This is a genomic window from Reinekea sp. (genome assembly GCF_046710285.1).
Classification (GTDB): domain Bacteria; phylum Pseudomonadota; class Gammaproteobacteria; order Pseudomonadales; family Natronospirillaceae; genus Reinekea.
The window spans coordinates 1-41,340 of sequence record NZ_JBKEGY010000030.1 but is presented as its reverse complement, the minus strand read 5'-3'; the positions used below and the strand labels follow the sequence as shown (position 1 = coordinate 41,340).

Sequence of the window (41,340 nt, the reverse complement as noted above, 5' to 3'; positions counted from 1 at the left end):
CCTTGTAGCAATGCTTTGAACTTTAACCAGGGGTTACGTGTGGCCATTACGGGTTCCTCTCAATAGTTATGTTTTGGTATACAGCTGCGCCACCGGATTGAGTCACGCTAATACTGGTTGAGAGCACCAAGCCTAAATAGTCGTTGGCGCTGACATCATGTAAAACTTTGAGCAATTGCCCTGGTTCAATTATGCCTGGTACCGCTTGGCTTTCAGGTATGAATATCGAAAGTGTTTCGATTACCTTGTTACCGGTGCTGGCTATCTCTGCCTTACCTCGACTGATTGCAGGTTGTGGGTCCGTGATTAGGTCTTCATACACATCGGGCATGGGTTGAGTGCCACCAGACCCTTGGCGTCTTACATCGACACTGACACCCAGTTCGGTACCAGACACGAAACAGGCGTTGAACTCTTGGGCGGGCTCGTACTTAGCCGAGCGGCTTCGAATCATCCCAGCGTAAACACTCACGTCTGGCGTGGCTGAGTTCCAATGCCAGGGCGCGACTCTATAACGCGGGCGAATCTTCCAGTTGTCGGCATCCTTTTGAGGGATCATAACCCCACCGGCAGCGGTAACAATTTGAGCCACTATTTGGGCGGGCGTCTTGTTCTGGTACCGAAGGGCTCCGATCGGGATTTGCCAATCCGGCAGGTCGTCACTACCGCCTTGGGTCCAGTTTAAAGTGAACCCTGTATTTGCTAGTGCTTGTACAGCTGCTTGATTGGCTGTTGTGGCTAATGCGTTTGTGTGGGTTGATGTTGGGGCAAAGGGAGCGGCCATATATTGAGTTCGACTAGATCCGCCAATTTTGTATTTTTTGGTTGGAAAGCGTTCGTCGGATTCGTAACGATCAATTGCAAATACCCAGCGATGGCCATTAATTGTCACGCTGATATCTTTCATGCCGCTATTGTCTGGCTGTACTAATGCTAGGCTACCTTCACCAAATAGGTCTGCGCTAAACTTCCAGGCAAGGGAGTCAATATTTAGGCTGATAGAAACGTTGGCGATGTCTAACGGGGTGCTGGTTGATATGTCTCTGACATCAAGTGAATTCATTATTAGGTAAACCTCTCTAATTTCTGGTGGCTCTGTAGGGTCGGGTGGCACTTCATTATCTTCGACTGGGTAGGGAAGGTTCCAGTTGCGCCACCGGCTTTCACCTAAGCCCCATGGTAATCCGTGGTCACTGTCACGGGGAGTTGCTTGCTTTGCCGTAAGTCTCATGCTGCTGTCATGCGGTACCGCTGGTCGGCTTGGTTTAATCCATCCAAAATTTAAGCCAATATCGTTCCATGCTTGTGGTGTGTACGGTTCGCCAAAAACGGCCAATGTTAAGTGAGCACGATCTGGGTCGGTGTTTAGAAGTCGTCGCTTATCCGACTTATCATCGTAAAGGTGGCCTGTCACATTCACATGCCACCAAGGGTTGTTTTGAAACCGATCAACGATCGCAGTGTTGACAACAAATGGAACGATGTAATCTACTCGGTCTTTGTGTGTACTGGCATTAAATGGCTGATTGCTGAAATTGTCGCGCGGCTTTGAATCACGATGTTTGGCTGTGATTGAGTGTGCTTTGCTATCAGCTTTGCCCCACAACGATTGGTTGCCATGATCGATTTGGTTAGAAGCGCCAAAACTTGCAATCGTTACTTGCGGTTGGTGCTCTGCTTGCCCATACAACCATCGACTCCCATGATCGGCTTGGTTTGTTGCGCCATGCATCAAGCTCGCTAGTGCGGGGCTATGGTCTGCTGTGTTGCTTGCCAGCGTCCATGACTTCACGAGGTTTGGTTTTTTCCACGGTAAAACTGGACCGCCAGAGGCGTCGTTAAAGTCTAGCTCGATTGCATTCCAGTTTTCTGGCTTGTAATTCTTAGCTGAGAAATCTAGAGCGATCGCGTTGTGGTTTTCTGGAATATAATTCATTTAATAAAGCGGTCTGGATTTTTCGGTATGAGGGCTTGAAACCCAACCGGCGGGGTTGATTGCCCATTATCGTTATCACCCCAACAAAAAACCGACTTATCATTCAATATTGCCGCACCATGTGCTGAATTATAGGAGCCATACGCTAGGCGCACCATATTTAGTGATTGGGCCGGCCCAGCTGTTTGTCCCCAACTAATAATAGTACTGTCATTTCTAGGTGCGCCAAACGAGTAACCACCGCCAGCAATGAACTTAATGTTAGGGTCTGCTGCCGAAGGTGCGCTTTGTTTTTGACCCCACTCAAAAACTTGACCAGAATCTGTCAAAACGGCAAACGCATATCTACCTCCAACGACCTGTATGCCATTTGAAATATTCGGTTTTCCTGTAACAAGGGTGGAGTAATTATCTCCCCATGCTACCAGCGTTCCATTAGACAAAAGGGCTGTTATTGTTCTGTAAGTGAAAGCAATATCTATTGGGTTTATCACTTCCGCAGGAATGTTAGCTTGTCCTTTTGTTGAGTCGCCCCAAACAACTAGGTTCCCGTCTTTCTGTATTGCCGCCGACCCAGTTGGCCCTGCTGCTATTTTTTGGCATAACCCTAAATTATTTGGTGGTGTTGCTTTACCTGCTGTATTGTTACCCCATCCAACCACGGACCCGTCAGACAAAAGTGCCAGTGCATGGTCATGGCCTGCTACAACCTCAATTGCATTAGTTACTATTGGGATACCACTCAAAATTCCGCCTGTGTCTGCTCCCCAGCCTTCTATCGCTCCGTTGCTATTTATCGCAATAGTAAAGTCTCCGCCAGCAGTAATGGTTTCTCTAAAAACTATTGGCGCTGGCTCTAGCTGCGTTACATTCCCTTTAATCGGCCCGCTCGCTATGGGTCTATAATATGGCTTAGGCACCCATGAGACGCTACCATCTGTTGTCGCGCTGGTACCATCAATTGCCCACGCAGGCTCGGTAATTCCTGTCGTGCCACCGGTGCTTGCTTCGTACACAAAGCCGTTTGCCGCTGTCGGGTGAATTATAGTGCCGGCGTTTAAAGTTTTTTCTGCGGTCCAGTCTGCGCCGTAGTGGTCTAGGGCTAGTGCAATTACTGAGCCCTCCCAGCCTGTGTATTGAATTAAAAATGAGCCATCGGGATTACTCATACCTTCCGCTAAAATCTGTCGGCCTGTGGGATCGTCTGAAATCACTAACACAGGTCGCACTGCTGAAACGCCATCAATGCTAACAACACCTGATATTTCTGAAGCTGACATTAGTTGTGATCTCCCCGAAGCTCTAATTTTATTTTGTCGTCAGTTTCAGTAGCTTGACCAGGCAATACCGTCCGAATCATCCAAAGCGGCGCGGCGGCGGCGTTGGTGTCGAAATACAAGCAATTCCCAACGTTCCAGCCTGTACCCCAGCCAGCTGCTTTTATTGTGAAATAGGGTGTTCCGGTTTGTGGATTAACTGGTGAGAAATCCACGGCAGTTGATCCGGTACCCACTAAGCCGCGTTCTTCGCTGTATAAGCTGAACGCGCTTGATGAATTGAATTTAATCATCCAGCGATCGGGTACGCTGCCGCTGTTGTCTATCGCGATCGGATAGGCAATTGCATTGTATTGCGCGTCCGTTTTCGTTCCGGTATTGCCATAGCCAACATCAGTTGTGTAGCTGTTTAGGTTTTTGATGCGGGCTTGCAAGTCGCCCAAGTATACCGCTGATGCGACCCATGAGCCGATTGGGTAATCGTGCGCGATCGGTTGGGCTAGGGTTAGTTGGCCGTCAATGCGAGCTTCACTGCAAAGTGCCATATCATCAATGCGATGTACAAAATAAAGCGTGCCTGTCAGTGGTGTGCTGGCTTCGTCTACGGCTGAAAAGGGAGTCGCTAGAGTTATGGTGCCTAGCTCTTTATCAAGAATGGCTTGATCAGCTTTTAGTCGGGTACCCGTTTGGTCTTCTATCCACCCGTCGTGTAGCGTGGTTCGGTTTGCGCTTACAACTAGCCCGTCGCTTGGCGTGGTAATCTCGTCTTTTTGAGTGTGGGTTAATACCAATATTCCGGCATCTCTGAAAATTGGTACGCGACCGTCTGCCGGCAGTCGCACAGGATCAAGACCTAAAATTTGAGAACTAAGTGGCACGCTTTTGTAACTCACGGCGTTATAAAAAATACTTGAGGCTTCCATGGCGGTTGAAAACTTAACGTTGATAATACCGTCATCAAGGTCGATTGTTCCGCTGGCGTTTAGTCCGGTACCAACAAGATTCCCCGCGCCATCACCTGCGGATGTGTAGCTGCCGCCAACCCCGTCTTCACATCGAAGCGTAAAACCTGAAGGCCGTAAAGGGCTGTTTTTGGTTCTAAACGTTGTTGCAATAATGACGTTGAAGTCTTCACCTGTGAGCACTGATATCGGCGTGATATTTGCGGCAGCGGGTCGGCCAGCGTAATCGTCAATGATGACCTGACCAGTCTTGTATTCGATCGTGCCAATGCTGGTACCAACGCCCGTAGACGTGCTAAAGCTTCGCACGATTTGACCAGCGCCGTTGTCATACCAGTGCTCGCTAGCAACTTGCAAAATGACTGAGCCTGGCACAACAGGGTCACCATCACTTAGTCTAAAATGCCATTTAAAAACATTGCGCGGTTTAACTTCGGTTGAAGACACTGGTGTTTCAGAATCAAAAATGTAAGTGACCTCAATGGACTGTGCGAGTATTTGCTCGACTATAGTAGTCTCAAATACTTTTGTTTCGTATTTAGTATAAGCCTGATCGTTAGGGTCAATCTCCCAGCGTTCGCGTGTTGTTCTAGAACCACTTAAAAAGGCAGTGCCGGTCAACACTATTGTCCCGGTTAGGTAGTTGATGGTTCCAACGTTAGCATCATTTAGCTTGATGACTCCATTCCCATCATCTTCGAATGCCAGGCTGATATGCTGATACTTTTCAAGGTTGGGTGCACTAAATAGCTTAACCAGTTTCTTTTCGCTTTTTTCTAGCTGGAACCTCACTGTTCCCGGCTTAACGCCACCCGCCAAGATGTTGATGGTTATATCGCTTCGGTTGGTATTTTTTGCGATGCTGATTGTGTCAGTCTGGCGAGTAGCTGCTGGGTTGTATGTGTAGTTCATTTCCCAATCAGTGCCCGCGTCCGGTATTCCTGTTATTTCAATAAACCCGCTGGCGTAAGAAATAGCCCCAGTAGCATCACCAGTTAGCGCGCCGGCACCGTTGTCATTCGCTGTTTTGGCCACGCTCCCTTGAGTCCAATTGATCGTAAAACTACCAGGTGTAATGTCTTGGTTTTCTAAGTTAATGCGGGTCGGTACCGCGCCAGAAAACGCAGTGCCTTCGCCGCTGATGTAATCGTCAGGATCACTCCATTGAAAGAAGATTTGGCTGTTTGCATCAGGCTGTACATTCAATGCAACGGCTACTGAACCTGTTGAATAGTTGATCTGACCACCACCGTCGCCAGTTAAATTACCTGCGCCGTCATCTTGTATGGTGTACCACTTATTCAAGTACTGATAACTCAACTCAAAGCTACGCCGCGCGGGTAGTGCGTTTAATTGCAATACATAGTTGAAGTTCCGGTTGTTGTCGCTGATCTCAATGGCGCCTGTGTGCGGTACCCGAGTTTTAACAGCTGCAGGTGTGTACGTGAGCGATTGATTGGTTGAGCCCAAGGTTTGACCTAAGATACTGATTACACCACCGGCATAATCTATTTGCACTAAATCGAATCCAGTTGTCGTGCCGTCAGACCGTTCGAAGCGATCATTCTTATCTGTAAATGTTACTCCGCCCACTTGAAACGAAATTGAGCCTGGTAATATCGCAGTCGGTAGATAGATTTCACCTACGTTTGTATTTACCGTGAGCGTCAACGGGGTCGTTGTTGGAATAAAGGTATCAACATAACCGCCAGGCTTCTGATCAATAATCGCAGTCTCGCTACTGGCCGTTGGGATAATGGGGGCAAAGGTGTTTTCTACCTTCAGTGATGTTGCGCCTGCCGTGATCGCTTCAGCCAGCTTGCTAGTACCGTAGTACTTTGCACTCACACTGGGTGACGTATCGTGTACATAGCTTGTTTGGGTTTGATAAGGGTGCGGGTCTACATTCGGAAAGTCTCGCTCTAGCTCTGTGCTGATGCTCATTATCCACTGTCGAACAGGGAAGTTGATTACAGCAGTGTTTCCGCCTTCGTTTCGTAAGTACGTGAATATTTCATTCGTTTCGATGACTTCAGTCACTTTAACAAACTGTCGGGTTGCTTCATCTTCACCAATTTGCAACATGTAAGTGTCACCAGAAACTGGCGCTGGGGTATTGGTTACACCGCTATAAGCGATGATTGATTGCTGGCCTTTGTTTTGGTTGCCACGGAGCCTTAAACCAGTTCTAGGACCCGCAATAACAAATGATTCAATACGCTGGCGTGCTGATGCGCGTTCATCATAAAAGTTCTCAGTCGTAAACAGCAAACCCGAAACATTAGGGTCAGCAGGTTGCTCAGCTATGATCGCGTGACTATCGAGATATAGATCGGCCGTGGCTGTATCTACTTTCAAAAAACCTTTGCGCAATGACACATTGCCATAGGTGCGGTTGATGCGAGAGATATCTTCGAACAAGTTATTGATCTCAGCATCGATGACAGGCAGTCCGGTCATGCTGCCACCACCGTCGCTGTTGTCCGTCAAACGTTCCGGTTGCATTAATTTGATGTCGTTGGCTGTAATGCTCATTACGGGTTCCTATTATGGTTGTACGGTGAACAGACTGATAGTGGTTTCATATTGCCAATCTGCTGGTGCGTCGGTATTTGGGAAAACCTGTGTGGCTTCAACAGCAGCCCCACGCGATCGGTTGAAAATAACGGAATGGGTTGCGCCATTGTCTAGCGTTAACAGCATTTTCAAGCCACCAATCGCTTCTTTGGCTTTAAGCGCATCTACTGTGGTTTTGGGAAGCCAGGAGTCAGTGAGCGTGATGGGTTGGCCGAATTTTTTAACGCCTTCTTGTACAACCAGACCACCTGTAATAGTGCGGTCGGATTGCTGAGCGATCGGTCCCCAGTTAAATTGGTCGATCCAGAGCATGTTTGAAATATCAATATTATCTAAAGTCATTCGGTAGTACTCATTTGGGCTTCGGCTAAGTAGTCGAGCAGGGCGTCTATGTCCTCAGGGTTTCCAGACACTGTTGAAGTGCCTCCCCCTGGGAGTCTTAAATTAACGCTACTGCTTTTGGTTGGGCTTTCTTTGGTTTGAGAAGGTTCGGGCGCTGTGGATTTTTCAGTTTCTTTAGTTTCTTGTGCTGCTTTACGCTCTTCTGTTCGTTGCCGTTCACGCTCGCGATTGATTTCTTTTAGAACGTCTAGTGACTCTCGGTAATCTGTCACGGCCGCTGAATTACCAGCGGCTTCAGCTTGTTTTATTAGGGCTTCAAGTTCCGATTTTTTCTGATCATATTCGCGCTGTTCAATTTCGTCGTAGTTGCCTTTTAGTCGATCCAATTCATCTTGGAGGTTGCCTAAAGTATCGCTGGCGCTGTCACTGAGTGACTCCATTTCACGGCGAGCGCTTACAATGGCGTTTTCTAGATTTGATAAGTCTTTGCTGTCGAGTAGGTCGAATGTATTTACAGCATCTTGAGCCGCCCGTACCAGGGCGTTACCACTTAAATCACCGCTGTCGATTTCATTCATGAGCTCTTGATAAGATAGTTTTTGTTTATAAAATGCGGCGCTGGCTTCATTGCTAGCAATGGTCAGTTGCTGCCTAAAGCTATTTAAGCCAGTCGCATCAACACCTATAGAAGCTATGCCCTGGCGGGTCTCTATGGCCGCTCGTTGGGCTTGTTGCATAGCGGCTTTCAATTGCTCGGTGTCGTTTAATATTGGTGTTGTATCGAAGCCAACGCGTTCATTGAACAGGTTCGCCGTTTGATCACTTAAGCCTTTTAGCTCAGATACAGTGGCGTTTATGAAGTCACCCACCACTTTTGCCAGAGCAGCGCCGGCATCGGCTTGTTTCTTCATTGCCTCGGTGACTTCTTCAGCGGCTTGCGCCACTTCTTTGAATCCTTTTTTGGCGTTTTGGTTTGCTGTATTGATTTGCTGACCTGAGTTGGTGGCTTCGTTACCAGTTTCTTTAATGGCGGTTTGTACTTTCTTTTGGCTAACTAGGCCTTCATCACCCGATCGCTTCAACTCATCGTTTAATTGATCTACGGCGACAGTGCTGTCGCCAGCTTGATTTTTCGCTGCCTGATACGCTTCAATAATTTTTTGCTCTGCAATCTCGGCTTCAACACCTGTTGATTTAATGACTTCTATGACGGCCTGAAAATCGGTGACGGCTTGGCTTGCGCTGGCATCGATACCGGTTTCAAGTTCAGAGAAGCTTAGGCCCAGCCGGCTAAGTTCATCGGCTAAGCCCGTTTTAAGAACAGCCCCTAATGCGCGGGCTTTGTCTTCTGCGTTGGTGAAAGCGGCATCAATGGTGGTGCGGATTCGATCTAAATCACTGAAATTAATATCGCCGGTGATGTCACCTAATGCCTTAGACAACTCCTGGCTCATTTCGGAACCAGAGTTTTCAATTTCTTTGAGCAAGGCGTTTAGTGTGCGCACATCATCGAGGTTTTTTAGGTCTAGGCTTTCGCCAGCGGTTTTAAAAGCATCGGCCGCACTCATGCCATTGGCTTGTAGCTCTGCAAAACTATCAACGGCTTGTTGTGCGGCAATAGATAAGTTGTTTTTAATCGCCTTGGCCACAAAATCGTTAGCTTCTTTAAGTGACATCATCCCAGCGGTATGGGTTTTGTACAGTTCGAGAGCTCGTTTTGTTTCATCATCAAGGTCCGCACCTGCGGCCTTAGTTGCTTGAGACTCACTGACCTTTAAGCGTAGGTATTCTTTTATATTGCTCAATTTTAGTTCGTAGGCATCGCGCTCTTGTTTGGACATTTGCAACAACGCTTCAGTACTTTGGTATTCCATATCTCGAACAGTGCCAAGGGCTTCGGCTTGCTCTCGAAAACCAGCTGCCAGATCAAACATATTGTTTTTGAACTGATCATTAATTTGCATGAGCTGACGTTGGCTTTCTTCATATCCCGACATTTTTGAAAACAAAGTATCGAAACCTGAGATAGCAGCCTTAATGCCTGTGACAGCAACGGTAATGGCTATCGTAGCGGGTAGCGCGCGCATCGAGGCAGCTAAAATACCCATGTTGCCGGCAGATACTTTAGCGGCACCGCCAGCAATTTTAGCGGCGGCACCGAATTTACCTAAGCCCACCATGGCATTGCCAAGTCCACGATAAAAAGCGCCTGCTGTAAGTATGGTCGCGATAGAGAGTATTTCAGTCTTGAACTTAACTAGCGTTTCAATTGTGACTTGAACGCCCTTACTAATGTTCACCATTGCGTCGCTAATAGATTTTGCCCACGACTTTAATGTTCCGTTACGATCAAGTTCTTTTATGGTTTCTAGCAGGCTACTTAGTCGCTCTTTGGCGTAATCAAGCGCACCCGCATTAGCAATTTCATTTAAAAAGGATTGCCATTGGTCTTTTAGATTCGATATGTACCCAGAGAGTGTGGTCATGTTTGCCAGGGCAGCGCCGCTGGCTTGATTCCCTAACTCTTCCATAAGTTGTTTAATAACGTCACGGCCTAGCTTGCCGGCACTACTCAGTTTTTGTAACTCTGCAGTATTCTTACCGGTGACTTTTTCTAAGGTCTCCCAAACTGGAATACCTTTTTCGACTAACTGCATGATTTCTTCACCCTGCAGTTTTTGTTTTGCCCAGGCTTGGCCAAAGGCAGTGACCACACCATTCAACCGCTCCATGCCACCGCCTAGCCGTTCGTTGGCGTCAACGAGGTTTTGTAAGGTGCCGTCCATTGGGTCCAAACCAAAGGCTTTAAGCTTGGTGAACTGCTCCGTCACTTGCTCAAGTTGAAGTGGCGTTTCTTGGGTGAAGTCTTTAATCCAAGCGCTGGCTTGTTGTGCTTTTTCAGAGCTGCCCGTTAGTGCTTCGAGTTGTTTGTCTAGCTTTTCAAAGGAATCACCGGTTTGCAGAATACTGCCACTTAAGCGCCCGATTTGCCGAAAACCAATAAAAGCTGCACCGACTGCCAGGGCTTGTTTCGCTATACGCTTTAACGCGCCTTCCGTTTTTGTAGCTGACTTCTCGGTTTCGCCTCGTAAGGAACGTATCTGTAATTCAGTTTGTTCATAGGCTCGTTCAATTTCTTTCGCTGATAACGAGCCAGAGTTTTTAAGTGTCGCGAAGTGTTTGCGAACTGCGGCAACTTGGCGTTCGATTTCTTTATCTGGAATAAAGTTCAGTTTGTCACGCGCAGAAGCTTCAGATTTTAATTTGTTATAGCTGTGTACCAGGTCGGCCATTTCACCATCAACACCATCAAGGGCGGCTTCACTCGTTTCGGCTTGCTTGGCAATTTCCTTAAACGCTTTTATGTCGGGTGCTTGCTCGCCTAACTCTTTCAAGGTTTTATTGAACAAGGTATGGAACTGGCGCATATTGCGGGCGCCACTCGTTGCATCCAGCCCAAGTTTTATGGAATAGAGACGTTCATCAGACATAAGAGTTCTTCATTAAAGACGAGGGAAAGCAGGGGCAAGCGCCCCCACAATTAGTTGGTAAAGGTTACTTTCACGTATTGCGATTTACCCGCTGCCACGATGTTGCCTGCAGACAGTAAATCAAACTCCAATGGCATTTCAGCAAAGTCATCACCTAACCAATCCATGCCAGAGGCTGGGCTGAATTTAAGGCGGTGAATAATGATTTGAACAGCGCGGCCTGAGTCGGCCTCGTTCAAACCATCAAAATGCAATTCGTACTCTTTGCCAGAGTTCGTGAGCATTTCAACAACATCAGCACCTAGAGAAGTGTAAGACAGCTTTACACCCAGTTGATCGATGCTTCCACCCCCCATAACAATGATGCCGCCATTACTTAGCTGGTAGTCAGTGCCTTCTACTAGCGCTAAATCAGCTGAGCTTTTCACGGTGACTGTTTGTGCCTTGTCATACGGGAAGTTAAACGGAATGAATTCATCATGAACGCCGGCGCTGTTGTGTAACTCATCGGTGATGGTTGTACCTGCCACGGTGGTAACATCGGCACGCAAGGCCATCGCCATGTTGCGTGAATTAATGGTGTTGGTGTTCATGTTACCCGTCGCACCGGTGATGCGAGAGACAGAATCCGCAACGCCGCCGCCTGGGTTTTGATGGTCTGCTAACGTTTTTTTGTCTTCTTCGAAAGCGAATGCTAATGAAGATACATTACCAACGGGTAGCAGCGGGTCAGTGGTACCACGCTCTTTTAAATAAACGCGGCCACTGCCAATATAGGATTTTAGATCCATAGGTTTCTCCTGGTATAGGTTTGGGGTTATTCAACGAAATGGGCAGTTAGCTGGAAATCAGCACTGGACTGCGGTTGTTGCTCAATAAAAAGGGTAAATGAAATATCACTGGCACTGATCCGGGCACTGGCCAATGTGGGTTGCTGCTGCGCCAAACCTAATGCTTCAAACACTTCACGAAGCAGTGAGGTTAAAGCCGATTCGGCATCTTCTTGTTCTACAAATATCTCCACGGCCCAAACACGTTGATATTTTATCTTTGGCACGCTAATGCCTTCGATCCGTTCAAATTTAGGTTCCATCACCAAAACTGGGTAAACAGGGTTGTTGATCCAATCTACTGACTTGCCCGTTATTACAGTGAGCCCAGGTATTGTTTCTAACTGTGCCTTTATGGCTTGGCTAATGGCCGTTGCGTTGATTGTCATCGTAGGTTCATCGCTTTGGTTAAGTTGTTTTCAAAATAGGTGGTGAGCTTTAAATAAATTTTTTCTTCAAGGTCGGACTCGGTTTTCAGATATTCCGCAAACAACATGGCTGGGCTTGGTCCAAGTGCCGGCGCTAATTTGTTACTTTGTTTTTTATTGGTTCGCATAGGTCGCGGATTTTCCGACTTGGCTTTGGTGTTTACAAAACCAATGGCCGTTGTTTTACTTTGAAAACCTTGAACTTCAATGTGCCCTCGTGTTGGGTTTTCTCCAGAGACAAACCGAGTACCATTAAAACTAGCGGCATAGATCCGTTGGCCAGAGGGGCGAACAAAGGCCCAAGGGCTTCCTTTTTTTGCTCGAGTAATGTTGGTCATGGCTTGAACTAATTTCTTTTCTGGACCAAGTGTTGCGACCTTTTCAGAAAATGTTTTACGCAACCAAGTAGCAGTACTGTTAGCGGCCTTGGGAGCGGCGGCCAGAATTTCAGATTCAAACGCGCCCAGGTAAGTGCCCAGCCCCGTTAAACGGCTGGTATCAATGGTGAAGCCGTTCATGCTGCAACTATTTGGTATAAAATGCCGTCATCAATGCCCGGCGCTAAGCCTTCGACGGTTAATGTTTCAGGCCCAACCGTCACTAAATCACCTCGTTCTGGGCTTCGCTCTAATTCAATTTGCAATAGTTCAATTCGGTGCCGTGTTTCAGCAATGCGGCCAACTTCACCGATATAATCTAGATCTCGCTCTATAAAAATTCGTACCGTTTTTGGTTGGCCCACCAGCGGAGTGTAAGTGGCGTTGATTCCAGCATATTCAGTGCAAACAGATTCGTAACCGTTACGAACTTTTGTACTTAGTCCGGTCCAGCCGATTCGTAATAAACGGCCACCATGTTCAATCCAATCTCCTGGTGTTAATGGTGGCAAATTACGGTGTCGTAGGGTGACTGAATTGGGTTGTTCTAAACTTTCTATAGCTCCAACAGTCCCAGGAACATCGGCTAACCATTCCGCCCAAATGGAACTTACGTCACCGGATTGATGCGTCACATTTACTAAGGTATTTAATCGACCTGCGCGCATTAAATTTCTCCATACCAGCGGTGAGGGCCCCAAAGGTAACTAAGCGTTCGTTCGAATGAAGAGACAATGGTGCCCGTGACTTCAAATTCTCGGTTTGCATACAAACTGGCGCCAATTAAGAGAATGCCAGCTTTAATACCCGCCGTTACAACCATGGCATTGGCCGGTGCGTTTGAATCCGAGTCTAGGGCCGTTTGATCGATGTAAAGCGCTCTATTCAGGTCGGCGGCGGCCGCTTCACTGGCTGCAATCGCAATGGTGGTTAGCAACGAGTCTTCGGCTACATGCGTAACAGGTAGCCGGCACTGAAGCTTGAGCTCTTCAAGAGACACCAACATTAGTCGGCTTCCTTCTCGGGGCGTTTACCCGAAGCGATAGCAGCTTGTTCGCCATCGACCACACCCGCACTTACAAGTTGATCGACAACATCAACCGGCACGTTGTGAATCTGGCCGCACTTCAAGCCAAAGGTTTTATTATCTACAAGCGCTAATACTTCAATCGTTTCCTGTTCTGTTTCTTCAGGCGGTTTGGCTTTCGGTGGTTCGTTTTCTTGTGGAGTGGATTGCGGTTGCTCGTTTTGGATTTGTTTCTTCTTTGACATTTTATTTTCTCCATACTGAAACGAAAAAGCCCCAGCGGATGCCAGGGCCTAAATAATGATATTTTGTTTAATTGAGTAAACTAGAGCTTTTGTAGGTTGTTCTCTATCATGAATTTTCTTCCTTTTTGCGTTAAGTCAAGATTGTTTCCATTACCCATCTCATCAGGGATTTCTTTGATTAAACCTAACTCAATGAGTAGGTTAATATCGTATCGAGTGGATATCTTATTTTTTGATTCATAGACTAAACCCATTTCCTGATATTTAAATGGGTTATTGCCAATCTTATTCAAAATATTAATTTGGCTGTTACTTAAGCTTGAAGAGGTGTTACTAAAAAATGATTCACTTATAGTTTTAGATCCATCTTTTTTAATTCCGTCTAGATCGCCTTGTTTAATTTCATTATTTATTGATATTTCTGAAAGGACACCTTGCTTGGCCGGTGACAATTCGTTTGGACTTTGAAGTTCAGTTTTTAAATCAGATATCTCTTGGTTTTTTTCTTCTATTATTGATTCAAACTCGCGTTCTAGTTCATTAATTTTTAATCTTAGCTTTCTAGCTTCATCTTCGGTCAAAAGTGTTTTACCTTCAATTTCTTTTTTTAAATTTGAATTGATAGTTTGTTGCGTTTGAGTAAACCTAAATACCCATCGTGCTGGATATGGGTAAATAAAAATGTACGCTAAAGCGGATATAAGTGGAAATAACACACCAGTCGGAAGAAAATCATTCCAAGTAGGGTATAAAGTGATCTCTATATATTTTATCGTTTCATGTAGGTCGAGGTCTGAAAATAATACAAGAATTATCTTGTAGTTCCATAGCAACCATGAAATGACGAAACTCCCCATTAACGGACTGACTGCACGCTCATAGAGTTGAGCACGGACTGATGTCAATATTTCTTTAAACATTGGGTTCCCTCAAATTTAATAATTCTCTTAGATTGTCATATTGTAGGGTTTTAGCCAATAGGAATATGTGATTTTTCCGTTTTATGAGTAAGGGTCCCCGAAGAAACCCTAGTTATATTTCATGACTATGTAGCTGAGTTCTGGTAATGCTTAACCGCACCGCCAACATCCATGTTGTTACCACCAGATCGCATGAACGCTAAGAAACCAACTTGGCCATACTCCATGTATGCGGAATCATCGAACCGTAGTAACACCATTTGCATCACATCACGGATGATGTATTTGCTGAAATCACCATACAAAATCGATTTCGCACTAGCGGCCATTTCGGGCATATCCTGGTTAATGGTGTAAGGGTTGCCATCGATCAAATCAGGCTCGCCCATATCGTAACCAGGCATCCAGATTGGCTTAGAAGTGCTTGGGTCTTTGAGTTTCTTCAAGGCTTTCAATGTTTGGTCGTGGAACATCCATCGCGCTTTGCCAGCTTTGCGGTAGGCAGGGTCTACAGCGTGTTTTAAGTCCAGTAGATCATCGGTAGACACGGTGGAGACTTGGCCGGTTGAACCGATTTTGCCTGCTGCAGAGGCGGTAACAATACCTTCAGGCTGTGCAACCCCCGAACCAACGGTGTAAAACTCATTGGTTGATCGGCCTAAACGTTCGACAATTTGGTTTCGAATGAATGCTTCAAGATCAATCACGCTGTCTTGTAACAGTTCGATTGGCACAGTGATCACTTTAGAGCTGAACTTGTACGCGAACAAAGACTTGGTACCAAAGGTCGGATCTGATTTAGACACTCGTTGGCTTTCTGGTACCAGTTCACCTTTATCTGATGTTGAGTTTGAGGTTGGATAGGGCAGTTCGGTACCGCGCTCGGTTTGAATGACCGTCGCCACTTCACGCATGCCACCGTATTCTTTTAGTGCCGATATCACTGTTCGGGCGTAGTCGTTTGGTGCAAGGTAACCACCATCGGCGCCAGTGCCCGTACCCATAGCATTTTGTAATTCACGATGACGAGCACCTACATATTGAAGCTGCTCATTGCTTAAGCCATCGCGGCCGCCACGTAACCAGGCACTGAAAATGGCCTTTTCTTGGCTTTGTTTAAATTCAGCTTGATCGTTACTGATGCCTTCGCTGTTCGCGCGGTCTTGAATGTTATTCTTTTCAGCGGCTTCAACATCCATAACTTTTTGAAAACGATCGGTTTGCGCATCGATGCTGCTGATCTCTTGCTCTAGGGCATCGTATTGGGTTTGGTGCTCATCTTTCCAGACTTCGGTTTTTTCCACCAGCTGGCGCAACTCTTTGGCTTTGGCCGCGCGCTGTTCCCGCAGTTGTTGAATCGATTTCATGTATATTTCCTCATTAGTAGACATAAAAAAACCGCCCGTAGGCGGCTGGTTATCAGCGGGAACCCGCTAATATGCGATTGCTTCGAGCATGTTCACTCGACGCATTAAATTGTTTCGATGTTCTTGCACTTTTTGTTTACTGTCATCGATCGGTGATTCGATTTTGATTAAATTAGTGGGGGTATTGGTGTAGGCCGATAGATCCCAATTGCTTGAGTTTTCGGTGTCATCTTCACCAGAATAAATGCGATCGGCAAAACCATGTTCGTTGGCTTCTTCGGCCGTGAACCATGTTTCAGAATCCATCCATTGTTTAATTTGCTCCGGTGCTTGGGCTGTCTTACGTTGGTAATCTTTAACAATAGAATCATCAACTTTGTGCAACATGCCCGCTAGCTCTTCAAAGTCGTTGGCATTGCCTAAACCCATTGTCCAAGCGTTGTGAATCATGAAGAACGCACCTTCAGCCATTTCAACTTCATCGGCCGCTAGGGCGATATAGGTGGCGGCAGAAGCGGCCAACCCATCAATGTGAGCAATGACTTTGGCTTTGTGTTGTTTCAACGCCACTTGTATTGCGCGTGCTTCAAAGACATCGCCACCTGGGCTGTTAATGCGTAGGTGAATAGTTGCAGAATTCACATCAGCCAATGCAACGGCAAAGTCTTCAGCGGTGACGCCATACCAACCGCCGATCGCATCATAAAGATAGATGGTTGTTTCGTTGCCTTCGTTCTTAATGGTCAAACCGGTACCTGTCGCTTTTGCTGGTTGGTTTTGGGCAAAGAGCTGTTGCAGCCTATTCGTTAGTTTGTTTTTGAGCATTCTTTTGACTCCATTGGACCAGTTCATCACCACCGGTCACCGGCGGTAAGTTTTGTAATTTGCGTATTTCATTGACGGTCATGTAACCAGGGCCTGAAGAACCACCCAATGCTTTGCCGTAGTATTCTGATTGCGCTTTTGAATCACCGCGCATCAGGCCGTCAACGTTAAATTCAGGAAAGTATTTTTCATTAGGACCGCCGCGGCGAAATAGCTTTCGGCGTAATTCTTTTTCAATGCCGTCTAAATGTGGCTTCAAAGTGTATTTAACAAAACCAATACCCATAGACTCAACACCCGTTCCCCAGCTCGATGTTTTATCGGTTTCGCCGATCATGAACGGTGGCACTCCAAAAATACGGGCGATGTCGATTACCTGAAATTGGCGCGATCCTAAAAGCTGGGCATCTTCCGCGCTCATGGTCAGCTCTTTAATGTCTATGCCTTGAGGTAAAATAGCGGGTAAGTGCCGGTTGCGGCCGCTGTGTTGCTCCATCCACGTTTGGCGTAGTTGCCGAACTGTATCGTCAGTTAATTTGCCCTCGGCTTTTATTGCAAAGTCCGGCTTGGCACCGTTGGCAAAAAACTGGCTGCTGAAATCTGTTGTCGCCAATGAAAGGCCAATGGCATCACGCGCGGCAGATTTTAAGGGCGATAAACTGCGCAACCCGTCATAACCCAGCCCAGAAAAATGCAACACATCATCTTGGTGTAACCAAAACGGGTCGCTGTCGTTTGGGAATACCCAATAAATTAAGTAACCGTTTTTCTTTTCCGGCTCAACAATGCGTGGATCCAACGGTATTATTTCTTGAACCTCTGCGCCTTTTCGGTAAATCGCTGCAAAACCATCACCGTGTAACAATTTACTTTTAACGATGTATTGCCAAAACGTTGAAGACAACCACATTGGGTTTGGCTCGGTATTGATTAACCAGCCATAAGGGTGATCAACTTTTTCGCGGCCATCTTCCGTGTGCTGGTAAATTGGAATGGGTAAACCAGAGATTGCCCCAGCAATTAATCGTACACATGCGTAAACGGCACCCACACTCATGGCGGTTTGTTCATTCACGGCCAAACCTGCAGCTGAAGTAATGCCGTTGGTTAGCACATCAAAGGCTTCTGAATCCTGCAGCGTCCAGTTTTGTGTGTTCGCCAAATCGTGCTGAAGATCAACAACCTGTTGTTCGAGCACTTTGGATTTACGGTTAAATAGCCACATTAGAGTAAGATGATCTCCGGTTGAGTATCGGTTTCGACACCAGCCAACACACGGCCAACGGCCATGATTAAAGCAACGGCACCGTCAATTTTGCTGTCTTTGTGTTCTTTAATTGGGCGCATAACGTCATCATTGCCTGGTATGTACTTGGCAACGACATTCATCAAAGAGTCGGTCATGACGGGGTTACCATCGTGATGAAAACGGCCGCTGTTAATGGCTGCCTCGAGTTCTTTCATACCGTCACTCATATTGGTGTAATTCTGAGTAATGGTGACCGGGTTAAGCCCTTCATCATCCAAATGGTGCGAAAGGTTCGTTGCGCCGTGCGGATCAACCGGGCATTCAATCACTTGGCCCTCTTGATTGGCTTCAATGCAACCGGCTAGTATTTCTCGGTAATCAATTTCGGCGCCGTCTGTTGGTGTTAAGTGGCTACTCGATACCCATTTTTGATATTTTTCAGCCAAGCGCCGATTGTCGTTATCGAAAACGGTATCTTCTGGCACCCAGAATTTAGGCCAAACACTGTAGTAATGACGCTTGCCATCGATGTCACGCCAAAACAATCGGGCCATGCTGTTCATGTCTAATTTGCGGGCAAGGTCTAACCCCAACACACACTCACTGCCTTTGAAGTCTTCTAATTTTAATGAGTCGTCATAGCACGCCTTCCAGCGCTCCATGTTGAAGAACGCCGTTTTCGAACTCACCCAAATATTTAGATGTTTGGTTTTGAAGGTGTTTACGAACCGTGGATTATTAATCGCTCGTTGTTGCTGGCTGATCAAGTAATCTTCACGAACCGACACCCCCATATTTGGGTTGGCCTTACGTAAAATAGCAGGATCGGTCCAATCGTCGCCTTCATCAATGGTGTAAATAGCGCCAAACAATTCATCGTTTGGTGTTGAGCCTTCCAGCATCTCTATGACTTCACGGCGCTTGTCATAGCAGGGGCCATCAATGTTGTAGCCGGCGGTTGTAATGGTCCAAATAAGCGGCTGACTTCGCGCGCCCATGCCGGTTAACATCGTGGAATAAAGCGAATCCGTTTGATGTTCATGGTACTCATCAACGATCGCTAAACTTGGGCTTTGTCCATCGCCAGGGTTACCAATGAGCGGTTCGAATCTCGCTTCATCTGTTGGCCTGTTTAGGTTTTGTGCGTTCACCACAATGCCAAAGTGAGCCAACATATCGGGCGAGCGCATACACATTAAGCGAGCAGGGCGGAACACCTCCCAAGCTTGCTTTTCAGTGGTCGCCCCTGAATAAACTTCAGCACCAAATTCACCATCGGCCGCGAACGCATAAACACCAACGCCGGCACTGATTGCGCTTTTTCCGTTCTTCCTGGGAACCTCTGTATAGACCTCCCTAAATCGGCGTAGCTTGGTTTTCTTTACCACCCACCCAAATGAACAAGCAACAATGAAAAGTTGCCAAGGCTCAAGCTCGATGAGCATGCGCTTTTGGGCCCATTCACCTTTGGTGTGCGGTAAAAGCTGAATGAACCGGCAAGCTTTATCGGCTTTTTTACGATCAAACCGATACTTAAACTTGGTATCTTTCTCCTTTGCTAAGTCGTCTAAGTGCCGTTTACAGGCCAGTTTAATGAGCCGACCAGTAACAATCTTGCCGGCGACAACGTCACGGGCGTATCGATTCGCCTTGTTGACGTTATTGAAGCTAGCCATGTATTAATCAAATTCGGCCCAGCGGTTTTGGCCGACGCCCTTATCTTTACCCGCTATGTTTTGTCGGCTAGAAGGGTCTAAACCTAGCTTTGAGCCAAACGCATTTATTTGCCGTGCGGCTTCGTTTTGGATCATCGCGGCTGGGTTACGAACGGGCATACCAGTATTGAAATTCATGATGGTTAGCCCGTTTTCCTCTAAATCGCTTTGTGCTTCCCAGTAACGAGAGAAGGCTTTGCAATAGAGCATAAGCACATCTTTGTCGGTGGTTTTTAAAACACCAGCTTTTGCCAGGGCGTTGGCTAATTCGTTCCATTTGCCCGTGGCAATAGGATCATTTTCAATTTCCAGTGGGGGCTCGATTTGTTTGAGTTCGCCGAAATCTGGTTCATGCGGATTCATGCGATCTTTACGAGCAGTGCCACCGACCACCTTCAATGCGGTGGGTATTTTCTTTCTGCCCATTAGTGATTAAAACTCCCCAAATAAAAAATGTGTTTTTTGGCAATGTAAAAATGTGATTGGAGGGACCATCGAGCAAACTCAGGCCCCAAGGTTTCGACCCGCCCCCCGTCGTTCAGCGATGGTCTTGGCCTTGTGGCACGCACCACACAACGATTGCAGGTTGGTGACGGCATCAGTACCGCCCAATGCTTTAGACTTGATGTGATCCACGTCGGTGGCTGCTGTCGCTATGCCATTTCGTTTGCATTCAACGCACATATACTCATCACGTTGTAAGATTTGGATGCGTAATGCTCGCCATTCTTTGCCATAGCCTTCACGTGTTGATGTTGTGTGTTGATGACTGCGACGCCAACCGGTGGCTAACGCTTGATGATCATCACAATAGCCATGCTTGTTTCGATGCTTAGCGTTGCAGGTACGAACCAAGCAAAGGCGAGCGGTGCGTTGTGGCATATTCATTAACCCTTGCGCATAGCTTCAGTGACTTTCGGTGCGATCTTCTCGGCTGATCGGCCAACCACATAACCACCCAAACCAATTTGTAACAGCGTCCAAGCCTCAGCACTTAACCGAAACTCGGTGTAGCCCATGGTATCCATTACAACTAACACCAAGAATGTAAGCATGGTGATAGGGCGCCAGTTACGTTGCAGCCAGCTTTGGCCAGTCGCTTCGGCAGTGATGATTTTGGTTTTAGAGTCGAGTAACTTACCCTCGTACTCCATAACCTTGAAAGCCATTTGGGTTTGCAGTTCAAACAGCTTATGTTTTATCTGTAAGCGTTCTTCATCACTGGTGTGTAAGCTATCAACCAGCTCGGTCACTGGGTTAATGATCTTCGCTATTGCATCAAGCCATTTCATTGAGTTCACTCCACCATGGTTGTACATCAAAGCAAGGGCATTGCTTGGTCACGCCTGGTAAGTCACGGTGACCGATCACCTCCGCGCCCTGGTACCAATGCAACAACCCGCGAATATAAAGTTCTGCTGATTCAAACTGATCTTTCGTAAAGTTATTCTCGGCACTGCCATCGATAGCCATACCACCCACCAAACAAATGGCGAATGAATCATGGTTATAGCCGCGAGCATGTGCACCGGCGGCACCTTCCTGCCGACCCATTTCAATAGTGCCATCACGTAAGATCACCGCGTTGTAACCGATATCGGACCAGCCATTGTCGTTCACATGCCAATCACGAATGAGGGCGGCGTCAACGTGAGTCTGGTGCGCCTTGGTTGCTGAGCAATGAACTACAATGCGTTTAGTTTGGGTACGTTTTTTCATTGATTCACCTGTGATTCGAAATATCGATCAACTCTTTCTTTTACCTGACTTATGTCCTGCCGACTCTCTGTATCCAGCCGATCAATTCGCCCATCTTCCAAGTTTATTTTTTTTGAGAGATGCTCAATTGCTAATTCATTACTTTGTATTTCAATTTGAATGTAATTAACCCAGGTGAATACCAGTAAAACCAATAATGTGATTGCCAGTGTGACCCAGCCTGACTTACTATTTGTTATCATCATATTTGCGCTCTCTATCTTGAATCTGAAGCTGAAACTGCTGCTTTAAAATTTTGAAGCGCTTATGGTTATAAACCCAAGCAACCGTGAACCCAGCAGCAGCCAATGTGAAACCACCCAAGCCCAGCATTAACGAGATAACCTCACTATTATCAACCATCCAATACAATAGTGGCGATGACCCAGCACTTAACCCTCCAACCTTGGTGACTGCTTGGGCGTTATCTATTACGTGTTGGCTAGGGTCCATATAGTAGAGTCTCACTGGCACAAAAAAGCCTAGCTAAAAAGCCAGGCTCAGAAAAAGAAAAACCCGCTGGTGGGCGAGTTCAAAGAATGCGATTTATCCTAATGGCACCAAGGCCACGATAGAGATATTAGTAACAGATCCGGCACCGGAGTCAATTAGCTAATGTTGTATAAATGTAAGGCTAATTTTAAAAAGAGAATAACAAATAATGATACTTGAAACAGTCGTGCCAATTAATGCTAGGTACTTAGCAATTAAGTTAAACATACATTAATGCTCGATCCAGTTAGTTTAGTTTGGCTCTGCTTTCCGAAAGCTTCTTCACCATATTTTGGATTTCAGCCACACCAGTTTCGTGTTGTTTAGCAAGATCAAGCATTGCGCGGTGAACCATCCAAGCAGCTGAAACATCATAGCCAAGCGCCTCAACATCAGCTAATACATACTCAACGGGGTTTTGAAATTCAGCACTGAACAGATCGGCGATATGCATATCGGTAACCCAGCTTGAGGCAGCAGGGTAGTCGCGCAATCGATGCTCTGAAAACTGGCGCTTAAGATCAGAGTTTTGAATTTTAGCTGCCTCTAACTCTCTATTAGTTCTAGCCAATTGGTATTCAAGGCGATCTACTTGGTTTGAAAGGGCTTGCTCACGGTGGGTATCTTTTTTGATTGTGTTTTCTGAAAATAGTTTAAACATGCTGTTCGGTCCTTAAGGGTTAACATGATGACGATTTATATACTGTTAACCCTTTGAACCTGAACAGAAGATGAATTGACATTTTTTTTACAGCATACTTAAAACAGTAATAGCTAGAGAGGCAATGGCAATAATCAAAGATGCTGTCGAAAAGAACATCGCTCGTTTAGAAGATTTATCTGAATGCTCGTATTGCATATAGCTCAGATATCCAAAAATTGCTTCTGGTTTCAACTTCCAATCAAAAATATAGCTCATAGGCATGTTAGGTTCTAAATGTTCAGTTAGGAAAGTGCTATCTCTAATTAGTTTGAATTCAGACTCTGACATTTTCGATGCATCTAAGCCAAGTTGCATATGATATGCACTGTCCTGTGATATTGCGAATTCAATTAGTTTTATATACTTATGTTTAATCATTTATAACCTATTTATTTGAATTGAGATGTTAGTTTTAGAATATCCTATATTTTAGGTCTCTAATATTAAATCAATTAAGTATAGGTGAAATCAGAATGTTTTTCTCTACGAGTATTGTTGCAATGGTATTTTCTTCTACTAAATGATATACAGTCGATTTGAGTTAGATATTCTCAAGATGGGTGTAGTTGATGGTGACTAAATTTTAACTTTATATTGAATTTTTAAACCTTCCTTTACAATTGCATTGAGGCAGATAAGACTTAAGTTATTTGATTTCTGAGCTGGGATAGTAGATATGGATTATACGGTAATGTTAAAACCTTTGTTTGAGTCATTTTGGTATTTCATACCAATTTTTATCTTCATCACAGTCCTTAAAACACCTTGGTTTAAGGGCGTTATAGGTGAGTTTAAAGTCAATTTACTATTTAAGTTACTTCTACCCAAAGAAAAGTACACATTGATTAAGAATGTAACACTACCAACAGAAGATGGTACAACTCAAGTAGATCATATCTTGGTATCGAAATTTGGTGTTTTTGTTATTGAAACAAAAAACATGAAAGGTTGGATATTTGGGACTGAGAAGCAGTCTCAATGGACTCAGAAAATATATAAACATACAAGTAAATTTCAGAACCCTCTTCGCCAGAACTACAAACACACTAAAACAATTGAAAATTGCCTAGATATTGATCCCAAGTTTATCTTCTCCTTAGTCATATTCATTGGTGACAGTACCTTTAAAACTCAGGTGCCAGAAAATGTTACACACTCTGGTGATGGTATTAAGTATATCAAATCAAAAACAATGGAAGTTTTTTCTCAAGAACAAGTAAATCAAATAATTGAACAAATAAATTCAGGTCGACTACAACGTGGTTTTAAAACTAACCGAGCGCATGTTGCACACGTAAAAAGCATTGTAGAAACAAAAGAGTCTTCAAGAACCAAAAGAATTGAACCTACTTTTACAGAGCTTCATGAAGCAGGCAAAGAGGACGAGCGAAAGTTAGAACCATTAAGTAATGTAACAATTTGCCCAAAATGCGGTTCTAATATGCTTCTTAGAGTATCAAAGAGAGGACAACATATAGGCCAAAAGTTTTGGGGTTGTTCATCTTTTCCAAAGTGTAGAACTGTCATTAAAATTCCTTAACATTGACTAAGGTATCTATGGGGTTAGTTCAGGTATCAGGATAATCAACCCGTTTTCCGCATAGAAACCAACACCCAAATCGCATCCTTAGCCTTCTCCAACTTACTGCGATAAGTACGCTCACTAATCGCCAATTGCCGATAAGTAAGCTGCTTCGCATTACCTCCATCCTCAAACCGAGCATCGCCATACTTAGGGTGGGCGCGGTACTCCGCTCGAATCACTTCAGCGGCCTTGGGGTCTCTAAGGGCTAGGGCGCATACAGCCCGCTCAATCTCCATTTCTCGATCGTCACTCACCACCGGCGCACGGTCATTTTTTACGAATTCAGAGAAGCCTGGCGCAACGGGTGAGTAGCCTAGACCTCTGATCGAGTAGTTGCCCACAACATAACAGGCCCATTCGTCTAATCTGCGTTCAAATTGCTCGTTGTTCATTAGTCTCCAAACCCACCGTTTACGTATTTTGCCCGTTGCTTCATAAGCTCTTTGGGGTACATGGATTCCTGCAGGGCTTCGGCCTGTTTCTTCTCCATGTACGGTTTTAAGCCTTCTATGATTGATTCCAGTACTCGTATGCGATCGCCACGTTCAGTTAGTCGTAATCTCAGTTCAACCACCAGCTCATCGGCAGTTAAGGATTCGCCTGTTTCTTTCAGTACTACGCCACCCCCATTGCAGGTGAAGCAGATCATTTCGTGAAACACGCCTTTGATTAATCCTGTGCCTTTACAGTCATCACAGCCTTTTAATGGCCGCTTTGTCTTTTTGTAGCTTGGTCCGTGCTTTTTCGTCATTGCTCAGCACGGCGTTGATATTTCAATTGCTGCAAATAAACCCATCCAAAGTAAGCTGCGCTTCGAGTGTCTTTATTGCTTTTACCTGTCCAGCCTGTTGTTGCGGCTAAATGACGGCTACCAACAGCAGGTTTTATGGTTCCCCAATTGCCCGATCGTGGGGCTATTTTTACGATCGCTTTGTTTTGGTATGCCAAAAACTCAAGAATGTGACGAGCTGTGCCTTTGACCATGCCCACACCTTGCGCCATTTTGGATTGAGCCGCGGCTTTGTGATGTGTGTTCCTGGCGTACATGAAGCTATTGGCTTCTACATCTTCAACAACAAACACTCCATCGACTTCTTTGGTGAACTCCACCAGTGAGGGCAACGTTAGGGTTTTAAGTTCTACTAGCTTGCCATCGAAATAACAGGCCACGCCGCTTTTGTCGGTACCAGGATCAATTGCAATGATGGTTTGCATGGTTAGTACTCCACCAAATCAAAGCTAAGGTCGCGTTCTATGTCTCGTATCTCCTTTTCGAGCTCTAGGCGCCGGCGTTTTGCGTTGAATTCACAATCAGCTTTGGTATTGGCGGCTTCAAATTTTGGGCAGCTTGCGCAGTCATCGGTTTTCACATTGCGTATGGGTGAACCACACTTAGGGCAATTGGTATCTACAACGTATTCACCCTTGGCTAGCGACGTGTGTGCGTTGAAGCTTGGGCTTTTTCGTTTGCTCATGAATTCATCCTTACCAGTTGGTGGCCATAACATCGCGTAAAACGGCGCGAACACGTTCACGGGCTTGTTTTGAGTTACTTGCCGGTACTTGGTTAACTTCTTCTCGAAGCGCCAAGCGTTGGGCGACTAGATCGGGGTCTTCGTCTTCCCAGCGTTTGCTTGAAAGCCACTTTTCGGCGTAGCAGGGTGTTTGGCCTGCCTCGATCTTCAACTCTCGTTGGGCTCGTTCGATGGCCGCACCGGTTAAGATCATCACCAAGAGTTCTCGGTTCAACTCAGCAGCGGCATGATCGGTCTTCTTGGCCCAATGAATTTTTAACCAGGCATCGGCGGCAGGGGCTTTGCCCTTTTTGTAATTGAACGTTTCCCAGAACTCCATGAAGTTCGCTAGGTTCTCACCACTGAGCTTTCGATTCTTTGCCGTGATGTACACTTCGGGTTCATTCGAAATAACACCAGGAACGTTTTCTTGATCAGTGAGTCGCGTTACCGGCTCGTCAGAGCTGGTTGCGCAAATCTTTTGTTTTGTAACTGGGTGGTTATCTTGGGTGGTTAAAAGAATGGGTGGTTCTGCGTCCCGTTTTTGGGTCGATTCAATCGTTCCGTTATTGGGTTGTTTCATCGTCCCGTTTTTGGGTTGATTAGATTCTATATCGACCCGTTTATGGTCTGATTTAATCGACCCGTTTTTGGAATCATTCCGCTTTTGGGCTGGTTTATTTTCATCGTCTTTCGCCTTTTTGCGGTCTTCGATCTGCTCTTTCTTCCAGCTGGTTTCATGTTCACGCAAATTAACGTCAACCAGTTTCCATACTTTAACGCGACCAGTGCGGCCTTTGCGTTTGCCAGTGTCTGCAATAAAACCTTGCTGCTCTAATTCCGATAAGCTTTTCTTAACCGTCTTGAGGTCTAGCAGAGTGTCTAGCTCTAAACGTTCCGTACTTGGCCACGCTTCAAGTTCTTCCGATGCGCGATCGGCTAAGCTAATTAGAATCAGTTTTTGTGATGACTTCTGTGGCGCGGATTTCAGCGCCCAGCGTAATGCGTCTAAGCTCATTGGGGTACCTCCAATCGCCACACACGGATTTTCCGCCGGCAGCCTGCTCGTTTCTTTGTATCGGTAATAAACCCAAGCCGTGCCAGGGCAGGGAGGTTACGGCAAACTGTTCGCTCGTTAAGTTCGGTGGCTGTTGCCAGGTAAAACACGCTAGGTGAGCATTCGAAGGTTTCTTCACATAAGTGTGCTAAGGCAAGAAGGGTTAGCTTTGAACTGGCGCTACCCGTTTGTTGGTTCATGGCCCAATCGATTATCTGCTGTCTACTCATCTTCAGAATCCAGAACCAAATTTTCATTAACCTTCACAACAAACCAAACTTCGCCATTAACTTGCATTTCATCGAGTTCAATTAGCTTGGTACGTGAAAGTGCTATTAGGTTTTGTGCGCCGGTCCAGGCATGGGCAGCCACCAGCGGCGCATATTCAGAGATAGCGCGGCCAGTGATGTACCACCAGCGGTTGTCGTCTATATCGACATACTGCGTTAAGTTGTTTCGGATGATTTGATGAACAACAGATAAAGTACATGCCTGGCTAAGTGTTAGACCCTGAGCAACAGCTTTGACTAGATCTATTTTGATTTCACCAACCGGCTTGCGTTTGATGTTTGGTGCCTGGGCATCTTTGGTTATATATAATGTGGTTGCTTGTAGTGACATGGCATGCTCCAAATATTCGTGTAAATCGCATTACTGGTTGTATTCACATAGTGATTGCTCGCCTTAACTCTCCCTCTAGTTCTGTCACAATGTGTGTATGTGAAAAAGAGAGATTTAAGGATGTGAATGAATCAACCTGTTTTTAATTGTTCTTGTTGTGGTGGAAATACATCGTCGAGAGAGCAGGTAACTCCTGATGCCTGCAATGCTGAAACAAGAATTCTGGAAACAATCAGTGTTGGCGTGCGGCCTCCTGACTCATAAAGGGCTACTCGTGACTGTGGTGATAAAAAGCCGCAGCGCTTACCAAGCTGTTCTTGTGTAAGCCCAGCTTTCTCTCTATAGGTTCGAAGTTTGGACATGGGTTTCCTGCATTAAATGACAAAATGTAGTGTTATTAGACACCGCATATTGTCATTATGCAATCATTTCATTTTGTGGTGTTATGTTTCTTATGAATTAAACCAGCTAAATTGGCTAAATTATGGATACGACAGGCGCTAGAATTAAATTTGGACGAAAAGAAGCTAAGCTTTCCCAACGCGACTTGGCTATAAAATGCGGATGGGGGGATAACCAAACACGCATTAGTAGTTATGAAAGCGATAGAACTGAACCAAATTATTCAGATATAGCGAAAATATCGAAGGTTGTGGGCCTTTCTGCCGCTTGGTTGGCATTTGGTGGCTCATTAGACAATCAGACTATAGAAGTATCTACAGCCCCTTCCGATGATGGTGTTTATTTGCCTTTATTGTCAGAGCCTGATATCGCTAAAAATTCGGACTCACTCAATCTGTTAGAGCCAGAAGAGCGTGTAAGGCTTACTGAATCTCAACTAAAAGAGGCGAGGGTGTCCGTTGATTCTGCTTATTGCGTGATTGTAGAAGGCGATCAAATGGCTCCTGCACTTCCCGATGGTGCAATAGCAGCCTTTGATACCAAAAACACCACAGTGAAGGATGGCGAGCTGTATGTTGTGCAATACGGGCCATTAGTGCAGGTTAGGGTGCTTGAGCGATTACCAAACGGTTATCGGCTTAAAGTATTCAACGATCGTAACTATTCAGCTACTGAGGTAAAAGGCGATGAAACCGGAAGTCTCGCAATATTGGGGCGTGTCTTTTGGTATTCGGTGTTGAGGTGAAGCATGGAGTTTCAATAATTTTTTGAATCTAAAGGTTCATGCTAAGTACTAGCTATGGTTAGACTCAAAGGCAGGTGTCCATATCCGCCTTTTATAAATCATACCGTTCTAACTATTACCTGACAATTTTTAGAGTTGGTCTTTCCTTTGGTGCAGAATATAAATACTTTGTATCGGAAACAGTTGATCCTATAAAAGCTAACCCGAACACTAAGTTTTCAAACTCTTTAATTGGAATTTGAAGTGATTCAGCAATTTTATACTTGGTTATTCCTTGATCTCGCAAGCGACTAAAAACCTTAGTCAATAATTGAGATTGTTCTCTATCAATGCTATCTGGTTCGTTTCTAAGCATTCCGCTTTTCGACATCTCAATATTCAAGCTTCGGTATTGCCAATCTGAAATTAATCCTAAGTCTTTTAGACGCCTCACAAGTGCGGCCAATGAGACATTCCATGCTTTTTTCAATTTTATAAGAACTCTCAGGTTTGGTAGTCTTGGCGCAAGAGCTTTTACGCTCTCTGCAGGCATTAAAAAAGCGGATGCGAACTGATCAGCTTCGGATTCAACTTCCTTACCTTTAGTGATGCCACTATGCTTATGAAGTACTAAATGCCCAAGCTCATGTGCTGCATCAAAGCGGCTTCTTTCCGCAGATTTAAACGTATTCAGAAAAACAAAGGCTAAGTTATCCTTCCAAAAAGAAAAGGCATCGACCTCTTTATTTTCTTCTGATAGGGAGAATATCCGGACTCCATGCAACTCCAATAAATGAATCATGTTTCTAATAGATTTTACACCCAACCCCCACTCACTCCTTAGTGAGCTAGCCGCTGTTTCTGGGTCTACTCCACGCAAATCAGCTAAGTTTGTTTTTGGTAGTTTGAAGTTAGTATTGTTGTCGAGCCAGTCGGAAAAGTGAATTGCAATACTTCCAGCACCTAAGGCTGCGTCTCTTTGGGCCGCACGCATGCTTTTAAACGAGCGAAAACTAACAGTGTCAGGATCTAAAGGTTCGATATCTTCCCCAAAAAAGAACTCGATCGGGAAGTTAAGTGCTGTGGCAATATTCTCAATTGTCTCTGCTGGAATGTCATGCTCGTTCTTACCATTTTCATATAGGGAAATCATTCGTGAAGACATACCCACCTCTTCAGCTAACGCTCTGATGGTCAGTTGCCTACGAATTCTTGCTAATTTAAGCCTATTAGGGTTTAGTTTACTTTTGGTTGTCATCTAGATATCTAGCTCAATTTCTGGGTCAAAATCTGGATTAAAGTCACCTTCGGTTGTAGATACTGGGAGAGCCGGAAGGATGAACCGCTGAGACCAGCTGCCTACCTTGCCTGAATTATCAACAGCTAAAGGTAAAGATAATTCAGATCTCACTTCGCTAGCGAGTCGGTCAAAATAATAAAGAAGTACCCAAGTTTGTGTTTCTAATGGTTTATTAGGTTCTGACTCTGTTGTTTCCTCAAGTACGTCGAATAGACTCATTTGTGTATTTTGAGCTGTATATTGAACTGCCAGTTCGCCTTTAGGATTTCGAGTTGTAGGAATTGAGCTTGTGCCGGTCTCCTTTGTCCCACCTGAAACAACGATAGATACTTTTCCTGTCGGGTGGCTAGTCATTGAGAGATTACGATGATTATGAATTTTCCAGCCATACGGAATTAATTGGTTTCGTAGTTCTGAAACAGTTCCAAAAAACGCTAATGTGCCAGGCGTATTCGCTGGATGTGTTGGTAGTGCAGTGTTTCTATCTGCTTGCCCACGTTCCACAGCATTCAATAAGTGCTCTTCATTTACGCCTAAAGAAGATAGCGTAACAACTTTATTTAGATCTAAATTTTGCATATAAAACCTCTCGATTTGATTTCCATTTCGCAATCCTACCACAAATTCGTGGTTAAAACAGGAAATGATTTTGTTTTGAGTTAATCTGGAAGAAGTCTGCTAAATTTGAGAGCCTTGAGGGCTTTCACCAATTCGATCACATTTCCTAGAAGAGAAACAAACTTACGAAAGTTACTTATTGAAATGCTATCTCAATATCGCTATTTTCAAAGGGTAATAGCAACAGTCAAAACTGGGTAAGGAACTTAACCCACCAACAAATCTATAAGGATATAGAATGTTAATACTTTCAAGAATGATCGGCGAAACCATCAAAGTAGGTGACGACATCGAAATCACAATCGCCAAACAGACCCGAAACTCCGTAACTTTAGGTATCGAAGCACCTCAAGATGTCACAATTCATCGGCAAGAGCTTTACCTGGCTATACAGAAAGACAAGCGGTGAGGGTAAGTTAATTTTTATCTTCTAAATTCCGATTAACGAAACTTCCTATTCAATACGATTTATAAGCCCGCACCTAGCGGGTTTTTTTATGTCTGCCGTTTTACCAAACTCAATTAAATCAATAAATATGACAATTTGTGTTGACTTATAATAATGACATTATGTAGTATTTTCTTAAATAATTACAATATGAGTTGTTGAGCATGAATACCCAGACACAACAAACCTACATACCACTTGGACCAAAAGAGTTGCTGTATCTCACAGGTAGAGCACACGGTTTGAGCAACAAAGAAGTGGCGCGCGAATACGGCGTATCTCACCGAACAGTTGAAGGCGCGATGAGCACCATTTTGTATAAGTTCAAAGCACGTCGCATTACTGAGGTTGTTTACAAAGCCACCAGCGAAGGGCTTTTGTGTGCTGTGTTTGCACTGGCGGCGATGCTTTCTGCTCTATATGCCACCCCTGATCATCCATACCGTATAAAACGAGGTGGTGCTCATTCAGTCAGGATTGTGCGAGTTCGAACCAGAGTGATAACTCATGTGTAGGCTAACTTTTCGCGTTAGTCCAAAACACTTGCCGGTGGGCATTACCAAAAACGCCAATCCTATTGCTAATTTTGAGTGTTACCAACAATGGGCAGCCAAATGGCTTGCGGTAACCAATGAACATCCCAAATTATCTGATCTTCAAAACGCATTGAACCAGGTCATGGATGAGCACAACCAAGTTGAAAAGGAGAGGGCGTAATGTTTGCAGTCTTTGGAATGAATCGCGAATACGCGAAGAGACAGGCAATTGCCAATGTGAAGATGGTGAAAAACCGGAAACCATTAAGCCAGGCACAATACCAAAAGGCTTTTGATTCTTACGTTAATAACCTGATGGATAGTGAAAGGGTTGTGAAACTTAGCCCAATGCTTTCGACTCCTGAAATTGCCAAGCAATGGATGGAATTGGCAAAGAAAGACGGCGGCCGGCGATTAGAAATTTGTATTCATCACCCACACAAAGAAGTGGTGAAAAAGGGTGGTCCGAAAGTTCATTTTAAGTGGTCGTTTTTTTCACCTGGTCGTGATTACAGCTTGAAGGCCTTGCCGGGTGTTTAAAAGAGAATTTCTAAACCAAATAACCGCAAGTGTTTCAAAATACAGGGGTTTATAAAACCATGAATACACAACAATCTATAACCGAGCGGCAATACCGATTAAACCTAACTACCGAAGAGTTGGAAGAAGTCACTGGCTATAAAATACCCTCGAAGCAGCTGCAAGCACTTCGTGAAATGGGGTTTAGTCCGTTAGTACGGCCTCGTGATGGTCGGCCTCTGTTGAGCCGATCGGAATATGAAGGGCATAAATCCGAGCCAGAACTAAATTGGTCTGCAATTGGCTAATTCATTTTTTAAGGAATTTGATTGAATGAATAAATCTAAAGCTACTCGACCTGTTTGGTTGCCTAAGCGTGTTTACCCCGCAGGTAACCTTTATCGTTATATTTCGCCAGATGGTAAATATTATCGGTTAGGTCGTATCGATGCTGGCCAAGTAAAAATATTGTCCGAGTACAAGCGCGTTATCAATGAAATCAAGGATGAGAAAGAGTCTAGTAGCAAGCGATCGTTCCGAAATATGGTGAAGGGCTACAGGCAAAGCCCCATGTTTACGGAGCTCGCACCGCGCACTCAAGCCGACTATGTGCGTCATCTGGATACGCTGAGTGACTTGTTTGGTACTCGTGATGTGCGCTCCATTACCTCACCGATGATTGACAACATACACGAAGCATTCACTGTTAAGCGCGGCGCTGTAACGGCCAACCGCCATTTTGCTTCCCTGAGTAGAGTCTTTACTTGGGGCAAGCGCAAAGGCTGGGTGTTGAATGACCCTTCAAAGGGGATAGCAGTGAAGAACAAAGAGCGGCCGCGCGATCGTTACATATCAGATTTGGAATTAACGCTGTTGATTGAGCAAGCACCACCGGCACTGAAAACTATGATTCTGATTAGTTACTTATGTGCCGCACGTTTTAGTGATGTTTTAACGCTGACTATGGCGCAGATCTCGGAGGAGGGTATTTACATTCGCCAGGGAAAGACTGGCAAGAAGCAGGTTAAAACTTGGTCTAAAGCCCTAAAAGAAGCGGTGCGGATTCAGAAGAAGACGATTCCTGTAGGGTCACATTATCTGTTCCCTGGACGAAATGATAGACCAGGCTACCCCGAGCACATTGCCAAGAGCACCATGGAAGTTAACTTTCGGAAAGCACGAAAGGAAGCGTTTGAATACGCCCAAAAATATGAGCTTAAGTACAAACCTGATTTTACTTTCCATGACTTGAAAGCCAAGGGGATATCTGACTATGAGGGGAATAAGCAGGAATTTTCTGGGCATAAGACTGCTGCGCAAGTTGATGTTTATGATCGGAAGGTTAAGCGGGTAAGGGCGCTTGAGAGAAAGTAAGTGTTTATAACGAGAGTGAAGAAAAACCTCAGCTATTTCAAATTCATGATATAGACAAATTTGCATACCAAAAATAGGTCGACATTTAACCAAATAGTTTGATGCTTCTCCTAATTAAAATTCAAAAATGCTCTATTGACTTAGAGTCTACTGGCGAATGAATTCTTCTAAAGCCTAAACGGGTTAAATAAGTCGTAAAAAGCAAGATGCAGCAAGTATATCAATTCTATTCGTAACAAGTAATCTCATAAATATACTATGATTAAAATTACCTTTTTTGAGCTTGATCGGTGTAAACGGCATGTTTACAACAAACATTTAAAGAGTCTATGAATGTACTTCTAGTTTTCAGTAGAGGTAAAAAAGTCCAATTATCATAAAATGACGAAATATTGTTTGCCAAATTGACAACATATGATGACTTAGTCATTATGTAAAAGTACTGTCATGTAATTGATTTTGCATTAGATGAAATAGGCTGTCCCAAGATATCGATGTGGATATTAAAGTAGCGGCTAATTGTATGATTGATATTTCTGGAATCCGATAATGGTGGGATTGTATAGATGGAAAAAATAAAAATTGCTGAATTTTCTTACGATATTCATAGTTCCTTAGGTGAATATGAAACGCCAGAATTTGATTATCTAAAAACCTTGGGTATGGCTGCAACTCTTGCAGTTCATATAAGGGGGTTAGGTGAAATTTCATATGAAGTTCTGAAACTAGCTTCATTCCATTATTTTAAAATCCCGTCATTTGCTTTAGACAAAGTTATAGATATATTGTCTGAACTAGAATTTGTCGACGTATTAGGTCCTAAGAAAAAAATAAAATCCATAATTCCAAAAATCCCTCATTTTGCGAGCATATATAGCACCATTGGTGAATTCACTGAAGATGGTGATTTAAATGAGAGTGAGCTTGCAATGCTTGCCATATTAAATCAGGTCTATAATAAACCGGAAAACAAACAAAAATTGATAAATGGGGTAGGCGCAGAGTCCTCAATAATTGATATATGTTTAAAGTATAGTGAAGCTGGTGGTTTGTTACGTACACATAAAGCACGTGGAAAAGAAATTATTTTAAGTCCATATTACTTTTCTGATAACTTAGATGGCTTGGCTGATTTAACTGCTAAGTCGGGTTCAAGTAACATTTTAAGAGTTCTCGATAAACTTAAAGCTAATCAAGGCTGGCCTCTTTCGATGGTCATGAGTAACAAAGAAATTGGAGGGCAAAAACTAGATCATATAGAATTATCTTTGATAAATTCAATGTCTGCTGAAGGTATATTGAAACCACCCTCAATAAAGTTTGGGAATGGTAATCTTGAGCAGTTTATATTCACACCGAACCCTGGATCTAATCGATTAAATGCGGCTAACAGAGAAATTTACGAGCGATCAATGGCTTTGGTTTCTAGTGTGCGTAAGGGGCAACTTATGCCTGCTCGATATAGGATAAATTATCCTATTGCAATTTTGAAAAGTTTGAGAAATAAAGGCTTTCTAAGTAGTAATTCTGAGGCTAGCGAGCAATACAAAAATCTTGTATTTATGAAAGTAGCTTTTCTCAGGCCAGTCGGGAGTAAATGCCAATTGGTCCTAATTCAATCTGAAGAAAATGTTCAAGCACTAGATATAGCTATAAATCTTTTAGAAACAGGCGAGCTTGCTAGTCTAGAAGTTAACAAAGAGGCCACTATTTCTTTTTCTAAAGATGAAGTATATGTTCAATCTATTATGGCAGCTTCTGAAATGAGAAAACGCAAGCAAGTAGATATTGCAGAAGAAGCAAAACACGAAATGGATCAGCTGCTATTGAATTTGGATATTTAAATATGGCTAAACTTGATAAAGACACAGTGCAAAAAGAGAAAGCAATTCGTTACTGTATATCTAATGATGTGTTACCTTTTCTAGAAGTAATAGTAAATAACTCAAGAGAAATATCAGATATAAAGACTGTGATCACAGACCTTGACGTTTTAGGAATCGAAGTATCTAGAAGAGGTGTAACAAGAAAAATCCTTTTTGATTGTAAAACCGTTGCAAAAATGAGCGCTGTCAATCGAGCATTTTGGGCTGCCGGCGTTATGGCATACACTGGATGTGATGAGTCGTATGTTATTTTGACTAAAAAAGCTACAGAAGCCCATCGAGTTAGTGCCAGGTCACTTAATGTGCATCTTTTTCAGGAACAAGATTTTCACTCATATGCTCAATCAGCCAATATAAACTACCTTGATCTACTATCCTACTCATCGAATATTTCTAATTGGCATGATTTTTACTCAATATTTGAGAAGGATAATAAACTAAGTTCGTTAGGTGAACACATTAATACTAAACTTCCACTGGAAAAGGATAGCGCTAAATCCCTAAGAGAATTACTTGGTGCTATTAGAGCAACCAAAGGTGAGCTTGATCCCAATAAACTCAGCCATATGGCGATTTATTCGTCAATTATACTTAGCTTTATGTTGGTTATGGCACCTATATGCTCCCAAATTAGCGATATATATAATCACGATATGACCCAAGAAGAGTATGAGAAAATACTTCGATACTATATTTGGGGGGGCAGAGAAAGCTATATACAAAGGCGGAATTTGAAAAATGCAGTTTTAGAAGCCACTGGTTCAGAAAAAACAGAGTTAGAGCTCCCAGGTTGGAGTGATTTTATTCAAGCATCAAGAACTTTTCTTGATGCTCCCTCCGAACTCAGGGAAGCACTTATTCCCTGTAGAGAAATATCGTTAAGGTGTATCTCATCTATTGATCCTGAATTCGATAAACTACTTAGTTTGAAAATTAAAAAATCGAATCGAATTAATCAGTTTATAATTACTTCGTCGACATACTTATATAAGGCAACCGGAATGCCTAAAGATTTCCATCATAATATTTTAGGCATTATCGAAAGTATAGAAGGTGCATCTACCAAATAACGGCATTTGAATAGATATTTTTTGCGCTTTTGATTAGAAGTTCATGTTTTTTTTATTTGAAAGTGATAGCTATTCAATTTCTATGTCGGATCTAGGTCGAGTTAAAATTGGGCGAAATAATGGTGTTTTTTTTTGAAATTTCAAAAATATTTCAAACATCGTTCCAAATCAGAAGTGATAAAACAGTTTTAAAACCCCAGAAACTAAAAACCCCGCACGAGGCGGGGCTTTCAGGACGTTCTAATATGGCGGAGAGTGAGGGATTCGAACCCCCGGTAGGTTGCCCTACGTCTGATTTCAAGTCAGGTGCATTCGGCCGGACTCTGCCAACTCTCCTTGAGTTGCGGGGCATGATACCGTTTTGTAATTTCGTGTCAACAAAAAATCTCGCTAAGCTGCTGAAAATTAACAAAAAGTTGGTTTTTGTTTGTCTTTTAATCAATTTCAGTTTTGAGGGTGACTTTATTTTGTTGATCTATATCAACCGGAATAAGAATAATTATTAAATGATATTGGTTATCAAATACAATGTGTCTATCTTCTAAAAAAGGCTTTCTGCCATGACACTTTCTGATTCCCCTTTTGGTCATGAGATGACTGTTTCTGGTTTTCAAAACACGACCGAGAGCCAGGTGGGTTTATTTTTGTCTCTGGGTTTGGCGCCTGCGATGCGGGTTCGTGTTATTCGGTCTGCGCCTATGGGTTGTCCGTTACAGGTGAAGGTTGGGCATTCTTTGTTGAGTATTCGGCGTAAAGAAGCGGCATGTATTTTGGTCAATGAGGGGTCCTTATAGTGGCTAAAACGATTGCGCTGGTCGGTAACCCCAATTGCGGTAAAACCTCTTTATTTAATCAACTAACCGGTCGTCACCAAACGGTGGGTAACTGGCCTGGGGTGACGGTTGATAAAAAGTCGGGCTTTGTAACAATTGGTGATGAAAAATATGAGTTGGTTGATTTGCCGGGTATTTACTCACTTGAGCAGGCTCAGCTTGGCTTGGATGAAGCTATTGCTAAGAAGTTTTTAACCAACCGTCCTGACATTATTTTAAACGTTGTCGATGCTTCTGCTTTAAATAGGCAGCTGTTGTTAACGCACCAGTTGCGTGAATACGGTATTCCGATGATTGTTGCTGTTAATATGCTAGATGTAGCTCAAAGCAACCATATTCAGGTTGACCTGCAAACGCTACAGAGCAAGCTCGGTGTGCCTGTGGTAGGCACGGTGGCTTCTTCTAAAGAGTCTGTGAATAAGTTGAAGGCCCAAATACCATTGGCGGCTAGTGTTGATGTTGAGCCAATCATAGACGGGTTAAGTAATGCAGATAGGCTTATTGAGCGTTTGGCGGTGGTCAATAGCTGGTGTTCTGCGGTTATGGAGCAATCGTCAAATAAAATTACTTTTACAGAGAAGCTAGATGGTGTTTTGCTGAATCGATGGTTAGGGATACCTATCTTTTTAGCGGTTATGTACTTGCTGTTTGCTTTTGCCATTAATGTGGGTGCTGTGTTTATTGATTTCTTCGATATTCTGCTGGGCACTTGGTTGGTCGATGGCTCGAACCAGCTCCTAAGTGCCGTTAATACCCCAACCTGGATAATTGTTTTAATTTCGAACGGCCTTGGTGGTGGCTTGCAGTTGGTGGGGACATTCATTCCGGTTATTGGCTTTTTGTATGTGGGTTTGTCGGTACTGGAAGGCACGGGCTATTTACCAAGAGCCGCCTTTGTTGTCGATAGAATGATGCGTTCGATAGGGCTACCTGGAAGGTCGTTTGTGCCTTTAATTGTGGGTTTTGGTTGCAACGTTCCCTCGGTAATGGCCACTCGCAGTTTGAGTAATCCGTACGACCGCATGGTAACCGTTGCAATGACGCCGTTTATGTCTTGCGGTGCACGGCTTACTGTTTATGCCTTATTTGCTGCAGCGATGTTTAACCAAAATGGCCAAAATATCGTTTTCCTTCTCTATTTGCTGGGCATTTTCATGGCAGTTGTCACAGGTTGGGTATTCAGGAAGGCATTTAGTGCACGCCAGCTGACCAGTTCAGTTTTAGATTTACCGGCCTTCCACGTGCCTTCGCTGCGTAATATTTGGATGAGTACTTGGCATCGCTTGAAGAGCTTCTGTTTAGATGCAGGTCGTACAATCGTTATTGTGGTGGTTGCGCTGTCCTTTATTAATTCTTGGGGTATCGATGGTAGCTTTGGTAACGAAGACAAAGAAAACTCAGTTTTAAGTGCTGTGAGCAAAGCAGTTACACCCATTTTTTATCCGCTAGGCGTTACAGCCGATAACTGGCCTGCCACGGTGGGTATTGTGACGGGTATTTTTGCCAAAGAGGCAGTCGTGGGCACTTTAGATTCTCTCTATGCCGATATTGCAGGTGTCGATGATGGTGATAGCGAGTCGCTAAGCTATTGGAAGTCAACTCAAACGGCCTTTGCATCAATTATGGACAATGCACGGGGTTTAGCCGGTACTTTGGTCGATCCGTTAGGCTTGAGCATTGGAGATGTCAGCAACCAAGAAGCCGCCGCCAATGAGCAAGGCGTGCGCACCAGTACCTTAAGTACCCTGGCAACTTTATTTGAGACGCCTTTTGCCGCCTTTTGCTATCTAGTGTTTATTTTGCTTTATACGCCTTGCGTAGCGATGATGGGGGCTTTAGTGCGTGAGGCTGGACGGTCTTGGTCTATTGTTGTGATCAGTTGGAGCACTATTTTAGCGTATTCAGTATCAACGTCGCTCTACCAAATAGGCACGTTCCACTTGCATGCATTTTTCTCAGCGAGTTGGTTGCTGGCCATGGCTGCAATGATGTGGGGTGCGTTCATAGTGCTTAAACGAGTTGCTGAGCAAGAAGTGGCAAAAGCGGGGCTCATCCCTTTAGTGAGTGTAGAAGCTGGTTGTCACTGAAGCTTTACTCATTGCTGTAGTTCTAATTGCAGCTTGAAAGCCGTTTTAATGCGTTACATCAACGTATTTAAAACGGTTAATACTACCATTTACTTCTTGAATGACTTTAAGAAGGCGCGACGATGACGGCAATTATTTTTTATTCCACTACAGATGGTCAAACTAAGAAAATCGCCGAAAAAATGGCAGATGACTGGAATGGCGATGTTAAGGTTTTGACCATTAATGAATTGCCGAACTATGTAAACGATAAAAGCATAGGTCAAGTCATAGTGGGTGCGTCAATTCGTTATGGGCATTATAACAAAGTGGTAATGGAGCTAATTCATACCCATGTAGATTGGCTAGAAGCTAAAAATGCAGCATTTTTCTCGGTAAACCTAACGGCTCGCAAGCCAGAAAAACAAGACCCCGCAAACAGCGCTTATATTCAGCGCTTCATTAAGTCAACAGGCTGGATGCCCAATCAAATAGCCATGTTCGCTGGTCGGCTATGTTATCCAAAATACTCTTTTATAGATCGTCAAATGATCCGCTTGATTATGAAAATGACGGGCGGATGCGCCGATGGCACCAGTACCATTGAGTACACCAACTGGGATGAAGTTAAACGCTTTTCTAAGACGGTTTCAGGGCTTAATGTTCGCTCAAAGGCTGTAAAGGCAGCCTAAATTGAGCTTTATAGTCACAATTGATGCTTAATTAGGCTAAATAATTAGTGCAACAGGCGATATGTCAACCTATTATCAATACTGAGTTGTGATTCAAATCACACAAATGAGTATTTTTAGGCAGGGAGTGATATGTCGTTTTTTTCTAAAGGGATCTTAAGTGTCCTAATATCAGCTGGCATAGTGTCGACAGGCTGGGCAGCATCGGAGCAAGATCAGTATGAAGTGGCTAAGACCAAACTACTGTTCTTACTCAGCTCAAAAGACTATACGGCTGCACAAAAAGTGGCAGATGAAAAAGCAATCCAATTCAAATCAACTGGGTTTGAATACGATTGGCTTTATTTACAAGGTATCACTGCCTTAAAACAGGGTCAGTTAGAAACCGCCGCTGCATTATTGCAACAACTCGACAACTCCTCTATTCAACAAGACCAATGGCTACTCGATATAGCCACCATTGAACTCAAATTGGGTAATGCGCAGGTTGCCAATGGATATTTAAGTCGCTGGGTAGACAGCCACCCCAAGCACGTTCCTGGTAAATATTACTTTGCGATGAGTTTTTATGAACTCGCCAATTATCAAGGTGCTATTGATCAATTACAAAGCCTTGATCGCAACACTGCAGTTGCATCTATTAGCGCCGATAAGTTGGATTATTTATTGGCCGCCAGTGCCTATAAAGCAGGGCGAAATAGTCTAGCCACTCAATCTGCCAAGAAAGTACTCTTGGTTGAAACAAGTCCATATCAACAAGCTGCCAATGATATTCTTAATAACATTAAATTAAAGCAAGGCGAAAAGAAATGGTCGGCAGAATTAAGCGCTAAAGCCTCGTACGATTCAAATGTTACATTAGCCAATGGTGAGAACCAGCTAAGTGACGTTCGCGGTGCATTACAATTTGATGGCAGCTTTCAGCCGGTACAAGCGGTTAACTTGAGTTACCAAGGTGCCGTGACTCAACATGCCGAAGTCACCGATTATAACTTGTTGTCTCATAAGCTAACCGGCGAATTTAACGCGGTCTTAGGTGCGATAGATTTACGTTTGGGTTATAGCTATGGGCAAACCGATCTAGATAAGGAAGATTGGCTAACCCAACATCGTTTCTATTTGAACACGAGTAAAAATAGCTTATCTTTTGTAACAGACCTCATTGCTCAGCAATACCCAGACGATGAATCTCTAAACGGATACCTAGCCGGTATCTCTGCCACACAGTTACTAACGCAAAAGGGTTCCCAGCCGATTATTTCTGCCACCTTAGGCAGCCAGCTTCATGTTAATCAAGATTATGAACTGAAGAAAGTTAGGGTAAATGCCGGTGGTGCCTTTATGTCGTATATTGCCAGTTGGCAATTACAGGCAAAGGGTGATGTTTCCTATACTCAATATCCGCCTGATTCAACGTTAGAATCAAAAACATTAATAACTACATCCATCGTAGGTTCAAAATTAATTTTGTCTCAGTTACGGCTGACGCTATCGGCAGATAGTTTTTGGACCATTTCAACACCTGAAAGTTTTGATTACCAACGCTATGTAATCAGTAGTGCTTTAGCATGGAG

The 41,340-nt window shown here is 44.2% G+C and carries 46 protein-coding genes and 1 tRNA gene; 13 read left to right on the top strand and 34 right to left on the bottom strand.

All coding sequences use genetic code 11. From position 1 onward, the window contains the following. Positions 1-46: 46 nt before the first annotated feature. The 24 genes from ACI882_RS16145 to ACI882_RS16030 form a co-directional block, all read right to left on the bottom strand. Positions 47-1,936: a hypothetical protein gene (locus ACI882_RS16145; protein ID WP_411746649.1), complete on the bottom strand. Its 1,890-nt coding sequence runs from the start codon at positions 1,934-1,936 to the stop codon at positions 47-49. Beyond that, positions 1,933-3,216, bottom strand: coding sequence for an RCC1 domain-containing protein (locus ACI882_RS16140; RefSeq protein WP_411746650.1), 1,284 nt, complete (start codon positions 3,214-3,216; stop codon positions 1,933-1,935). The genes ACI882_RS16145 and ACI882_RS16140 overlap by 4 nt, the downstream gene beginning before the upstream one ends. Beyond that, a complete protein-coding gene (locus ACI882_RS16135) occupies positions 3,216-6,710 on the bottom strand; it encodes a hypothetical protein (RefSeq protein ID WP_411746651.1) in 3,495 nt (1,164 codons plus the stop codon). The genes ACI882_RS16140 and ACI882_RS16135 overlap by 1 nt, the downstream gene beginning before the upstream one ends. Positions 6,711-6,722: 12 nt before the next feature. Continuing rightward, positions 6,723-7,094: a hypothetical protein gene (locus ACI882_RS16130; protein ID WP_411746064.1), complete on the bottom strand. Its 372-nt coding sequence runs from the start codon at positions 7,092-7,094 to the stop codon at positions 6,723-6,725. Beyond that, positions 7,091-10,585: a tape measure protein gene (locus ACI882_RS16125; protein WP_411746652.1), complete on the bottom strand. Its 3,495-nt coding sequence runs from the start codon at positions 10,583-10,585 to the stop codon at positions 7,091-7,093. Before ACI882_RS16125 ends, ACI882_RS16130 begins: the two co-directional genes overlap by 4 nt. A gap of 50 nt (positions 10,586-10,635) precedes the next feature. Continuing rightward, positions 10,636-11,376, bottom strand: a complete 741-nt coding sequence (locus ACI882_RS16120; RefSeq protein WP_411744881.1) for a hypothetical protein — start codon at positions 11,374-11,376, stop codon at positions 10,636-10,638. Between the two features lie 26 nt (positions 11,377-11,402). Then, positions 11,403-11,804 carry a hypothetical protein gene (locus ACI882_RS16115; RefSeq protein WP_411744882.1) on the bottom strand — a complete coding sequence of 134 codons (402 nt, stop codon included), beginning with the start codon at positions 11,802-11,804 and terminating at the stop codon, positions 11,403-11,405. Continuing rightward, positions 11,801-12,361, bottom strand: a complete 561-nt coding sequence (locus tag ACI882_RS16110; RefSeq protein ID WP_411744883.1) for a hypothetical protein — start codon at positions 12,359-12,361, stop codon at positions 11,801-11,803. Before ACI882_RS16110 ends, ACI882_RS16115 begins: the two co-directional genes overlap by 4 nt. Then, the gene (locus ACI882_RS16105; RefSeq protein WP_411744884.1) at positions 12,358-12,888 is read right to left on the bottom strand and encodes a hypothetical protein; all 531 of its coding nucleotides are present in this window, start codon (positions 12,886-12,888) and stop codon (positions 12,358-12,360) included. The genes ACI882_RS16110 and ACI882_RS16105 overlap by 4 nt, the downstream gene beginning before the upstream one ends. Then, entirely contained in the window at positions 12,888-13,226 is a 339-nt protein-coding gene (locus ACI882_RS16100) for a head-tail connector protein (RefSeq protein ID WP_411744885.1), read from the bottom strand. The genes ACI882_RS16105 and ACI882_RS16100 overlap by 1 nt, the downstream gene beginning before the upstream one ends. Beyond that, complete coding sequence (locus tag ACI882_RS16095; protein ID WP_411744886.1) at positions 13,226-13,492, bottom strand: hypothetical protein; 267 nt, start codon at positions 13,490-13,492, stop codon at positions 13,226-13,228. Before ACI882_RS16095 ends, ACI882_RS16100 begins: the two co-directional genes overlap by 1 nt. Positions 13,493-13,572: 80 nt before the next feature. Continuing rightward, positions 13,573-14,412 (bottom strand): hypothetical protein, encoded by an 840-nt coding sequence (locus tag ACI882_RS16090; RefSeq protein WP_411744887.1) that lies wholly within the window; start codon positions 14,410-14,412, stop codon positions 13,573-13,575. A 125-nt stretch (positions 14,413-14,537) separates the two neighbouring features. Continuing rightward, positions 14,538-15,779, bottom strand: coding sequence for a phage major capsid protein (locus ACI882_RS16085; protein ID WP_411744888.1), 1,242 nt, complete (start codon positions 15,777-15,779; stop codon positions 14,538-14,540). Between the two features lie 66 nt (positions 15,780-15,845). After that, positions 15,846-16,604 (bottom strand): head maturation protease, ClpP-related, encoded by a 759-nt coding sequence (locus ACI882_RS16080; RefSeq protein WP_411744889.1) that lies wholly within the window; start codon positions 16,602-16,604, stop codon positions 15,846-15,848. Then, positions 16,579-17,829 carry a phage portal protein gene (locus ACI882_RS16075; RefSeq protein WP_411744890.1) on the bottom strand — a complete coding sequence of 417 codons (1,251 nt, stop codon included), beginning with the start codon at positions 17,827-17,829 and terminating at the stop codon, positions 16,579-16,581. Before ACI882_RS16075 ends, ACI882_RS16080 begins: the two co-directional genes overlap by 26 nt. Beyond that, positions 17,829-19,529, bottom strand: a complete 1,701-nt coding sequence (locus tag ACI882_RS16070; protein ID WP_411744891.1) for a terminase large subunit — start codon at positions 19,527-19,529, stop codon at positions 17,829-17,831. Before ACI882_RS16070 ends, ACI882_RS16075 begins: the two co-directional genes overlap by 1 nt. A gap of 3 nt (positions 19,530-19,532) precedes the next feature. Next, positions 19,533-19,994 carry a phage terminase small subunit P27 family gene (locus ACI882_RS16065; RefSeq protein ID WP_411744892.1) on the bottom strand — a complete coding sequence of 154 codons (462 nt, stop codon included), beginning with the start codon at positions 19,992-19,994 and terminating at the stop codon, positions 19,533-19,535. Positions 19,995-20,072: 78 nt separating this feature from the next. Beyond that, positions 20,073-20,450, bottom strand: a complete 378-nt coding sequence (locus ACI882_RS16060; protein WP_411744893.1) for an HNH endonuclease — start codon at positions 20,448-20,450, stop codon at positions 20,073-20,075. Between the two features lie 5 nt (positions 20,451-20,455). Next, positions 20,456-20,860: a 3TM-type holin gene (locus ACI882_RS16055; protein WP_411744894.1), complete on the bottom strand. Its 405-nt coding sequence runs from the start codon at positions 20,858-20,860 to the stop codon at positions 20,456-20,458. Beyond that, a complete protein-coding gene (locus tag ACI882_RS16050) occupies positions 20,847-21,287 on the bottom strand; it encodes an N-acetylmuramoyl-L-alanine amidase (protein WP_411744895.1) in 441 nt (146 codons plus the stop codon). Before ACI882_RS16050 ends, ACI882_RS16055 begins: the two co-directional genes overlap by 14 nt. After that, positions 21,284-21,532: a hypothetical protein gene (locus tag ACI882_RS16045; RefSeq protein WP_411744896.1), complete on the bottom strand. Its 249-nt coding sequence runs from the start codon at positions 21,530-21,532 to the stop codon at positions 21,284-21,286. Before ACI882_RS16045 ends, ACI882_RS16050 begins: the two co-directional genes overlap by 4 nt. Continuing rightward, positions 21,516-21,800: a hypothetical protein gene (locus ACI882_RS16040; RefSeq protein WP_411744897.1), complete on the bottom strand. Its 285-nt coding sequence runs from the start codon at positions 21,798-21,800 to the stop codon at positions 21,516-21,518. The genes ACI882_RS16045 and ACI882_RS16040 overlap by 17 nt, the downstream gene beginning before the upstream one ends. 265 nt (positions 21,801-22,065) lie before the next feature. Further along, positions 22,066-22,479 (bottom strand): hypothetical protein, encoded by a 414-nt coding sequence (locus ACI882_RS16035; protein ID WP_411744898.1) that lies wholly within the window; start codon positions 22,477-22,479, stop codon positions 22,066-22,068. An 87-nt stretch (positions 22,480-22,566) separates the two neighbouring features. Further along, positions 22,567-22,899, bottom strand: a complete 333-nt coding sequence (locus ACI882_RS16030) for a hypothetical protein (protein WP_411746929.1) — start codon at positions 22,897-22,899, stop codon at positions 22,567-22,569. Positions 22,900-23,197: 298 nt separating this feature from the next. Between ACI882_RS16030 and ACI882_RS16025 the strand changes: the two genes are divergently transcribed. Continuing rightward, positions 23,198-24,061 (top strand): NERD domain-containing protein, encoded by an 864-nt coding sequence (locus tag ACI882_RS16025; protein ID WP_411746928.1) that lies wholly within the window; start codon positions 23,198-23,200, stop codon positions 24,059-24,061. A 44-nt stretch (positions 24,062-24,105) separates the two neighbouring features. Here the strand turns inward: ACI882_RS16025 and ACI882_RS16020 are convergent, their stop codons facing one another. From ACI882_RS16020 to ACI882_RS15990, 7 genes are all read right to left on the bottom strand, one after another. After that, positions 24,106-24,498, bottom strand: a complete 393-nt coding sequence (locus ACI882_RS16020; RefSeq protein WP_411746002.1) for a hypothetical protein — start codon at positions 24,496-24,498, stop codon at positions 24,106-24,108. Next, on the bottom strand, positions 24,498-24,857 hold the full coding sequence (locus ACI882_RS16015) for a hypothetical protein (protein WP_411746001.1): 360 nt from the start codon (positions 24,855-24,857) through the stop codon (positions 24,498-24,500). Before ACI882_RS16015 ends, ACI882_RS16020 begins: the two co-directional genes overlap by 1 nt. After that, positions 24,854-25,321, bottom strand: a complete 468-nt coding sequence (locus ACI882_RS16010) for a hypothetical protein (protein ID WP_411746000.1) — start codon at positions 25,319-25,321, stop codon at positions 24,854-24,856. Before ACI882_RS16010 ends, ACI882_RS16015 begins: the two co-directional genes overlap by 4 nt. 2 nt (positions 25,322-25,323) lie before the next feature. After that, complete coding sequence (locus ACI882_RS16005; protein ID WP_411745999.1) at positions 25,324-25,581, bottom strand: hypothetical protein; 258 nt, start codon at positions 25,579-25,581, stop codon at positions 25,324-25,326. Positions 25,582-25,591: 10 nt separating this feature from the next. Next, entirely contained in the window at positions 25,592-26,638 is a 1,047-nt protein-coding gene (locus tag ACI882_RS16000; protein WP_411745998.1) for a helix-turn-helix domain-containing protein, read from the bottom strand. Between the two features lie 261 nt (positions 26,639-26,899). Beyond that, a complete protein-coding gene (locus ACI882_RS15995) occupies positions 26,900-27,298 on the bottom strand; it encodes a hypothetical protein (protein WP_411745997.1) in 399 nt (132 codons plus the stop codon). A gap of 131 nt (positions 27,299-27,429) precedes the next feature. Beyond that, positions 27,430-27,660 (bottom strand): helix-turn-helix transcriptional regulator, encoded by a 231-nt coding sequence (locus ACI882_RS15990; RefSeq protein ID WP_411745996.1) that lies wholly within the window; start codon positions 27,658-27,660, stop codon positions 27,430-27,432. 122 nt (positions 27,661-27,782) lie between these two features. On the opposite strand from ACI882_RS15990, the gene ACI882_RS15985 reads away from it, so the two are divergent. Further along, positions 27,783-28,445, top strand: coding sequence for an XRE family transcriptional regulator (locus ACI882_RS15985; RefSeq protein ID WP_411745995.1), 663 nt, complete (start codon positions 27,783-27,785; stop codon positions 28,443-28,445). A gap of 115 nt (positions 28,446-28,560) precedes the next feature. Here ACI882_RS15985 and ACI882_RS15980 read toward each other — a convergent pair whose 3' ends face one another. Continuing rightward, a complete protein-coding gene (locus ACI882_RS15980; RefSeq protein ID WP_411745943.1) occupies positions 28,561-29,682 on the bottom strand; it encodes a helix-turn-helix domain-containing protein in 1,122 nt (373 codons plus the stop codon). Next, positions 29,683-30,303, bottom strand: coding sequence for a hypothetical protein (locus ACI882_RS15975; RefSeq protein ID WP_411745944.1), 621 nt, complete (start codon positions 30,301-30,303; stop codon positions 29,683-29,685). Between the two features lie 277 nt (positions 30,304-30,580). Here ACI882_RS15975 and csrA point away from each other — a divergent pair, with 277 nt between their 5' ends. The 7 genes from csrA to ACI882_RS15940 all read left to right on the top strand — a co-directional run bounded on the left by csrA (position 30,581) and on the right by ACI882_RS15940 (position 36,175). Further along, positions 30,581-30,751: a carbon storage regulator CsrA gene (gene csrA / locus ACI882_RS15970; protein ID WP_411745945.1), complete on the top strand. Its 171-nt coding sequence runs from the start codon at positions 30,581-30,583 to the stop codon at positions 30,749-30,751. Between the two features lie 203 nt (positions 30,752-30,954). Continuing rightward, positions 30,955-31,305, top strand: a complete 351-nt coding sequence (locus ACI882_RS15965) for a LuxR C-terminal-related transcriptional regulator (RefSeq protein ID WP_411745946.1) — start codon at positions 30,955-30,957, stop codon at positions 31,303-31,305. 201 nt (positions 31,306-31,506) lie between these two features. Continuing rightward, positions 31,507-31,866 (top strand): hypothetical protein, encoded by a 360-nt coding sequence (locus tag ACI882_RS15960; RefSeq protein WP_411745947.1) that lies wholly within the window; start codon positions 31,507-31,509, stop codon positions 31,864-31,866. A 59-nt stretch (positions 31,867-31,925) separates the two neighbouring features. Next, complete coding sequence (locus tag ACI882_RS15955) at positions 31,926-32,153, top strand: DUF4224 domain-containing protein (protein ID WP_411745948.1); 228 nt, start codon at positions 31,926-31,928, stop codon at positions 32,151-32,153. Between the two features lie 25 nt (positions 32,154-32,178). Next, a complete protein-coding gene (locus ACI882_RS15950) occupies positions 32,179-33,219 on the top strand; it encodes a tyrosine-type recombinase/integrase (protein ID WP_411745949.1) in 1,041 nt (346 codons plus the stop codon). Between the two features lie 566 nt (positions 33,220-33,785). Continuing rightward, positions 33,786-35,063, top strand: coding sequence for a hypothetical protein (locus ACI882_RS15945; RefSeq protein ID WP_411746986.1), 1,278 nt, complete (start codon positions 33,786-33,788; stop codon positions 35,061-35,063). 2 nt (positions 35,064-35,065) lie between these two features. After that, positions 35,066-36,175, top strand: coding sequence for a hypothetical protein (locus tag ACI882_RS15940; protein WP_411746985.1), 1,110 nt, complete (start codon positions 35,066-35,068; stop codon positions 36,173-36,175). 246 nt (positions 36,176-36,421) lie between these two features. On the opposite strand, the gene ACI882_RS15935 is transcribed toward ACI882_RS15940, so the two are convergent. Beyond that, positions 36,422-36,511: transfer RNA gene (locus ACI882_RS15935), tRNA-Ser, on the bottom strand. A 224-nt stretch (positions 36,512-36,735) separates the two neighbouring features. On the opposite strand from ACI882_RS15935, the gene ACI882_RS15930 reads away from it, so the two are divergent. The 4 genes from ACI882_RS15930 to ACI882_RS15915 form a co-directional block, all read left to right on the top strand. After that, complete coding sequence (locus tag ACI882_RS15930; protein ID WP_411744200.1) at positions 36,736-36,969, top strand: FeoA family protein; 234 nt, start codon at positions 36,736-36,738, stop codon at positions 36,967-36,969. Beyond that, complete coding sequence (feoB, locus tag ACI882_RS15925) at positions 36,969-39,095, top strand: ferrous iron transport protein B (protein ID WP_411744201.1); 2,127 nt, start codon at positions 36,969-36,971, stop codon at positions 39,093-39,095. The genes ACI882_RS15930 and feoB overlap by 1 nt, the downstream gene beginning before the upstream one ends. Before the next feature lie 122 nt (positions 39,096-39,217). Further along, the gene (gene hemG, locus ACI882_RS15920) at positions 39,218-39,766 is read left to right on the top strand and encodes a menaquinone-dependent protoporphyrinogen IX dehydrogenase (protein WP_411744202.1); all 549 of its coding nucleotides are present in this window, start codon (positions 39,218-39,220) and stop codon (positions 39,764-39,766) included. Positions 39,767-39,898: 132 nt separating this feature from the next. Further along, the coding region (locus ACI882_RS15915) for a tetratricopeptide repeat protein (RefSeq protein ID WP_411748544.1) at positions 39,899-41,340 on the top strand (1,442 nt) is incomplete at its 3' end.

Bases quoted from the DNA above. Each gene is read 5' to 3' on its own strand.
- ACI882_RS16105 (WP_411744884.1), bottom strand. From the start codon at position 12,888: ATGCGCGCAGGTCGATTAAATACCTTAGTAAATGTGACGCATCAATCC.
- hemG (WP_411744202.1), top strand. From the start codon at position 39,218: ATGACGGCAATTATTTTTTATTCCACTACAGATGGTCAAACTAAGAAA.
- ACI882_RS16005 (WP_411745999.1), bottom strand. From the start codon at position 25,581: ATGAGCAAACGAAAAAGCCCAAGCTTCAACGCACACACGTCGCTAGCC.
- ACI882_RS15950 (WP_411745949.1), top strand. From the start codon at position 32,179: ATGAATAAATCTAAAGCTACTCGACCTGTTTGGTTGCCTAAGCGTGTT.
- ACI882_RS15940 (WP_411746985.1), top strand. From the start codon at position 35,066: ATGGCTAAACTTGATAAAGACACAGTGCAAAAAGAGAAAGCAATTCGT.
- ACI882_RS16045 (WP_411744896.1), bottom strand. From the start codon at position 21,532: ATGATGATAACAAATAGTAAGTCAGGCTGGGTCACACTGGCAATCACA.
- ACI882_RS16100 (WP_411744885.1), bottom strand. From the start codon at position 13,226: ATGTTGGTGTCTCTTGAAGAGCTCAAGCTTCAGTGCCGGCTACCTGTT.
- ACI882_RS15975 (WP_411745944.1), bottom strand. From the start codon at position 30,303: ATGCAAAATTTAGATCTAAATAAAGTTGTTACGCTATCTTCTTTAGGC.
- ACI882_RS15930 (WP_411744200.1), top strand. From the start codon at position 36,736: ATGACACTTTCTGATTCCCCTTTTGGTCATGAGATGACTGTTTCTGGT.
- ACI882_RS16010 (WP_411746000.1), bottom strand. From the start codon at position 25,321: ATGCAAACCATCATTGCAATTGATCCTGGTACCGACAAAAGCGGCGTG.
- ACI882_RS16055 (WP_411744894.1), bottom strand. From the start codon at position 20,860: ATGAAATGGCTTGATGCAATAGCGAAGATCATTAACCCAGTGACCGAG.
- ACI882_RS15960 (WP_411745947.1), top strand. From the start codon at position 31,507: ATGTTTGCAGTCTTTGGAATGAATCGCGAATACGCGAAGAGACAGGCA.
- ACI882_RS16035 (WP_411744898.1), bottom strand. From the start codon at position 22,479: ATGTTTAAACTATTTTCAGAAAACACAATCAAAAAAGATACCCACCGT.
- ACI882_RS16095 (WP_411744886.1), bottom strand. From the start codon at position 13,492: ATGTCAAAGAAGAAACAAATCCAAAACGAGCAACCGCAATCCACTCCA.
- ACI882_RS15965 (WP_411745946.1), top strand. From the start codon at position 30,955: ATGAATACCCAGACACAACAAACCTACATACCACTTGGACCAAAAGAG.
- ACI882_RS15980 (WP_411745943.1), bottom strand. From the start codon at position 29,682: ATGACAACCAAAAGTAAACTAAACCCTAATAGGCTTAAATTAGCAAGA.
- ACI882_RS15990 (WP_411745996.1), bottom strand. From the start codon at position 27,660: ATGTCCAAACTTCGAACCTATAGAGAGAAAGCTGGGCTTACACAAGAA.
- ACI882_RS16015 (WP_411746001.1), bottom strand. From the start codon at position 24,857: ATGACGAAAAAGCACGGACCAAGCTACAAAAAGACAAAGCGGCCATTA.
- ACI882_RS16080 (WP_411744889.1), bottom strand. From the start codon at position 16,604: ATGCTCAAAAACAAACTAACGAATAGGCTGCAACAGCTCTTTGCCCAA.
- ACI882_RS16000 (WP_411745998.1), bottom strand. From the start codon at position 26,638: ATGAGCTTAGACGCATTACGCTGGGCGCTGAAATCCGCGCCACAGAAG.
- ACI882_RS16145 (WP_411746649.1), bottom strand. From the start codon at position 1,936: ATGAATTATATTCCAGAAAACCACAACGCGATCGCTCTAGATTTCTCA.
- ACI882_RS16075 (WP_411744890.1), bottom strand. From the start codon at position 17,829: ATGTGGCTATTTAACCGTAAATCCAAAGTGCTCGAACAACAGGTTGTT.
- ACI882_RS16065 (WP_411744892.1), bottom strand. From the start codon at position 19,994: ATGGGCAGAAAGAAAATACCCACCGCATTGAAGGTGGTCGGTGGCACT.
- ACI882_RS16020 (WP_411746002.1), bottom strand. From the start codon at position 24,498: ATGAACAACGAGCAATTTGAACGCAGATTAGACGAATGGGCCTGTTAT.
- ACI882_RS16025 (WP_411746928.1), top strand. From the start codon at position 23,198: ATGGATTATACGGTAATGTTAAAACCTTTGTTTGAGTCATTTTGGTAT.
- ACI882_RS15945 (WP_411746986.1), top strand. From the start codon at position 33,786: ATGGAAAAAATAAAAATTGCTGAATTTTCTTACGATATTCATAGTTCC.
- ACI882_RS15955 (WP_411745948.1), top strand. From the start codon at position 31,926: ATGAATACACAACAATCTATAACCGAGCGGCAATACCGATTAAACCTA.
- ACI882_RS16070 (WP_411744891.1), bottom strand. From the start codon at position 19,529: ATGGCTAGCTTCAATAACGTCAACAAGGCGAATCGATACGCCCGTGAC.
- ACI882_RS16130 (WP_411746064.1), bottom strand. From the start codon at position 7,094: ATGACTTTAGATAATATTGATATTTCAAACATGCTCTGGATCGACCAA.
- ACI882_RS16115 (WP_411744882.1), bottom strand. From the start codon at position 11,804: ATGACAATCAACGCAACGGCCATTAGCCAAGCCATAAAGGCACAGTTA.
- ACI882_RS16030 (WP_411746929.1), bottom strand. From the start codon at position 22,899: ATGATTAAACATAAGTATATAAAACTAATTGAATTCGCAATATCACAG.
- ACI882_RS16050 (WP_411744895.1), bottom strand. From the start codon at position 21,287: ATGAAAAAACGTACCCAAACTAAACGCATTGTAGTTCATTGCTCAGCA.
- ACI882_RS16135 (WP_411746651.1), bottom strand. From the start codon at position 6,710: ATGAGCATTACAGCCAACGACATCAAATTAATGCAACCGGAACGTTTG.
- csrA (WP_411745945.1), top strand. From the start codon at position 30,581: ATGTTAATACTTTCAAGAATGATCGGCGAAACCATCAAAGTAGGTGAC.
- ACI882_RS16140 (WP_411746650.1), bottom strand. From the start codon at position 3,216: ATGTCAGCTTCAGAAATATCAGGTGTTGTTAGCATTGATGGCGTTTCA.
- ACI882_RS15985 (WP_411745995.1), top strand. From the start codon at position 27,783: ATGGATACGACAGGCGCTAGAATTAAATTTGGACGAAAAGAAGCTAAG.
- ACI882_RS16120 (WP_411744881.1), bottom strand. From the start codon at position 11,376: ATGGATCTAAAATCCTATATTGGCAGTGGCCGCGTTTATTTAAAAGAG.
- ACI882_RS16060 (WP_411744893.1), bottom strand. From the start codon at position 20,450: ATGCCACAACGCACCGCTCGCCTTTGCTTGGTTCGTACCTGCAACGCT.
- ACI882_RS16090 (WP_411744887.1), bottom strand. From the start codon at position 14,412: ATGTTTAAAGAAATATTGACATCAGTCCGTGCTCAACTCTATGAGCGT.
- ACI882_RS16125 (WP_411746652.1), bottom strand. From the start codon at position 10,585: ATGTCTGATGAACGTCTCTATTCCATAAAACTTGGGCTGGATGCAACG.
- ACI882_RS16110 (WP_411744883.1), bottom strand. From the start codon at position 12,361: ATGAACGGCTTCACCATTGATACCAGCCGTTTAACGGGGCTGGGCACT.
- ACI882_RS16085 (WP_411744888.1), bottom strand. From the start codon at position 15,779: ATGAAATCGATTCAACAACTGCGGGAACAGCGCGCGGCCAAAGCCAAA.
- ACI882_RS15995 (WP_411745997.1), bottom strand. From the start codon at position 27,298: ATGTCACTACAAGCAACCACATTATATATAACCAAAGATGCCCAGGCA.